Source organism: Porphyromonas sp. C0041D3, from assembly GCF_056590575.1.
Map to the genome: position 1 here is coordinate 1 of NZ_JBWPWJ010000004.1, position 56,053 is coordinate 56,053.

The window sequence follows — 56,053 nt, forward strand, 5'->3', positions numbered from 1 at the left end:
ATATAGAGTCGGTAGACCCCGCACTCCTTTTTCACTTCCTTCAGCTCAAAGTCGCGAAGGATCTCCTCCGGAACAAAGGCTGATATCAGATCCCTTATCTCTACTGTTTCCATAAGCTCTAACTACTTCCTCATCAAGTATCTTTTGTCTCCTCAACAAAGGTAATCTCTTTTTACTCCTCCTCCCAGCACATCAAAATGCGAATTAGCCGGCTAATTCGCATTTTGATGCACTGGGAGGGGGATAACTAAAAAAAAGGGGTGATGTAAGGGATGAAGGAAAAGTGGGGGGAGACGATTGTTAGTAGTTCTTGCTCTCTACTTATGTAGGCCGCCCGGGAGTCGTGAGACCCTCGGGAGGCTGTCGTTACTCTCTCGCCGTGTCATCGACAAAGGCGGTGCGGAAAGTGGTGATGTATCCAAACGTCCCCGGCGGTGAGGAGACGGGAGCCTGCCTCACTCTCGAGAGCGGGTCGAAGTGCTCCGTCCAGAAGCCCTGGAGGGCTCTGTAGAGGTCGGCGACCTCCTCGTAGGGGTGCAGTCCCTCCGACTGCCTACTCTCGTCATAGTGTGATGCCGTACGGCTCACCTTGTCGGTCCTATAGGTGACGGAGATCGTCGCCTCACAGTACTGCCTACGTGGAGAGAGGTCGGACGCGGAGTCGATACGTATGTCGAGGAGTACGGCGGGGTAGGCAACGGGAGGCTGCCGGAGTGCTCCTCCGCCCTCGAGCTGACCGGTATTGAGGTCGAGTGTCTGTATCCAAGGGCACTCCTTACGGAGGTGATGGATGATGTCGGTGTAGATGGTCTTCATTGCTTATCTGATAGTATGTGAGTGAGGTCACGGGTGATCCACTCCCTGAGCTCACGGGTGAGCGCCTTGGAGGGACCCATGAACTGTCGGCGGGGCATGACGAAGGGCGTCTTGCCGTAGACCTTTGCCGGGCCACCGTAGTTGTGGATATAAGCGTAGGGCTTCTCATTGGAGACCCTCACGCCTCCGGGTATCGGGGCGTAGCGGATCGCCTCCTTGAGCTCCCCGGTCTCACCGGTGAGGATGGGTGCCCTGGTCCGCTCCGGGGAGTAGTGCCCGGTCTCTCCGGAGTGACCATACCAGGGGCTCTCCGGCTTTCGTCGCTCCACCTCCTGCCAAGGGTTGAGCAGCTTGTCGGTATATCTCTCGTCATCGAAAGACTTGCGGAAGTGGTCGACCGCCGTCTGCCCTACGATGTGCTTAGCATCTCCCTCGAGGTACTGCTGTATGTCGTCCGCCTTCTGCCGGAGGCGGTCACTGAGGTCTGAGAGGTTCATCTATTTGGTAGGGTGAGATATAATGTGTACCATTGCAGTGCTAGGGCCAGGACATTGCTCCACCCCGGTGGAATGACGGCAGGCATCGGATGTGTTACATCCTTTGCCTGCTGTGCTTTGTTGTTAGATGGGAGCGGATGTCTTCCGCCTTTCGCTTGAGGCGGTTACTGAGGTCTGAGAGGTTCATCTATTAGGTGGGGTGAGATATAATGTGTACCATTGCAGTGCGATCACCCGAGTGGGTGGTCGAAGAGGGGGCCAGGGCTTAGACCCACCCTCACGGTTAGGCGATGGGCATTGGAGTCACTTCCGATGTCCATCGTTCTTTTCGGGTGGCAGGTGGAGATTCCGGATGTCTTCCGCTTGGTAGGACTTGATTTCATGCTCCGGCAGTAGAAAGGTAATCTGCTTGACCTTAATACTACGATCCCTAAGGGCTTGTGTCATCCCCCTCCAGGCGCTCTCGTAACTGAAGCCCTTCCTCGCATCAAGGATAACCTCCCCGGCATGCTGACAGTCTGCTCTTTCCATGCCGTTCTTCATGGAGGCGACCGAGAGCTTACCCTCCGGGACCTTGATATCCACCTTCCATCCAGTATCGAGAGCGAGTGCATCGGGATTCTTCTGTCCGTCATCGATCCTCACCGGTAAGGCTCTGAGGTGTCGGCCGTGATACTTGGCCAGCTCCTTGAGAGCTGCCTCATTCTTCGCCTGCTTGTTGGGATACTGGTACTTCCTCTTCGTGGGGAACTCAAGTACTCCTCCACCCTTGTATGTCATCCGCTTGAAGTCAAAGACGCTGTACCGCTCCATGATCTTGGCGATCTCCCTCGTTGGCAGTGCGAGGGCGTGTCGCTTGCAGAGGTGATCCGTGCCGGAGGATGAGAGGGTGGTGCCGATGAGTCCCTCGAGGGGACAGAGCGGGCAGGAGGGGTCTCCCCTACCGCGGAGGTAAGGGTGCTCGGAGAGCTTGAGGGGGGAGGCGGTACGTCCGGGGTTCTGAGCAAAGGTAGGCTCCACGGGAGTATCCCCCTCCTCGGGGACCGGTGTCACCGGCTTATCGGTGGGACGGAAGGAGCACTTACAATTCCACTCACTCGGGGGGAGGTGAGTGTCCCACCACGGGTGAAGGATGGGGAGGACGGTACCGACCCACTCCCTATGCTCCTCACGCTTATCCACCGCACCGGAGAGGAGGTACTTTCTCCCCCTCCCAGCACATCAAAATGCGAAATAGCCTGGTCCTATGCCGTGGCGGGCGTTTTTTACTCCTCCTTGCGTTGGTAGATGGCTGCCCCACCGGGGATGTAGGCTTCGAGCCCGGTGTGGAGGTCGTAGCAACTGATCTCGAGGGTGACGAAGCGCTCGCCATCCTGACTCCTCGGTAGTGTGATCGTTGCCGACTGCTCCGTCGTCACTGCGACGAGGTCCCGACCTGTCGTGGTGTCGGGTAGGGAGTCGGTCGATAGGTAGATCGCATAGAGGCAGGGGCGGTTACGATTGGCACCGCACCAGGTGAGCTTGGCGCTGTCTCCCTCGGTGGTGATCGTGAGGTCTCGTGGGTAGAGCAGCGTGCTGTCGGCACTTACTATCGGAGCGTGCGGGAGGACCGGCTGTCGAAAGCACTGCGTTGCCAGCTGATCTCTCAGCCCGTGGCTTCGCTCGGTGATCTGTCGGGCTCGGAAGAGTGCCACTCCTGCGAGAAGACTGTCGCTCTGCACCTCGGCAACCTGATCGATCACCTGCTGTGCGGGCCAGCCTCCCTCCTCTCGTAGTGTGCGGAAGGCTCCGAGACCGATGACGACCGGGATACTGAGCTTGTCCCTCCAGTCCTTGAGTATGGGTCCGAAGGTGGATCCCCGGCTGTAAGTCATGGTGGCGATGAAGTCAATGGCTCCCGCCCGCTCCCACGCCACGGGATCCTGATAGACGTCTCCCCTCGCCGTCCAGCCGATGTGGGAGACTCCGGAGATCTGGTCGTACGCACCTATGGTCGCTGCACTGAGGAGTATGGTGCTGTCAGTCTCTTGGATTGCCTCGTGGATCCGCCTGACGATGGCAGAGATGTTATTTCGCCGCCACTCCGCCTTAGGGAGCAGTGTGTGAGCCTGGCGGTAATCCCGGTCATCGGGGAATCGTGCGGGGAAGTCAGGGTAGCGGATGTAGTCGAGCTGGATCCCCTCCACAGGGTATCTCTCCGCTATCTCTCGAGCGAGAGAGGCGAGGTGGATGCCGGTGAGACTGTCTGCCGGGTCCATGAAGTCCTTTCCCCTATGCCGCTTGGTGTGCCCCTTGTGCTTGTCATAGAAGGGGGTGACCCCTCTGAGCCTTCGTCTGTAGCTCCGGTCCTCCAGCGGCAGTGTGGTGATCCAGGCGTGGACCGTCATCCCCCTCTTGTGGCACGACTCCACCGCATAGGCAAGCGGGTCGTACCGCTTGCCGTAGAAGCGCGGGTGCATCGGCTCTATCGCCGATGGGTAGATCACGTCGCCCCGACCTCGGACTTGGAGGAAAATGGTATTGATTCCATTCGCCCGCAGCAGATCCAGCTGCTCATCCAGCTCCCTCTTCTGTGCCTCCTCCGACGAGGAACGGGGCCAGTCCAGCCCCCAGATGGTGGAGAGCCAGACGGCGCGCATCTCGTACTTGGAGCGAGGAGCAATGGTATCCGTCTCCCCTGCCAGTGTGCCTTGCAGGGTGAGGAGACTAAGGAGGATCAGTAGGAGGTGTCGTCTCACGGGCGGCTGGTCAGAAGAAGTCTATATGGTCGATCAGCCTCACCTCTCCGTCGTAGACAGTGATGGCGCCGACGGCATGCTCCGTCTCGCTCCAGTCGCTGATCTCTCCCAGAGTGTCTCGGTCGACGATGCTGAAGTACTCTATCCGCAGCAGAGGCGATGCCTCGATCTGACGGACCACGAGGTCATGCACCTCGCTGACGGAGCTTCCCTCCCTCTGCGCCCTCACTCCCTCGGTCAGTGCCCGGTAGATCATCGGTGCTGCCTGTCGCTCCTCGGGAGAGAGCCTATTGTTTCGGCTGCTCATGGCAAGCCCGTCCGGCTCGCGGACGGTGTCGCAAGAGATGATCTCCGGGTCCATATCGTCTGAGAGCTCGATCATCCGCTTGATCACCGCTATCTGCTGGAAGTCCTTGAGACCAAAGTATGCCTTGTCCGGCTGCACGAGCCTGAAGAGCTTCCCGACGATCCAGACTACTCCCCGGAAGTGTCCCGGGCGGTAAGCACCCTCCATCACTTCTGCTACCTGTCCGAGGGGTAGGTTGGGCGCCTGCTCTCCCTCAGCGTACATCTCCTCGGGGGTGGGGGTAAAGGCGAAGTCTACCCCGAGCGTCTCCAGTGCCCTCAGATCCTCCTCCATATCGTGAGGGTAGGTGGCGAGGTCAGTGGGGTTATTGAATTGGGTAGGATTGAGGAAAACACTCACTACCGTGCAGCCGCACTCCTTGACGCAGCGACGTATGAGGCTAAAGTGTCCCTCGTGCAGTCCGCCCATCGTGGGGACGAGACCGATCGTCTCTCCCTTGTGCTCCTGTCGTACTCGGCTGAGGGCTTCCCTCAGCTGCTCCTGACTATTGATTACTTCCATGGCATTACCTATTTCTCTCCCTGCAAAGGTAGCGAGAGATTGGCGAAGAATATCATCCTACGAAAGGTCAGGAGCGAAGTCCGGCGGGACATGCTCCTGACCTTTTTATACTAAAATCTATGATTGTCTCTCTCTCTGTCAGAAAGAGAAGGAGGCACCGACGTTGAGGACACTCATCCCGTATCCTGCCTCTACGAAGAGACCCCAGCTGGGAGCCACCATATAGCGCAGTCCGATACCGGTATTGTAGCCGAAGCCAAAGGACGATGCCTTGCTCTCATTGCTGTGGTCGCCTCTGAAGCCGAGGGCGATGAAGCAGTAGGTGTCCAGTGCGGGGATGAAGTGATAGTGCAGTCCGGCGCGTGGTCCGAGGAAGTAGTCCGTGCCACCGCTGTACATATTGATCACCACCTGACCACCGAGGGTAAAGGCGCTGTTGTCGTCCCAGATGTGCCCATTGAGGCAGTGATCGGCGGCGAGGTTGATCGTCATAGATCCTGTCTGCTTACCAGCAGCGTTGGTATGGAGGCTGGCCCCTAGTCCCACGCTGGCGATGTTGGTCCCGGTCTCGAAGACATTCTGAGCCTTGGCCTCCGTCTGACCGGCGACGCATAGTCCCAGAGCTACGAGAGCGGTAGCGAGAGTTTTTTTCAGTGAAATCATAATGCTACAATTGATATTGTGTGAGTCGTTTCCTTGATTGGGGTCAAAGGTACACAAATGGTGTCAGATCTCCTTTCCCTTGATCGTGATGTGGAAGCAGGCTTGCTTGCGCTCGTGCTTGATGTAGCAGCGCCCATCCTCGTGGAAAGCCTTCAGAACCCTTGCCAGGAGGTGCTTCAGCTCCTCAGGCTCTATCGTCCTCGGGTCCTCCGGGTCGATCTTGTCAAAGCGCTGCCAGGAGATGTCGAGTGTGGTCCCGTAGCAGTGGGTGCTATTGGGCGAGGCATTCCCATTTCGCTGTCTCAGCTCGCTCATATCCTCCTCTGTCCTCGTGACGCTGGTGACGATCAGTCGGTAGAGTGGCTGCCCATCCGCCTCCAACTGGTACCGAAAGGCGGCCCCGATCTCCTGAGCCAGACGCACTGCCTCAGGCACCATCAGTGGCACGGAGTGAGTCAGGTTGTCCAGCTTAAGCCCCGCTGTCTCCTTGAGTGGGACGAGGCGGTCGATCCGGAGGAGGTCCTCACGGCACTTCGCAGGAGTGATCCCGAGACTCTGAGCGGCCTCGAGCTGTACGGGATTGAGGTCGTCGAAGTCCCTCCTAAAGCTCCCGATGTAGTGGTAGGGACGCGCGCCCGGGACGATGCTGTAGGACCCGGTCTCCGGAGCTGTGGCGTGGGACTCCCTCGGCGGCGTAAGGCTGATGAGCAGTGTCGCCAAGAGGGTCATCGCAAGGAGGGGAAGGTAGTAGTGGGTAACGACCGGCCTGGATAAGGGACGGAGAAAGGCTCTCAGTCGGCTCCAGAGGCGGGCAAGAAACGCTCTGCCTCTCTTGCCTGTCGAGCGGACGGCAGTCCCTGCGGATCGCTCCGTCCGCTCCTTAGTCCGCGGACTCGAGGAGCGACTCCGGATGATCTCCTCCAAGCAGAGGTCTGCACGAGTCTTACCCCGCTCCGAGAGCGGGGTATCGGGTGATGAGTTGTGATCCTTTTCCATTCGTGATGCAAACTTAGTCAATTCCTCTGCCGAGACCATGGTCAATAGGGCTCAATCTCACGATCGGCATCGCTCCCTCAGTGGCTTACTTCGTTGGGATCGTGAGTGTGGCGGTGTGGAGTCCCGGTGCTGATGCGGTGAGGGTGATAGTCCCCGGCGTGCCTGATGGTGCGACGATAGTGGTCAGCTGACCGCTGAAGGCGGGCATCGTCTTGCTCTGGAAGGGGACAATGCAGGTGGCATCGCCATTGGCGCTGGCGACGTAACGCCCTGCACCACTGACCTCAAAGGTTACCTCAGGTGTGGCGGTAGCGCAGAGGTTGCCCTGCTTGTCGACTACGGACACACGGACGTAGACGAGGTGCTCCCTATCCTCCGCAGGTACGATCTCCGTGGGCTCCTCAAGGGTGAGCTGCAGTGTGTAGGGCGTGCCGGAGGTGCAGAGACGCTTCTCCTCCCGGGGCATGCCATCCTTGTCGTACGCCACGACTCTCACCTCGCCCGGCTCATACTTCGTGTCCATCCACATGAGGCGGTAGCGAGGCAGGCGCGAGAGATCCTTGTCGGAGCTGTTATCGACCGTGATGGTGGTGTCCTTCGTCCGTCGCCCCTGGCTCTTGCCATTTATGAATAGCTCGGCCGTGGGGTAGCTGGTGTAGACGAAGATCGGGGTCACCTCGCCCACACGATCAGGCCAGTCCCAGTGGGGCAGAATGTGAAGGGTGGGGCTGTCCGCATTCCAGTGCGATCGGTAGAGGTAGAAGCGATCCTTCGGGATGCCGGCGAGGTCCACCGCTCCGAAGAGCGATGTGTGGGAGGGCCAATTGGTGTAGTACGGGGTCGGCTCTCCGATGTAGTCGATACCGGTCCAGATGAATTCCCCGATATTGTAGTGGAAGTCATCGTGCCGGATGAAGTTGTCCTCCGGAAGCTCGCTCCAGGCGCAGTGCTCCACGTCGTAGCTGCTCGCCTGATGATCGGGGTAGATCGCCATCGACTTACGCTCGACAGGGAACTTGTAGATCCCTCTTGACGAGAGCGTGGAGGCGGTCTCGGTACCGAGGATCAGTCGCTGAGGGAGCTTGGCATACGCCTCGGGGTAGTGCCAGGGGCGGTAGTTAAATCCTGCGACATCCATGATGGCGGCAAAGTTATTCGCCGTGGCGGGCTTGGGATTGTCCATCCCCTGGGTGACGGGGCGGGTGGGGTCCTCTCGGTGAGCAATCTCCTGGAGGAAGTGAGCGACCTTATTGCCACCCTCTGCGCCCTGCTCGTAGACCTCGTTGCCGATGCACCACATCACGATGGAGGGGGCGTTTCTGTAGTGACGGATGAGGCTGACGAGATCGCGCTCCGCCCAGTCGTCAAAGAGGGTGCTGTACCCATTCTTCACCTTAGGGATCCGCCACTCGTCGAAGCTCTCCGCCATGATCAGCATCCCCATCTCGTCTGCCAGCTGGATCAGCTCCGGTGCGGGCATATTGTGCGAGGTGCGGATCGCATTGACGCCCATATCCTGCATCTGCTTGATCTGTCTGCGGATGGCTACTTTATTCACCGCCGCTCCGAGTGGACCAAGGTCGTGGTGGAGACAGACGCCCTTAAAGGTCACCGGCTTGCCATTGAGGAAAAAGCCCTCATCGGGACGAAGCTCTATCGTCCGCACTCCGAAGGTGGTGCGGTAGGCATCGATCAGGTGGCCGTTGTGGAGCAGTTCACTCTTGGCGGTGTAGAGGTTGGGCTGCTTGATGTCCCAGAGATGGGGATGCGGGATGCGGAGGTTTTGCTCAAGGGCGTTGTCGAAGATCTCGGCTCCGCTGATCTCCCGGCTGTCGATCATCTCGCCCTTGTAGAGAATGGTGGTGCGAAGCGTCAGAGCGTCGCTATCGGAGGGGATGCCCTTCAACTCGGTGCGGACCCTGACCTGGGCGTACTCATCGGAGACAAAGGGAGTGGTGATGAAGGTCCCCCAGTCATCGATCCGGGTCTTGGAGGGCGACACCATCAGGTACACATTGCGATAGAGCCCCGCTCCCGGGTACCAGCGAGAGAAGTCGGTCGGGTTGTCGAGCCGGATGGCGATCACCTGCCTTGTCTTGGAGGCATCCAGATAGGGCGTGATGTCGAGGTGGTACGAGCTGTACCCATAGGGCCAGCCTCCGGTGCGGTGACCATTGACATACACCTCGGAGTGGCTCATCGCCCCATCGATGTAGAGGGTGATGTCGCCGAGTGTGGTGGGATCCTGATAGAGGTCAAAGTCATAGCGGTACCAGCCCACGCCGACGAAGGGCAGTCCTCCCGTGCGACCGGCATGCTCGAGAGCCTCCGTCTGTCCGTCCTGCGTGATGGCGACATTTTGGCGGTCGTTCTCGGGCGAAAATGGTCCGTAGATAGCCCAGTCGTGTGGCACCGTGACGCTCTGCCAGCTCCGGTCGTCGTAGTCGGGGCGGACGAAGTCTGGACTATCCTCGCTCGTGAAGCGCCAGCCGTCTGTCAGGCGGAGCGCTTCGCGTGGGGCAGCTATGCTCTGGAGGAAAGACTGCGCCGTCGCACTGAGAGACATAAGGGTCGTGAGTAGGGCGGGTAGAGTTCGTCTGATATTCATCTATAGGTGTACTGATTATACGATGTACGGGGTATCCATTTCTATTGCGGGAGCAACGTTTCCTCAAATCTACACTAAATATATGCAATGCGCACTATTTCCGGTGTGGACTTTCTGAGGCGTGAGAGGGGTAGGGGAAAAGCCTCTTCCTGATGAGTCATCTCTAATACCGGTAATAGTTGAGTCTAATATCGGTATTAGCCTTCACTAATACCGATATTAGATAGAGGCTTTACTCGTGACCTGTCAGACTTGTCCTCTGTCGGCTCGTTTTCTGTTGAATTCCACCTCTTTGTGACCATCTGTCGTCAGAGGAGGGGTACTAAGGCTCTCGCAGGTGGTTTTAGCATGGGATTCTTTTAGGATTAGTCTTGTCGGGGTGGGGGGAGGACGGACCTTTTTTGTATCTTTGTTGAGAATCAAAAAAAGAATAGTTCATTTATGTCATCGCTTGATATCATCCCCTTTCACCCTGTCACCCTTGAGGATCGACCGATCTTAGAGTCCTTCTACGAGGTCAATCCCTACTTTTCCTGTGACTATACTTTCTCCAATCTCATCGGCTGGACTCATATCTACCGGACCGAGATCGCGGTACATAAGGGATTTCTCTTGATCCGCTTCTGGAATGAGGAGAATAAGCGGCACGCTTACCTTATGCCTGTCGGTGCCGATGCCTCCCGCCTGCGCGAGGTGTTGCTCGATATGGAGCAGGACCAGGCACGGCTGGATGAGAAAAACCTGACGATCATGGGGGCAACACCCGAGGGGGTACAGGCGCTGGAGGCGATCCACCCGGATCAGATGGTCACCCTTGACAATCGAGACTTCTCCGAGTACATCTACCTTCGGGAGAGTCTGGCGTCCCTCTCGGGCAAGAAGCTGCAGTCGAAGCGCAACCACTGTAACCGCTTTGAGCGGACCTATCCCGACTGGAGCTACGAGGAGATCACGGAGGAGTCGCTGAGTGAGTGTATGGAGGTGGAGAACGAGTGGTACCGCGAGACAGATACCACGGAGGGGATGTCCGACGAGCGGAGGATGATCCGCTTTGCCCTCGAGCACATGAGCGAGATCGGTCTCACGGGCGGGCTCCTGAGGGTCGAGGGGAAGGTGATCGCCTTTACCCTCGGCATGCCTCAGAGCAGCCGCTGCTTCGATGTCAATATCGAGAAAGCTGATGTCGCCTACGATGGCGCTTTCACGATGATCAATCGGGAGTTTGTCCGCCGGATCCCGGAGCAATACACCTACATCAATCGCGAGGAGGATATGGGGCTCGAGGGTCTGCGGAAGGCTAAGCTCTCCTACAAGCCAGAGATCCTCCTCGATGAGTACACCGTGGTCCTCAATCTATGATCTGCCTGCGCCCCTACGACGCCTCCGATGATGCGCTCCGAGCCTCCATTCTCGACCTTCTCTCCGACGCCTTTGGGGACGAGGGGATGCCCTACTATGAGCTGGCGATGGACCATCTCTACGACCCGGACCACACCTTCCTCCTAAGCGAGGAGGATGCCTCTCTCGTTGCGGTGGCGCTGGTGGTGGACTATGTCGATCCCACCGATGGACGCTGGGCGTACCTCTACAGCTTCACCACACGGGAGGATCATCGGGGTGAGGGGCTGATGACCCGGCTCTACAGAGAGACACTTGAGCCAAGGCTGATCGAGCGAGGCTACCGAGGTGCCTGTCTCGTACCGGCGACCTCCTCGCTTGTCGGCTTTTACAAGAGTTGGGGATTTAGTCTGCTGCGAGCGGCAGACGAGTCTACACCGATCACACCCGGTAAGCGGGCGACAGACTATCTCCTCGCTGCCTATGGAGAGCCCTGCATTGATAACCCGTTGCCCTTCCAGATGATCAAGCCCTTTGGCCATGCTGACGACTCTTACCGCTTGATTTCACCACTGGACTGAGAGCCCTTTCTTTTTGGTGCGAAAAGCCTACCTTTGCAGAAATTGAACGAACATAACGACTTATGAACTTTATCAAAGAGCTTGAGTGGCGCGGGATGATCCACGATATGATCCCCGGCACAGAGGAGGCGCTCCAGAAGGGGATGGTCTCCGGCTACGTAGGCATTGATCCTACTGCAGACTCACTTCATATCGGTCACCTGGTGGGCATCATGATGCTGCGACACCTGCAGCGCTCCGGTCACCGACCCATCGCACTCATCGGTGGCGCTACCGGTATGATCGGTGACCCCTCGGGTAAGTCCAAGGAGCGTAACCTCCTCGATGAGGAGACGCTGAGGCACAATCAGGCCTGCATCAAGAAGCAGCTGGAGAAGTTCCTCGACTTCGACAGCGATGCTGAGAATGCAGCGGTGCTGGTCAATAACTACGACTGGATGAAGGACTACAGCTTCCTCGACTTCATCCGCGACGTCGGTAAGCACATCACGGTCAATTATATGATGGCGAAGGAGTCTGTGAAGAAGCGTCTCGAGGCAAATGCCATCGAGGGGCTCTCCTTTACCGAATTCTCCTACCAGCTCCTCCAGGGATACGACTACCTGCACCTCTATCAGACGGAGAATGTCCGTCTCCAGCTCGGTGGCTCCGACCAGTGGGGTAATATCACCACCGGTGTGGAGCTGATCCGTCGCGTCCTCGGTGTCAGTGATGCCCTCGCAGTCACCTGTCCGCTGATCACGAAGGCGGACGGAGGTAAGTTTGGCAAGTCGGAGAGCGGCAACGTCTGGCTCGACCGTCGCTACACCACGCCGTATAAGTTCTACCAGTTCTGGTTCAACGTCTCCGACGAGGATGCCAAGAAGTACATCCGGATCTTCACCGACCTGACCAAGGAGGAGATTGAGGCGCTGGAGATGGAGCACGATAAGGCTCCCCATGAGCGTCTCCTGCAGCGACGTCTGGCGGAGGAGATCACCGTGATGGTCCACTCTCGCGAGGACTACGACACAGCGGTGCGGGCGAGCGAGATCCTCTTTGGCAACGCCACCAAGGAGACGCTCAGCAGCATCGATGAGGAGACGTTCCTCTCGGTCTTCGATGGCGTGCCGATGGCGGAGGTCTCCAAGAGCGACCTTGATGGCACGACCGGACTGCTTGACCTGCTGGTGAGCAAATGTGGGTTCTTCAAGAGCAATGGAGAGCTCCGCAAGCTGATCCAGAGCGGTGGCATCAGCATCAATAAGGAGAAGGTCAGCGACTCGCAGTATATGCCTACCGCCGACGACCTCGTCGAGGGCTCCTATATGCTGATCCAGAAGGGCAAGAAGAATTACTTCCTCGTCCACGCCGTCTAAATAGCTACTAAGACCTGAGCTTACGCTCGTCACGATTACCAAACAGTTTTTTTACAAGATGAATATGTATAGGAGAGTTGCTTTTTCGCTGCTTCTTATCGCCTTATCGGCATTAAGTTGCTTTGCCGACGAGCCCACTGCCCCGCGCTCAGCCGCTAATATTGCTTTCCGAGACTCTGTTGTCAGCCTCCTGAAGGATGAGGGGTTTGTCCCGTCTGTAGATGAAGATGGGGACATTTGGTTCAAGAAAGAGGGTGATAACTTATTAGTTTCCGTCCAGGACGAAGCGGCTCCGTTTTATGTCCAGATTTCCTACTACCTGTCATCAGAAGGTATGGATGATCAAGTAGCTTTGCTTAAGGCTGTGAACAATATCAATCTCAATTGCCGCTGCGTTAAGTGTGCTATGGACGACGATAACGGTGCAGTGCTGATCTCTGTGGAGACCTACAATAATACCGTTCAGGTGTTTAAGGACAACTTTGCGACTTACACTGATCATTTGCTTCTGGCAGGCAGGTTGCTGGCAGGTGCCTATGATCCGGATGGCTCAAAGAAATAGGGCTTGTCTGAGTGCGAGCGTTTCGCCATTCAGTTGTGATCTGACGTAGGCTTCACTAAGGCTTATAAAATCGGGGGCTGTGTCTCACGTAAGACACAGCCCCCGATTTTATTTATGATCCCACTCAGTCGGGGATGCGGGTGATAGCATCATCGAGCAGGGCAAAGAGGTCGGCCTTCGTCTGAGCGCGGAGGATCGCCACGCGCTGTTGCTTGAAGTCCGGGATGCCCTTCAGCAGAGGCGTGATCGCCAGGTGGCGTCGCATATGGATGATCCCCCGTAGCTCGTCCCCGATGCGCTCGATATTCTCCTCGGTGAGCTGCTTGAGGCAGTCGAGGTACCACTCCTTGGGGTGCTGCGGCTTGGGCTCGCCGTGGCGCATCGCCCGGATCTCCTCAAAGACCCACGGCTGACCGATCGCACCGCGACCCACCATGACGGCATCGACACCGGTCTCCTCAAATCGCCAGTGAGCCGTCTCGCCATCCGTCACATCGCCATTGCCGATGATCGGGATGGTGATGCGCGGATCCGCCTTCACCGCACGGATCAGGGACCAGTCCGCGTCACCCTTGTACATCTGTGAGCGGGTGCGTCCGTGGATCGTCAGGGCGGCGATGCCACAGTCCTGCAGCTTAGGCGCCAGATCGGTGATGATGAGGTCGTTCTTGTCCCAGCCGAGGCGTGTCTTCACCGTCACCGGTAGGGAGACCGCCTGCACGACCGCACGGGTGATCTCGAGGAGCCGGGGCACATCGCGCAGGAGGCCTGAGCCGGCCCCCTTGCCAGCCACCTTCTTCACAGGGCAGCCAAAGTTGATGTCGATCAAGTCCGGTCCCGCATCGGCGGCGATCCTTGCCGCCTCTGCCATCGTCTCCGCATCACGCCCGTAGATCTGTATCGCCACCGGGCGCTCATCCTCGTAGAGCTCCATCTTGCGCATCGTACTTGGTATGTCCCGCACGATCGCATCAGCGTTGACAAACTCTGAGTAGACCAGTGCCGCCCCCATACGGTGACACATCCGGCGGAATGGGTGATCGGTCACATCCTCCATCGGCGCCAGCACCACCGGGCGCTCTCCTACGTCTATCGTCCCGATCCTCACGCCTCTGTCGCTATGCTCTCCAGATCGGTGGCGCGGAAGTGCTCCCGGGCGTAGTCCAGGGTGAGGTGAAAGGTCCGCTTGCGCGTAGAGGGCAGCTCAAACATTGCATCGGTCATGATCCCCTCAAAGATGCTCCTCAGACCACGGGCACCGACGGCAAAGTCGATCGCCTTTTGGACAATGAAGTCATACACCTCCTCATCGATCGTCAGCTTGATGCCGTCCATCGCAAAGAGCTTGGTGTACTGCTTGGCGATCGCATTCTTTGGCTCCGTCAGGATCTGCCTCAGCGCCTCGGGGCTCAGGGGGGTGAGGTAGGTGAGTATCGGGAGACGCCCGATCAGCTCAGGGATCAGCCCGTAGCTCCGGAGGTCAGCCGGGGTGACGTACTTAAGTAAGTCGTCTCCCTGCTCCCGCTTCTTCCCTCGTGTGGCGCTGGCATAGCCAACGGTGTGGGTATTCATCCGCTGTGCGATCTTTCGCTCGATGCCCTCAAAGGCTCCACCGCATATGTAGAGGATATTTTCCGTATTCACCACCACCATCTCGGCATCGGGGTGCTTGCGCCCTCCCTTGGGTGGGACATTGACATCCTCACCCTCGAGGAGCTTCAGGAGACCCTGCTGCACCCCCTCGCCACCCACATCCCGGGTAATGGAGGGGTTGTCGCTCTTGCGGGCGAGCTTGTCGATCTCGTCGATGAAGACGATCCCGCGCTCCGCCAGCTTGACGTCGTAGTCGGCCGCCTGCAGGAGTCGCGTGAGGATGCTCTCAATGTCCTCGCCCACGTAGCCCGCCTGAGTGAATACGGTAGCGTCCACGATGGTGAAGGGGACCTTGAGCATCCGTGCGATGGTGCGCGCGAGAAGGGTCTTGCCGGTACCTGTGGGCCCGACGACGATCATATTGCTCTTGTCGAGCTCCACCTCGTCCAGCTCCTTGTCATCCACACGAGCCTCCTCGCCATTGCCGAGGATGCCTCGGCTGTAGAGCCGCTTGTAGTGGTTGTACACCGCTACGGCAAGGCTGCGCTTGGCCGCCTCCTGACCGATCACATACTTATCCAGATAGTCGACGATCTCGGTAGGCTTGGGGAGCTTGTCAAAGGTGGGCGCTGTGTACTTCTCGTGCACGGCATCGGTCTTCTGAGATGCCTGGAGGGCCGTGTAGACCGCCTCAGCACACTCGTTGCAAAGGTAGCCGACGGGCCCGCGCGCCACGAAGTCGACCATGCTCTCCGGCCGACCGCAGACGCTGCAGAAGTGCTCGTCGCCAAACATCCACTCGTCGTCACCTCCCAGGTCTGTATCGTGAGAGGTCGGTTTCTTACGCTTTGCCATTACTTCTGCTCCTTGCTCTTGGTGAGCACCTTATCCACGAGGCCGTACTCCCTTGCCTCCTCCGCCCGGAGCCAGTGGTCGCGGTCGGAGTCCTTCTCGATCTGCTCTACCGTCTGGCCGGTGTGCTTGGCGAGGATTTCGTAGAGCTCCTGCTTCACCTTCAGGATCTCGCGCACCGTGATCTCCATATCGGAGGCCTGACCCTGGGTCCCGCCGAGTGGCTGATGGATCATCACGCGGGAGTGGGGGAGGGCAAAGCGCTTCCCCTTAGTCCCCGCAACGAGGATGATCGATGCCATGCTGGCAGCCATACCTGTGGCGATGGTGCTGACATTGCAGTCGATGTACTGCATCGTGTCGTAGATCCCATAGCCTGCATAGACCGAGCCACCGGGGCTATTGATATAGATGGAGATGTCCTTGCCGGGGTCGCTCGACTCAAGGAAGAGGAGCTGCGCCTGGATCACATTGGCGACGTAGTCGTCGATGGCGGAGCCGAGGAAGATGATCCGGTCCATCATCAGTCGGCTGAAGACGTCCATCTGGGCGATATTGAGCTGTCGCTCCTCGATGATGGTGGGATTGACGTAGCCGCGAGAGGCTTCGGAATTAAACTTCGTATACTGATCCAGCGCCAGCGAGTTCATCCCGAGGTGCTTCGTGGCGTATCTCTGAAATTCGTCTGAGTAATTGCTCATATATATAGTCGTATAAATTGATTACCAAGAAGAGAGGTGCAAAAACTGAGCCAAGACCCTCTTCAGCATAGCAAAGGTACCAAAAAGTGCCCCCCTCTTTTTTCCATCCCCTCAGCCGTTTCTCTAATACCGATATTAGGAAATTCTTTTACCGGTATTAGAGCGCACTAATATCGGTATTAGAGTACAATAGCCCGAGGTGACCAATTTTTGTACCTTTGTGAGAGTAATAAATGACTCATCATCAATCGTCATGAGTGAAGTAAATGGTAATGGAGCCCGGCTGGTGGAGCGTATCAATCAGCTGATACAGGAGCTGACGGAGATACGCGATGAGGTGACCGATCTCTACGCGACGCCCGCAACCCCTGATCTGGAGGAGGTGCCTATCGCTGAGGAGTGCATCTCCCCGGAGAGCGGTGGCGCACCCGTCATGGTGGATCAGGATCTGGAGGAGAAGGTCCCAGAGCTGACTCTGGAGACCGCCTTTGAGCCGCTGGTCGACTTCCACACCGCTGGGCAACTGTCGGTAGCTGACTCTTTCTTCTTCGCCAATGGACTCTTCGGTGGCAATCGCCCCGAGCTCAATAGGGTCCTCGAGGAGATCGACCGACTCAGCTCCCTCTCTCAGGTGTGGCACTACCTTACGGAGACACTCGGCGTCGATATGGATTCGGAGGAGGGGAAGCGCTTCTGCGACTTTGTCCTCTCCTGCTCTACTCGGAGATAGTCTACCATGAGTACACCACTGACCATCATCCCCACTCCGGTGGGCAATCTCGAGGACATGACCTATAGGGCTGTCAGCCTCCTCCGCGAGGCGGACCTGATCCTGGCGGAGGACACCCGCACGTCAGCGACCCTGCTGCGAGAGTATGGCATCGAGACACCGATGATCAGCTATCATATATTCAATGAGCATAAGATCGTCGAGCGGGTGACAGAGGAGATCTCTCAGGGGCGCCGGGTGTGCCTGATCTCCGATGCCGGCACACCGGGGATCTCTGACCCGGGGTTTCTCCTCGTCCGCTCCTGCGTCGAGGCGGGCATCGAGGTGAGCTGTCTGCCGGGAGCTACGGCAGTGATCCCTGCCGTCGTTGCCTCAGGGCTGCCATGTGATCGCTTTGTCTTCGAGGGCTTTCTGCCGCACAAGAAGGGGCGCCTCACCAGACTGAGGGCACTCGAGGAGCGGGAGGAGACTACGATCTTCTACGAGGCTCCCACCCGCATCGTCAGGCTGCTCGAGGAGATAGGCGAGCTGTATGGCGATACGCGACGCGTCGTCCTTGCTCGAGAGATCTCTAAGAGGTACGAGGAGTACCTGAGAGGCGTCCCATCGGAGCTACTGCAACACTTTGCTACTGAGGAGCCTAAGGGGGAGATGGTCCTCGTGGTAGAGGGGCTACCTAAGGGGGAGAAGGTGCACAAGAATAAATTTCGATAATTTTGTGGCGGAGTTCAATGGTGACCTCCGTGATAGAAACTAAGCAAGACAATAATAGAAGAGTATGATCAGATCATTCGTCAAGACCTTAGCCGGAGTCTCAGTGGCTCTCTCGCTAATGGTAGCCGGCTGTACCGGTAACAAGGGATCCAGCTACGACAAGCTGAAGACCAGCTATGACTCTCTGCTGATGCAGAGTGATAAGAATCAGGCTGATCTCAATGAGGCCATCGGCATCATCAACGAGGTGGAGGGCAACCTCAGCCAGATCGCTGATGCCGAGCATCGTGTGCAGGCTGACGCTCTCAAGGGAGAGCTCAATCAGTCTCAGAAGCAGCGCATCATGGATGAGATCTCGCTGCTGCGCCAGACACTGCAGGAGAATAAGCAGAACCTTGCCCAGCAACAGGAGAAGCTGAAGCGCAGTGGCATCAATATCGCTGCCCTCGATAAGAAGATCAGTCTCCTTACCAGCCAGATCGCCGAGAAGGATCAGATGATCCAGTCTCTCCAGGCTGACCTCGAGAGCGCTCGGGGGATGATTGCCCGCCAGGATAGTCTCATCTCTGAGCAGTCAGAGAAGGGTGCTGTAAGTGAGGCGACCATCGCGATCCAGAATAAGCGACTGCAGGACCAAGACGCTGCACTGCACCGCGCCTACTACTGCTTCGGGACGCTCAGTGAGCTGAAGGAGGAGAATATCATCAAGGGTGGTGGTCTCTTCTCTAAGGCAAAAGTGCTTCCTGAGGGATTCAATCAGGAGTACTTCAAGCAGGTGGACACCCGCGACCTGACGACGATCGCGCTCTTTGCCGCCAAGGCGCATCTGCGCACTCAGCATCCTGCCTCCTCATACCACTTCGAGAAGGATGCAGACGGCAATCAGACGCTTGTCATCGACAATCAGAAGGACTTCTGGAGCCGAAGCAAGTATCTCGTCGTAGAGGTGGAGTGATCTCCGACCTTTAGAGTAAGTAACTACCTGAGCCTTTTTTCCCAAAAAGGTCTCACCCGATATCTATCTTGAGACGAGGCGAGGAGTGTCCTGTTCCTTACCTCGTCTCTTTTTGTGCAAGAATAACTACCCCACCTATTTTCCCCTATGATAGTAAAGACGGTGCTGATAGACCTTGACGATACGCTTTGGGCGACTACCCGTAATAACCAGTCTGCCTTGCGTGAGGTGTATGAGGCACGAGGCTGGAGCCGATGGATCGACTCCTTCGAGACCCTGAGAGATGTCTACCAGCCGATCAATGATCACCTCTGGCATCTCTACCGTGTCGGTGAGATCACGAAGCCGGAGCTTACCGTGAGGCGCTTCAAGGAGCCTCTTGAGCACTTTATGGGACCACTCGATGAGCAGCTCCTTGACGAGATCAATCGGCAATTCCTCTCGCTCACGGCAACGAAGAAGGAGACGATCCCCGGGGCCATCGAGCTGCTGCAGGAGCTGCGTCGTCGCTATCGGATCGTGATCCTGTCCAATGGATTCATGGAGGTGCAGCATCGGAAAATGACCGCAGCGGGGATCCTGCCCTACGTGGACTGCATCGTGCTGAGCGAGATGGCGGGAATCAATAAGCCGAGTAAGGCGATCTTTGACTACGCGCTCTCTCGCTCTCGCTCACGGCGCTCGGAGACGGTGATGATCGGTGACGACTGGGAGTCGGATATCCAGGGGGCAGACAATGCCGGACTGCCAGCGATATGGTTTAACCTCCGAGGTCAGGCTCGCCCGGACGAACCGCTCAGAGTACCCCTATACGAGGTGAGCCGACTCTCCGAGATCCCGCCCCTGCTGAGGAGCTTCACTTCCTTTACCTGACACGAATGATGGATAGGTGCTTGCTTACTCTCTTCTCGTCGATCCTCGTTGCCGGTCTCTGCGTGGGACAGGAGGCAGATCGGCTACAGTATGAGGGCTATCGGCTCGTGTGGGAGGAGGACTTCGCATCGGAGACCCCGGACAGCACCCTCTGGAGTGTCATCCCGGCTCAGTCCTACGACTGGGCTCGCCATATGACGTCGGAGCGCCCTGACCTGATGGAGATCTCGGGAGGGACACTGAAGCTCCGGGCTGACTGTGACCGCACCACCTGCACCTACGTTACCGCCGGACTCTGGGGCAAGGGGAAGCAGCAGATCCGGCTGGGACGCATCGATGTGCGTGCTCGATTCGATAGCGGTCAGGGATTTTGGCCTGCTATCTGGATGCTCGGCTATGCCCCCGAGGTGTCGTGGCCACATAATGGCGAGATAGACGTTATGGAGCACCTCAATCAAGACTCCATCGTCTACCAGACGGTCCACAACGGACTGACTGAGCGGGAGGACTACACCGGACCCGATCGCGGGAGCGTCATTGGGATCGACTCGAGCTGCTTCAATGTCTACAGCGTAGTGATCGAGGAGCATCAGATATTGCTCTTGGTGAATGATCGGCTGTGCCACACCTACCCTCGTGTCGTGGAGGGCGAGGAGCAGTTTCCTTACCCCTTTTACCTCATCCTGTCAGCCCAGATGGGAGGCTCTTGGGTAGGTCAGCCGGTGCCACCGGAGCACCCGCTCACTCTGGAGATTGACTACATCCGCCACTACCTCCCACTCCCTACTACGGATTCACATCTTAGTGTGCCGTCTGTAGAAGCTATTCTCACCCTTGAAGGGGACAGATAAGGGATTAGAACCCCTAATCAATGGGGTCGTCCTTCGGTGCGGGGTCGAGACCCTCATCGGACAGCAGGTAGGGCGGGAAAGGCTCACCACCGCGTGTGAGGGGGTTGGGGGTATTGCCGAGGACCGGCTTGATGTATCTGTCGAAGGTACTGCCTGGCCTGTCGACGAAGTAATCTCGGTAGGAGGGATCATCAGCGAGATAGGCCATCAGCCAGAGGTAGACGATGGCGCGCACGGTCGGGTAATTGGGCTCGCTCGGGATGAAGTACCAGTCGGCATGGTCCATCTTCTCGATGGAGAGGAAGGCGTGCTTGGCCGACCCTTGGAGGCTGTTGTAGAAGGCAAGGGACTTCCATGGGAAGGCAATGATGTCGTAGCTGCCGGTGACGATCATCGTCGGGATCCGCAGGTGGGAGAGGTCGTCCCCGAGTCCGTCATTGGCGCCACCGCCCACTTCTGCCATCATTGGACCGCCGTTGTAGGGATTGAGTCCGATGACGGTCTTTATCTTACCACTCAGACCATTAGGGTAGGGCATCATGGCGGTGTGGAGTACTCCGGCACCACCCATCGAGTGTCCTACGAGTGCCACCGCACTGAGGTCCACATGGTCGTAGATGGGGCTGTTCGGTCGCATGCTCTCACCTCGTAGGATCTCGTAGGCAGCCATCAGCCCGGGTGGCCACTGGAAGGGGCGCTTCTGGTCCAGGGCTGTGTATATGATGCAGATAAATCCGTGCGAGCTTAGTTGCTTCGGGAGCTTTTGGAGAAACTTCTGCTTGCAATTGAACCCATGCACGATGATCACGGCAGGCACTTTGCCTCTCTCCTTCAGATCCTTCGGGTAGTAGATGGTGGCAGGCTCCTTCTCGGCAAAGTACTCCTCGTCGTAGGTGTAGTCATCGGCATACGAGGCGAAGCTTTCTTCGTCAATCTCTGCCAGCTTATCTATCTGTGTTTTTGCCATCTCTAAGGTCTGTCCGGCTGCTTGCATAAGGGTTGGCAGGGTGAGTAGGAGCAGGTAAAGGGTTTTTCTCAGGGTGTCGCTCATGGCTGATCGGTATGGCTTGTCTGCTCGTCTGCTCTCAGGGAGCGCACGACCCGGAAGCCGATCAGGCGGCTGGGGCAGTCGGGGAGTTGCTTTCTTCTATAGTCCAGGTGGAGGGCGAGCGCCGGAGAGTGGAAGGATCCGCCCTTTGCGACCCGGTAGACCCCCTCCGAGGGTCCTCCGTAGGCGGGCGTCCGCTCACCATACCAGTCCTCGCACCACTCCCAGACGTTTCCGGACATGTCGTATAGGCCCAGCTTATTGGGGCTCTTCGTACCGACGCTGCGGGTGCCATACTCTGGTCGCTTGATCATATCGGCTGGGTTGTAGAGAGGGTTCCACTCCGCATAGGCATTGGTCCGGTACCACGCATAGCGAGGGAGTGCCAGCCCGAGACCGCCTGACCACTTTGCTGTCACTTGCGTCTTGTCTGCCTCCATGGCGGCCCACATCCACTCTGCCTCCGTGGGCAGGCGATAGCCATCTGCCTCATCGTCCCTCGTGACCGTGTTGCCGGTGATGGTGTAGACCGGTGTCAGATTGTCGTGGAGGCTCAGCTTATTGCAGTAGTTCACCGCATCGTACCAAGAGATGCTCTCCACCGGTCTCTTGTAGGTATCGCTACGGTAGATCCCCTCTCCGTTGAAACCTGCTAAGCGCGACTTGTCCGGACTGGAGTAGAAGGATGGATCCTCGCCCGTGATGAAGTGATACTCCCTCTGCGTCACCTCGTGCGTCCCCATCAGGAAGGCCTTCACCTCCGTGGGCTTGTCAGTCCCGGGTAAGACAAATGAGCCTCCCGGGACCGGCACCATCTGACCGATGATTGCCTCGGTGGGATTGGAGATGACCCGGTAGGACTGTCCGTGGATGTCGGTGATGGAGAGGAGCATAAGGAGAAAGAGCAGTGTCTTGTATCTCTGTCTCATGGCAGGGCTATGGGAAGATTATCTCTGAAGAATAAGAGGTAGAGTGCATCGACTACCAGACCGATGGCTGCAGCTATGAAGAGCCATTTCTTAGCAGTCGCAGACTCTCTCGCAGCCCCCTCGTAGTCGCCCATACGGTAGAGGCTGCGCACCTGCATCCCGTGGAAAAAGGGGATCAGTCCTATGACCGAGCAGAGGAGCGTCAGCACTATCGACTCCGTCAGCCAGGTCTTTGGCATCGGCTTTGCTGAGACACTAACCTCTGTCGCGGGGGCAGTCCTTTCGGTCAAGGGCTCCGGCTCATCTGTATCCTTGGGGATGTCAGGCGTGGACTCGCTCTTCCGGATGAAGCCATCCAGCTCTTTCATCTCACCGGCGGTGATCCACTCCTCCATACCTGTTGACCAGACATAGCTCCGGCTCCTTAGCGGTAGTAGCCTGAAGATCTCCAGCGTGTAGGGACCAAATCGCTCCCCTTGATCATCTATGTAGTAGTACTCCTTATCCATGATAGGACCTTTGGTGAATTGTGACCAGCTCGGTCGAAAGGGCGAAGGTACGATATTAACCCCTTCCTCTGTGCCTCTCTCAGCTATTCTCCAGCATGTCGGTAAGTGAGTACAGCGCACTGCCAAAGGATGTCAGCATCATCGCCAGGACGCCTATCAAGATCAGTGCGAGGACCACGCTGACGATGAGGCAGTTCTTGGCCATCGAGGAGGCCAGCTCAGCTCCCTTGTAGTCTCCCTCAGCGTACCTCTGGTTGCAAGTGATCCCGAGGGCGATGCCAATCATGCCGGGGACGCTGCCACAGAGGACCGTCAGCAGGATCGACCAAACGAGGTAGTTATTTGGCTTTGTCGGCTGATAGAGGGGGCTTGGCACTGCCGGTATTGCCGGGGGCGCAGGATAGGTGGGCTGCTGTGGTGCGTCTGCGGTCACGCTCCCTGCCGTGCTGAGCAGAGCGTGGACCTCCGGGATCCGGTCCGCGATCATCCACTCCGCCATTCCCTCCCGCCAGACGAGAGTCTGCGGTGTGATCAGCCCCGGTAGCTGATCGATCGCCACCGGTCCTCGCTGCAGCCCTTCCTCGATGTAAAAGTAGTATCTATGGTCTGTCATGTCGGTATCTCTTTATGTCCTACAAATGTAGGCAAAAACGGCCGCTTTCCATCCCTCTTTCCGGGAGATAGCGTGCCCGTCCCTTGTCTTTGCTTGTACCCCCGCAAAAAGAAGTTTATATCTGACTAATTTTTTATATTTGCTCTATGCAAGTATAAAATAATAATCAATGCCTACGAACTTATGAAAATGATGAAGTATCTCGCGGCTGCATTCCTGTCCGCACTTATGATCTCTCCCGCAATGGCTCAGGACTGCTGCGCCAAGAAGGGAGGGCAGGAGAAGGCCTGCTCGCGCGTGATCCAGACAAAGGTCCCGGAGCGACCTGCCGGACAGCAGGATATGCTGGCCTTCCGTGCCCCGAAGCTCCAGACGGTCCGGATCGGCATCATCGGTCTCGGTATGCGTGGCGTGAGTGCCGTCGACCGCCTCTCGGTCATCGAGGGCACGGATGTAGTGGCTCTCTGCGACCTTCACCAGGACCGGGCGGAGAAGAGCAACGCAATCCTCGAGAAGAATGGCCGCCACACTGCAAAGCTCTACTACGGATCAGAGGATGCGTGGAAGAAGCTCGTGGAGCGTCCCGACCTCGACTTGATCTACATCGTGACCGACTGGCAGACCCACGTCGAGATGGCAAAGTACGCCATGGAGCAGGGCAAGCACGTCGCTGTCGAGGTGCCCGCCGCTTTCTCGCTGGACGACATTTGGACGCTCATCGACACCTCCGAGCGGACCCGCAAGCACTGCATGATGCTGGAGAATTGCGTTTACGACTTCTTCGAGATGACCACCCTTAATATGAAGAATAAGGGTCTCCTCGGTGACATCGTCTATGCCGAGGGAGGCTATATCCACAATCTGGAGGAGTTCTGGCCCTACTACGAGGGAGACTGGCGCATGGACTACAATATCAAGCACCGTGGCGATGTCTACCCGACCCACGGCATGGGTCCCGCTGCTCAGATCCTCGATCTTCACCGCGGAGATAAGATGAATGTCCTCGTCTCCATGGACACCACTCCCCGCAACCTCCCCGCCTACCTGGAGGAGACACGTGGAGTCAAGGATGCCAAGGTGGCCAATGGTCAGCACACCATGACGATGATCCGCACGGAGAAGGGACGCACGATCTTCATCCACCACGATGTGACCACGCATCGCCCCTACAGCCGCCAGTACAACGTCGCCGGCACCAAGGGCTACGCCTCCAAGTACCCCGCCGAGCACTACGCCTTTGCCGGCACGGACCTGAAGGAGGCAGGGATGCCCGCTGTGGACGACTTGTCCACCCACAGCTGGGTCAGCCCCGAGATGCAGAAGGAGCTCTACGAGAAGTACAAGCACCCCATCACACGTGAGCTGGAGCAACGTGCCAAGGAGGTAGGCGGACACGGTGGTATGGACTTCATCATGGACTACCGCCTCATCTACTGCCTCCGCAACGGCCTGCCGCTCGATATGGACGTCTACGATATGGCTGAGTGGTGCGCACTGATCCCGCTCTCCCAGATCTCCCTCGAGCACGGCTTTGCCCCCGTGGAGGTACCCGACTTCACCCGTGGAGCTTGGCAGCGCCTGCAGGGCTACCACCACTACATGATTGGCGACTGATCTCCGACCTATAGCCATCTGATGAAGCACCACCCCCTGCCCGGGGTGGTGCTTCATCTGCTTTCATAGTTACTGTATCTATCAGACCACTAACTATGTGATCTTAGGTATGTTTGTAGTTGCAAAGATACGCCATATGCGCCTACCCTCTGTCTCCTCCTGTCCTCTCTTATGAAAAAACGGTTACAAGAGTGTGCGGGAAGTCTCTTCGTGAGGTCTTGTCTGTGATCCTTTGATTTTGCCCAAATCGGGGGCTACCTCAGCATTTTCCTTACCTCCTTGTCAAAGTCGGAGTCGATGTGCTGAGTCTTATTGAAAATGTCATACTCCGCTTCCGACTTCACCTTGGCTTCGGTAGCAGAGATGCGCCCTCTGTCGGGTAGGATCTTGTAGTCATTAAAAGAGAGAAACTTGTCTACGCTGATGGTAAATTGCTCCATCGTAAAGGTGTTGTGTCTCTCGATCTGGCCCTCTATGTAGTCAAAGTAGGAAGTGACAGCTCGCTCGAGCCTGCGGATCTCATCCTCTCCGAGATAGTTTTTTGCCACTGAGACATCCGATTTGAGTATTCTCCCGGAGGGGGCATTCTTCCACGTTGTCAGGCCCATGTGTTCCTTAGTGTGATCCGCCTTCGTAAAGATAATTTCCGCGGCGGTCTGCCCAGTTATGGCGTAGTGAAAACGATTTTGGATCATAGAGTAGAAGTCCTTCGTTGTCTGAGACCTTTTGTCGTAGTCAATACTGCACTCAGCGTAGATGTCGGTGATTTGCTGCCAGATGCGACGCTCACTTGCGCGGATGGAACGGACACGCTCCAGCAACTCCCGGAAGTAATCCTTGCCGAAAACCGCCGTTCCCTGCTTTAGCCGCTCGTCATCCATTGCAAAACCCTTCCGGATGTATTCCCTCAGGATTTGTGTTGCCCACTGACGGAACTTCGTTGCTCTCACGGAGCTGACTCGGTAGCCCACTGAGATGATCGCATCGAGGTTGTAGAAGTCCACGCTTCGGATCTGTACCTGGTCGGGAATGGCACCATGAGGAGCGGTTGTTTCCATTTTGGAAATAACCACTTCACGGGTCAGCTCCCCTTCATCGAAGATGTTCTTTAGGTGTTTGCTTATTGCTGGTACACCCACTCCGAAGAGCTGTGCCATCGCCTTCTGGGAGCACCAAATCGTCTCGTCCTTGACCACAACCTGTACGCTCCCCTCCGTGTCGGGCATACTGTACAGGAGGAAGTCTATCTCTTGATTCATAGCTACTATTGTCTTACTTGTGCAGTACAAATATACCCACATCAACGGAGACCCCGTCTGACAGAGGAGAGCGGATGAGAGGGGAAAAGAGGTATATTTGCTTTTGGATGAGATGTAACCACACTTTAGTCTAAGACGCTCAAGCTATGGAGGAAAAGAAGAGTCAGGTCATCACCTCGATCACACTGATGGATGGGACGGTGCTGCCGTGCGAGCCGCTCGGGGAGGGCGAGAAGCCGGTGCCGACACGCTGGGCTCTCAATCACGAGACCGGCGAGTATTACTACAAGCCTCAGCCGAAGTTTCGGTCGGATGAGACCGAGGAGGAGATCGATGAGATCCGGAAGCTAGGGTGGACGCTCTGGCTAGAGCATGCGTTTCTCATCTATAGGCACCGAGAGGAGATCCTGAGGGATAGCCGGATGTTCCTGACCCCGCTGATGACTCAGTGTGGTCTTGCCTACACGGGGAGCTCAGGCTTTGAGCGACCTACCGTGGGGATCTACTTGGAGTGGTGGGCGACCTGCCCCTTGGCGACGCACGTCGATGAGGAGGGCGTCCTGTGGTTAGTGACAGACTTCGGTGGCATCCCGCTCTCGGGGACCAACCGCACCACCTTCGTCAGCGAGGATGGTCGGAGAGACATGAGACCTATCCACGACTTTACGGCACTCTGGTCGTCGTACCAGGAGGTCAATGTCCGCTATAATAAGGCGAAGCGGTACTGCCGCTCCTACAACTTCTTCGAGCTGGTGAAGCTCCTCGGGGAGAGGTGAAAAAGAAAAGGACGCACCGTCATATGGCGGTGCGTCCTTTCTCTTTATGCTCTCGGGGTGATTACTCCCACTCGATCGTGGATGGCGGCTTGGAGGAGATGTCGTAGACGCAGCGATTGACGCCGTCCACCGTATTGATGATCTCACTCGACACACGTGCGAGGAAGTCGTAGGGTAGGTGCGCCCAGTCAGCACTCATCGCATCGACAGAGGTGACGGCACGGAGTGCGATCACCTGGTCGTAGGTCCGCTCATCGCCCATCACGCCGACGGAGTGAACCGGTAGGAGGATCGCTCCCGCCTGCCATACCTCGTCGTAGAGACCGGCCTCGCGGAGCCGGCTGATGAAGATGTGGTCCGCCTCCTGCAGGATCCGAACCTTCTCCGGCGTGATGTCGCCGAGGATGCGGATGGCAAGACCGGGACCGGGGAAGGGCTGACGATAGACCATGTCGTGCGGCATGCCGAGCTCCTCGCCCACCTTGCGCACCTCGTCCTTGAAGAGCTTGCGGAGTGGCTCCACGAGGCTAAACTTCAGATCCTCAGGCAGACCGCCCACATTGTGGTGGCTCTTGATCGTCGTGCCGGTGATGGAGAGCGACTCGATCACGTCGGGGTAGATCGTCCCCTGGGCGAGCCACTTCACATCCCTGAGCTTATGCGCCTCAGCGGCAAAGACGTCGATGAAGCCCTTGCCAATGATTTTCCGCTTCTGCTCCGGGTCGGAGACGCCCTTGAGCTGAGAGTAGAAGTAGTCGACGGCGTCGATCCCCTTTACATTAAGTCCCAGCCCCTTGTAGAGAGACATCACTTCGTCAAACTCGCCCTTGCGGAGGAGTCCGTGGTTGACGAAAATGCAGTAGAGCCGGTCACCGATAGCGCGGTGGAGTAGGGTGGCGCAGACGCTTGAGTCGACGCCGCCACTGAGGGCGAGGATCACCTTGTCCTCTCCCAGCTGCTCCCTCAGCTCAGCCACCGTGGTGTCGATGAAGGAGGCAGGCGTCCAGTCGTGCTCCAGCCCGCATATGTCAATGAAGTTGCCCAGCAGACGGCTCCCCTGCTCGGAGTGGTGCGCCTCGGGGTGAAACTGCACGCCCCAGACCGGAGCTGTCTTGCTTCGAAAGACGGCGATCGGGATATTCTCCGTCGTCGCCAGCACCTCGAAGCCCTCCGGCAGGACGGTGATCGAGTCACTGTGGGACATCCAGACGGTCGTCCCTTCGGAGAGTCCCCGGAGGAGTGGGTCCTTTGCCCCCTCGCCACCTATGGAGAGATGGGTGCGACCATACTCGTGCAGCCCTGTCTGCTCAACGGTACCACCCAGTTCACCGGTGATCAGCTGGGCCCCATAGCAGATCGCCAAGATCGGGAGACCCCGGTCGATCAGCGCCTGCACATCGATCCGGAAGGATCGCGGATCGTGGATGGAGTAGGGGCTACCGCTGAGGATGACGCCCTTGATATCGGAGAAGTCCTCCGGTATCGATCGGTACGGCACCACCTCGCAGTAGACACCGAGGTCTCTCACACGGCGAGCGATGAGCTGGGTCGTCTGGGAGCCAAAGTCTAAGATTAGGATTTTGTCAAGCATTTAGGGATCTGTATAGTGTGTGTGATTGCACTAATTCTTGTGAGAGGACCCTTCCCCTTCGAGGAGCTGTGGGCGAAGCCGCTTCGTCCGCTCTACCGCCCGGTCGTACTCCCACTCGCGTATGAGACGCTCATTGCCGGAGAGAAGTACATCGGGTACCCTCCACCCATGCCAGTCGGCGGGACGGGTATAGATGGGCGGGGCGAGGAGGTTGTCCTGGAAGGAGTCGGAGAGTGCGCTCTCCTCGTCGCCCAGCACCCCCGGGATCAGGCGGATGATCGAGTCAGCGATCACGGCAGCGGGGAGCTCTCCTCCGGTGAGGACGTAGTCACCGATGCTGATCTCGCGGGTGATCAGGTGGTCGCGGATGCGCTGGTCGATGCCCTTGTAGTGCCCGCAGAGGATGATGATATTCTCCTTGAGGGAGAGGCTATTGGCAGTCGGCTGGTCGAGCAGATCCCCATCTGGTGAGGTGAAGATCACCTCATCGTAGGTCCGCTCAGCCCGAAGCGTCTCAATGGCGCGCTCCACCGGCTCTATCTGCATCACCATACCGGCGGCACCGCCGAAGGGATAGTCATCCACGCGGCGCCACTTATTGGAGGTATAGTCACGGAGGTTATGGACAAAGATCTCAGCGAGACCCTTTTCCTGAGCCCTCTTAAGCATCGACATGCCGATGAAGGGCTCGATCATCTCCGGCAGTACGGTCAGTATATCGACTCTCATAGCGCAAAGATACCAAGTCCCCGGCACATAGCTCCGCTGCTACCGGTCCTCACATCCACGGGCCACGGCCGTACTGATTGAGCTTCAATTCCGAGGTGGCGGTCTGTCCGTCGCGGAAGGTCATCTTCACGGTCAGCGTCTGGGGCTTGCGGTACTCGGCATTGTCCGTCCCCAGGATCATAAAGACCGTAGAGATGCCGACGTAGTCCAGACCTGTCAGGTTAAGGTCGCTCAGCTTGCCGTAGAGCATCTCGGTGACGCTACTCTGATTGGCAAAGTTTCGCTGGAGGATCTCGTTGTAAGCGGCGTTCTGGATCGGAAAGTCTGAGGGTGGCTCCTTGGGGGAGTACTTCTTGTGCTCCTTCGCAAAGAGGTCGGAGCAGCCGGTGAAGTAGGCAAATTCGCTCGCCAAGTCGCTCCCTGCCGGCAGGCTCTTGCTCCAGGCGATGTCGCTGGTGATGACGATCGAGGAGACCGGCGTGGCATAGTAGAAGTGAAGCGGTACGGGTGCTCCTCCGTTACGGACCAGTCCCTTGTAGGTAAAGGGCTTGTCCAGCTTGTCTCCGAAAGACTCAGCATACTTAGCAACGCGAGGACGCTGCGACTCGTCAAGGATCGTGACACAGTCCTTGAAGGTCCTCACTTTTTGTCCCGTCACCTCCTTGGCGCTTAGGATATAGAGGAGTCCCGTGCCGTAGTCCTGCCCCGCTGTAAAGGTCGGTTTCTCGATGAAGCCGGTCGCAAAGTGATCCCACGTGATGACCTCCTCCGTCTCGTCGAGCTTGGGGAGACACCCGGAAAGCCCGACAAGCAGCGGAAGCATAAGGAGTAGGAGTGATGATGTTACTTTTTTCATGATAATCTTTTGTAAACCCTTCTGTGATTGCGACCTAAAGTTACTCATTTCCTCGGAAATTGAGAGCAAAGCGACTTTTGGGCTCAGGACTGACGCATTTGATTTTTACCGCTATGCAGAAGAGATCTGCAGTTGAAGATTCCTCTCCTAATGCACACGCCTGCCGATCCCGCAGGGGCGAAGCCCCGGAGGGATCACCGGTCTTTAGCCCGAATGTCGAGGGGCGCAGCCCCGAAGACTTCGGGAAAGAAGAGCTCGGGAAAGATATACGACCCCGCCAGGGTGTCGCACTTACCAGGGAGTCAGGCAACCGGTGCGACACCCTGGCGGGGTCGCGATCACTTGCGATGCCCGGTCCACGGGTCTTCGGGGCCACGCCCCTCGACCTCGTGGCTAGGAAACGGGCACCCGCAAGGGGTGCTTCGTTCCCCACCCTTCATAATGAGTTGGTGGACTTCTGTGCTACTCAAATGCGTCTCTGCCTGTCAACCCATGTGATATTGTCGCACTCTACTTGCCTTTTTTCGTACCTTTGCCAAAGATATGAAGAGGGAACAGCTTATAAGGGTGCTGGCCAGCGTGATGCTGGCTGTCTTTGGCTCGGTAGCGGTGACGCTTCCGGTCCACCTCTCGTCGGTTGATCACGTCAGTGGTCTCTGCGACACCTCGGCGACGAGTGCCACCGGCTGTCTCTTCCTCCACTTCCTCTCCGAGACTTTTGACGAGGGCGAGGGGACTCCTGAGGTCACTGGACCTCGGATGCCCGGTGTAGAGCTCTCCGTGGCTCCGACTCCGGTGCTACACTCTGTCTCGCTTGACCTTCCGTCCCTTCGTGCCCCTCCCTTCTCTCTATAGTAACGCCTGTCGTCGGTCGCTCTCCTGAGCGGTCGGCTCTGTTGTACTATAGAGAGAAATCAAATGACACACATACCATATGACGGCGTGAGGTGTACCCTCTTGGGGACACTGCTCACGCTACTGACCCTGTCGGCGGCGGCTCAGTCGTGGCGGGTCACGGTCCTCGATGCTGAGGACAAACAGCCCCTGCCGGGCGTGATCCTCCGGCTGGGTCGTCACACCTGTCTCACTGATGGCGCCGGTCTTGCGCTTGTCCCAACGGTTGCCGGGCAAGGAGGGGATCGGCTCGTCGGCAGCTTCGTCGGCTATGAGCCCTTCTCAATCCCGGTGGAGAGTCTGAGGGATACCACTATTTATATGCGTCCCGCTCGCGAAGTGCTGGACGCTGTTGAGGTGGTGGCACAGCGGACACCCAAGGCGCGGACGATGGTGGGGGATGTGATCACCTCCGACGACCTCCACCGGACGATCCGACAAGACCTGACCGATGCGCTGACGATGGTCAAGGGGGTGAGCAGCATCAGTACCGGCAGTGGCGAGGGGGTGCCGGTGATCCACGGTCTCTCGGGGAATAGGATCCTGATCATCCGAAACGGCGTGCGTCAGGAGGCGCAGCAGTGGAATGTCGACTTCGGCACCCGGCTCCACGCAGGGCATGCTGGCATGATCACCGTCCTCAAGGGGGCGGAGTCGGTTCGCTACGGCAGCGATGCCCTCGGTGGGGTGATCATCATCGACAGCCCGCTGCTGCCCTATGGTGAGCAGACTTCCGGGCGCATAGGCACAGAGTATGGATCCAATGGTCGTAGCCTCGGTGCCGACTTCGCCCTTGCCGGCAGCCCCTTGTCCTCTGTCGCCTACCGCATCCAGGCCGCCTATGCCACCGCCGGGGACCGCTCAACCGCCAAGTACCTCCTTAATAATACCGGCGCTCGGTCGGGAGACCTCGACCTCAGTCTCGGGTGGAGAGGGGAGAGGGGGCTCGTGGAGCTCTTCTACAACCTGAGCGACCACGATGAGGGGATCTGCTTCGGTGCGCAGCTTGGCAGCGAGGATCTCCTGCGGGAGCGGATCAAGCTTGGGCGACCGGTGGAGACGTCCCCTTTCTCACGCTCCATAGCCTTTCCCCGCCACCGATCTATCCATCACAACCTCCGCCTCCGGGGCGAGTATCGCAGTGACCGCTTGGGGACCCTTGCCCTATGTCTCGCCTACCAGCGTGACCGTCAGCGGGAGTACCACTTCCGCCGTATGGACCGCTCCTCCATCCCGAGCGTCAGCCTGACGCTTGACAATGCCCAGGGCGACCTCACCTGGTCAAAAAGCTATGGTCCTTGGTCGAGCGAGGTGGGGAGCGGGGTCACCTACAGCAATAACTATAGTCAGCCCGGTACGGGAGTGGTCCCCCTGATACCCAATTACGTCCACCTCTCCGGCGGGCTCTACGGGGTGCAGAAGTACCAGACCGAGCGGCTGGCTCTCGAGGCGGGCGGACGGATCGACGCCCTGTACCTCAATGCCCAGGGCATCGACCTCTACTCGCGACCCTATGGGGGCGAGCGGCGGTATCTCAATCTCACTGCCATGGCGGCGGCACACTATCACCTCCTCCCCTCCCTCGCTCTGACGACGCAGCTCGGTAGCGCCTGGCGGGCGCCCCACGTGGCGGAGCTCTGGAGCGAGGGACTGGATGCCGCCGGAGGACTGTATCTCAAGGGGGACGATACCATGGGCAGCGAGAGGGCACTAAAGTGGATTGCCGCCATCGACTACTCCTCAAGCGCCCTTAGAGCATCGGTTGAGGGGTACCTGCAGTGGATTGGTGGGTATATCTACAAGGCTCCGACGGGAGACTTTTTCTCGGTCCTCAGTGGCTCCTATCCCCTCTTCCGCTACCGCAGTACCTCCGCCTTTCTCCGCGGGGTGGATGCGGAGGTCCGCTGGTCGGTCACCGACAGGATCTCGTACCGTGTACTGGGGGGCGTCGTACTCGGCAACGAGCGCTCCACCGGTCGGTATCTCCCCTTCATACCCCCATTTCGCCTCACTCAGACGCTTGATGTGAAGCTCCCCCTCTGGAGGGAGACCACGATCGGGCTGTCGCATAAGTATGTGGCTAAGCAACGGCGCTTCGATCCCGAGCAGGATCTGATCCCGTACGCTCCGCCGGCCTACCATCTCCTCGGACTCGAGGCGGGTACGATGATCCCACTCACCGGAGAGCAGTCGCTCAGCATCGCGCTCTCCGTCTCCAATCTGCTGAATACGGAATATAAAGAATACACCAATCTCTCACGGTACTATGCGCACGATCTCGGTAGGGACGTGCGACTGGCCGTGACCTATCACTTTTAATATCATGAAGAAAACTATCTACACTACGCTCATAGCCCTGCTACTCCTGACCCTTGGTCTCGCAGCCTGCAAGCCCAGTACTCCGGTCGACGAGGTACAGAATAAGAACCACGATGACCCGAAGAAGATCGAGCTGATCCTCTTTGACTGCCACTTCCACGGCAATAAGGTGCACGCCACAGCTCAGGAGAAGGGCGTGAAGTACCTGACACGGGAGCAAGTGATGATCCTCGAGGAGGTCCCCGGCAATGGATGGCAAGTCTCGCCCAAGGGCGTCGACCGCTTCATCGTTTATGGTGGCAAGGAAGGGGCGAAGAGTCCCGACCTCTCCTCCATCATCGATCCCGCCAAGAGAGACTGGACGGACGGGACCTTCATCGCCGGGAGAGATGCCGGTCTCTCCGATCGCCAGTATGGCCTCCTTATCAAGATGTACAACAAGGAGGGGAAGGAGATCACGGGGCAATTTGCCACCAACGGCGAGGACAAGCGACACCAGTTCTTCTTCACCGCCCGCAATATTCGCCCCACAAAGTTTGGCGACCCGGCTATGAAGTTTGCCGATGGTGACTATCGCTATATGTACTACTACTACTTCGACACCGACCCATGGGACAAGACACTATACGACGGGGCAAAGTATACCGGGATCTCCAATCCGATTGGGCTGAAGGGCTTTATGGAGTTCTCCGTGACAGAGAGCCACTTTGAGCTACAACTGACACTCCTCCATGCGAGGTCCAGCAAGTTTAGCGGTGTCGGTGGTCGCCCGTCGCCCTTCTACGGGATGACGTCCAAGCAGCGAGCTACAGATGTGGTGGATATTAATCTGAAGGGGATCCCCTTCATCGTCTTTGCCAATACCGGCGAGTATATCGAGACGAATACCCACGACCTCTCCAAGCTGAAACCTGATGAGAAGCTCCTCGTCGAGAAGCTGAGCGACGCCGCCGGCATCTCGGAGCAGGAGGCACTGGATGACCTCTGGTGTGCGCCCTTTGGCGAAACACCGGATCACGATCCGAGTAAGGGACGCTACCTCTGACCTTAGGGGATAAAAAGAGAGCCCCCCACAAGCACGAAACTTGCGGGGGGCTCTCTTTTTTTTTTAACAACCTACCGGAGGCGCTTGTGCTGCTTGCGGTAGCGGTAGTAGGTGCTGCCGGCAAAGGCGGCGAGGACGATGAGCGAGCCCAGCTCTTCCCGGAGGTAGTCGAGTGACTGGGTGCAGTGGAGGATGAGACTCACCACTAATAGCACCCCGATGACGATGTAGCCGGCTGCTGCTTCGCGCCACGCCCGGTCAAGCAGGTAGATGGAGTGAACCTCGTTGAAGGAACCATAGCAGGCGTTGGGATAGCTGAATACGGAGATCAGTGCAAAGAGTGCCACCATATACACGTGGTCGTGCCATGGTGCAGGCCCCGTCACCATCTCGTAGATGTAATAGAGCGCTCCGAGGAGACCCAGTATCACGGCGATCGTCGCTAATACTTGCCTATTCATACGCAGTAGTTATTTATCAAGATAGATCCAGGACTGGCTATACTCCCTCTCCTTCCGTACCTCCCTCATCTGCTCCAGTGCACGGTCAGAGTCCTTGAGTACGTGGGAGAAGATCCTCCGTTGCCCGTTGCGCATCATCAGGATGCCTGCATCGGGGAAGGTCTCGAGGATCTTGTGTGACTTGAGGTAAGTCTCCATCTCCTTGTCAGTCATCAGGCTGGCGATGATGATGTAGTGCCGAGGGGTGATCACCCCCTGCCGATAGATCGGGAGTCCCTTATAGGTCTCTTGCTGCGGCGTAACGGTCTTGGCAACAGGCTCTTGTGGCTTGACTACAGGGGCTTCCTGTGTCGTGGGTGCAGGCGTAGGCAGAGGCTGTTGGGCGGGCTTGCCTCCTCGGGTGATGAGGAAAATGATCCCGCCAAGGACCACCAGCCCTATGAGGCAACCTATGATGATCTGCAGCGCCTTGCTCTTGCTCTCTCTCGGTCGCTCGTGCTGCGGGGTAGTCTCGCTGGTCGGATGGGATGGGGTGGGTATCAAAGGGGGCTCAGCGACCGGCTCCGGAGTAGGCTCAGCCGGTGGCATCGGAGTCTGTGCCTCCGGTATGGAGGTCTCCTTGACTGGCTCAGCCGAATAGCTTGCCTCTGTGTCAGGATCGGGCGAAGTGACCGTGAATGGAGCCGCTGCGATAGAGGCTCCCTCGGCAGGCTCAGCCGGATAGCTCTCCTGGGTCCCCGGCTCTCGCGAGGTGGATCGGATCTCCTGCTCCATCCCCTCAGTGCCTGCTCCATCTCTCAGCATAAGCGTGACGGCCGGCAAGTCAAATCCTCGGGCGCCCCCATCGCTGCGGAAGGTGATCTTACCACTCTGCCACGGATCGCGGATCAGCATCCCCAGATGACCGATGGTCACCGGAGCACCTGTCTCGAGCACCTTGGCTACCTCCTCGATGTCGGCGCGCAGACGTTCGCCGGCGACCTGTGCCTGCTCCTCAGGGGTGCCTTCCCCGGACAGATAACGACGGCGGAGGATGCCGTCATCGGTTGCGTTGCCGGGATTGAAGCGAACCTGCTTCGTCGGTGGATAAATCAGTCCCTTGGCCCTATCGAGGCGCGCCGGCAGACGATCGATCCGGAACGTCCCCAGCCCCGGGAGGGCAAACTTGCTCTGCTCTCCCAGTGTCAGCTCGATGTATTGCGTCAGCTTGCTCATAGTCTTATTCTTGGAGGGTAAAATTACCCCTTTTCTAAGAATATCTAAAAGTCTACCCCCGCACCCTCTTGATCCTCTCGCACCATAAGTTTTGTGCCATACCTTGTAAGGCGATGGTTGTCAGATACTATAGCCGTAAACAAACAGTGTGAAAAACCGGCTTCATCGGCTGAGGAGTATAGCTTGCACTAATACCGATAAAAGAAAACACTAATACCGATATTAGATCACACTAATATCGGTAAAGGATTTCTCCCACACCCGGTGGAGGTGTGAATCGGATAAAAAGAGAGGAGGAAGAGCCCGCTTGGGTGGCTCTCCCTCCTTCTCGCAGAGACTATTCGTCTCGCTGTATGTGCCACCCTGAGCGGGTGGCGTGGTGACTTAAGCCTCCTCTTCCTCCTCCGTGTCCGTGAGGTGCTCGACCGACTTCTTGCGCGCCAGCATACAGGCACCCACGACACCGGCGTAGCGCATCAGTAGTGAGCGTCGCAGCTTGGTGTCCTGGCTCACCATATTGAGCGAGTACTTGCGGATCGCTGTCTTGAGCGGCTGCATGAAGTAGTCTCCCGTATTGGCGAGCTGTCCACCGATGATGACGAAGTCGGGATTGTAGAGGTTGATCAGCCCGGCGATGTGCATACCGAGGTTATTACCGATCTCCTCGAGGATGTCGATGCAGAGGATGTCCTCCCTCTGGGTCGCATCGATCAGCTGGTCGAGCGTGACGTCCTCGGGATTGGTGATGCCGAAGGGGCCATCTGGTGCGGTGAGCGTGGAGGTGTCTCCCTGAGCGATACGCTCCTGAAACTTGCGGTACATTGCGCTACCACTCGCCTCGGTCTCGAGACAGCCCTTCTTCCCGCAGTGGCACAGCACTTCGTTCTCAAAAGCGTGGATGTGCCCCAACTCACCACTGAAGCCGGACTTGCCGGCGTAGGGCTTGCCGTCGATGATGATACCGAGACCGAGACCCCAGGTGACATTGATGAAGAGTATGTTTCGTCCCTCCTCGCGGATATGGGTCATATACTCTCCGTAAGCGCAGGCACGTGAGTCGTTGTCGACCCAGACGGGGATGCAGAAGTGCTCCGTCAGGAGTTCACCGAGAGGTCTCTCGCTGAAATTGAAGTAGGTATAGCTGCATCCGGTCTCAGGATTGATGCGCCCAAAGAGATTGAGCCCGATGGAGACGACATTCTGTCGCTTTACCGTACACTCGTGATCGATGTAGTGATCGATCCTGTGGCAGATCTCATCGAGACACTCGGGCGTGTTTTCAAACTTAAAGGGAATGTCCATCACCTCCTGCACCTGATCGCCGCAGAAGTCCATCATCATCATATGCATCTTCCCCTGGGTGAAGTCCACCCCGAGGAAGTAGACATTGGAGGGGTCAAGCCCAAAGAGGTAAGGATGCCGCCCGCCGGAGGTCTCCAGCTTGCCGTAGCTACGCATGAGACCTCCATCGATCATCTCATTGACATACTTGCTCGTCGTCGGTACGCTCAGCTCCAGCTTCTTGGAGAGTGAGGGGAGGGTGTCCGGTCCTTCGTCGATGATGTGCTCTATGATCCTCCGCTTGTAGCGAAGGCTCTTCGTTGAGGAGTTAAACCTATTCTTGAATTCTTCTGCCGTCATGATAATTTTAAGATTTCCCTTGACGGGTCAAAGATAGTAATAAAAAACTTTCTGACCATAGGCATTCGGCGCTGGATTTCTTTATCTTGGGGTAAACAGCCCCACTTGCTTATTGTTTTGCCTATCTTTGAGCCCCCAAAAAGAGCTATTGAAGGTCTCTTGCCAGCCCCTTGACAAAAGCACTTGCTCCACTTGTGAGCGAATCGTTACCTACTCGTCTTAGGCGCGGGATTTGCCTCGAGTGTCGAGCGGAGTAGGGCGGTGCAGCGCTCCAAGTAGGCTCCGGTGAGCCTCTCGCGCTCCTCCGGGCTCTCGGTGGTGCGGATGGCGGGGAGTGCCTCTTGCTCGAGAGACTGTATGCGCTGCATCAGCCCGGTGCCCTGCTTATTGATGATCACCGGGAGGTAGAGATAGCGGGTCTGCTCCACGGTATGGAGTGGGAAGAGCTCCTTCTTGATCTCTAGCACCAGCTCAGCTACCGTGCCCATTGGGTCCTCCTCCTGAGGGAGGGCAAGCTCAGCGGGCACTTCCGCCCAAGCCCATACCGGCACCAGCGGGCAGATGTAGGGCTGCCCCACCTGTATCCAGGAGGTGGCATCGGTCGGGTCCTCACCCGGAGAGACACCCTCAGTGATCGTGACGGAGGCGGAGTCGTAGCGTGCCATCAGGTCATCGGTGAGGATGAAGCCCTTGGCGAAGCCATCGTGCCTCAGATACTCGGTCCCATAATCGATCCCCAGCTGAGAGTTGTAGAGGGAGCGGGAGAGAGTATTGGTGATGTAGTCGATCGTCACCGGACCATCCAGCTCGGAGAGCAGCTCTCTCGCTGAGCAGGCACGCACGTAGCCAAGGCCGCGGTCCTGCTCACCGGTCTCAGAGTAATTGGAGCGGACGATGTATCCCCCGGGTGCAGTATTGGCATCCTCCTTCGTCCATGTATAGTTATTGACCTCGTAGATCGCAGCCCCGCCGTGGGCATCGATGACGCCAAAGTGTGCGGCCAGGCCCATCGGCTTGACCATAGCATCGAGGAGCTGCTCAAAGTCCTTGAGTGTCTCGCACTCCTCCAGCGCTCGGCGCATCACATAGCCCTCTCGGTCGGCAATGTAGGCGGGGTCGTCCTTATTGACATTGAAGGAGGCGCTATTCATGATCCCGAAGCCCCGCTCGTTGTGTCCGCTCCAGATCTGCTCGCCCTTCTTGTCCTCGACGTTGGAGATGCCGATGTACCACCAGCCCTTAGGGGACTGATGGCGAGAGACATAATTGTGGTAAAAGTCGGTGTCCCGCACCTTCCAAAGCATCGGGCGACCGGTCAGGGTCGACTTGCCGGAGAAGACGGCTGTGGTACAGGCGTAAGAGAGGGCTGACAGGGAGGTGAGGAGCGCCACTGTGAGCGCAATGATAAGCGATTTCTTCATGGTCTTAAGTGAGTGGTAAGTGGTGCTTCTGCGAGTATACAAAAGCTTTCTGCCTGCTAATGTACCACTTTTCTCCCATTGTCGTCTCAGCGGTATGGCGGGGTGGGTGGGGGGTTGCGAGATCCATAAAATTTCGTACCTTTGCGGAGCATTCGGCTGGAGAGGAGCCGGTCGGGTGCACTCGGATCCTTAGCTCAGTTGGTTTAGAGCGTCTGTCTTACAAACAGAGGGTCGTAGGTTCGAATCCTACAGGGTCCACCATCGTGCCGCTATCGAGTCGAGAGACTTGGTAGTGGTTCTTTTTGTATCTTGTGCCGAGGGAAGAATTATGATAAAAGGAATACCGTATGGAGAACTTAGTGATCCGGCACATTATCCATCGCAAGGCACTGCTTTGGCTGCTTTTGTGTGCGATGCCGCTGATGGCGGTGGCTCAGACTGACTTATCCGAGTCGGAGGTGCAGCGACTGATCGATGAGGGGCTGTACTACCGCGCTCTGGAGCTGCTGGAGAGTCGCCCCGACAGCCTCAAGAGCCCCGTGATGCTCCGTCAGGAGACCCGCGTCCTCACCTCCTTTGCCCGATACGAGGAGGCGAAGGCGCTGATCCTGCCTCTGGCGACGGAGGAGGGCTCTGTGATCGACAAGCAACTGCTGGCGGGGATCTACGAGAGTATGCAGCAGCCGGACTCCGCCATCACTGTCCGTGAGGAGATCAAGGAGCTCTCCCCGTATAATATCGTCAATATTCTCAGGCTCTCCGATCTCTATGAGCAGCAGGGAGTCGGTTTCCTCGGTCTGACGATGATGAATAATTTCCTCTACGAGTATCCTGACAACCGCCCCGTGAGGCAGCGTCGTGCAGCAGTCAGTTATGGTGCCGGCTACTACGATGAGGCCTATGCCGACTTTGACACCCTCTACCATGCCGGGGATAGGAGCATGAATACGGTCTACTACCACGGTCAGTCGCTCATGCAGCAGGACTCCCTCGAGCAGGCGATCCCGGTGCTGAAGGAGGCAATAAAGATCTCCGAGGAGGCCAATCCCTTCCCGATGATCGACCTCGCTACCATTTATGTACAGCAGAAGGATCCGACCGAGTCAGCACTCTACCTCGCCAAGGTGGACTCCCTCATGGAGCGGACCCCACTGCGGATCCAGGTACTCAAGAGCTACCACGACCTGATGGCAGAGACGGATTTCCTCCGAGGGGCATATCGCTCCTCACTCCGCCATCTCAGAGACCTCGGTCGCTTTGCCCCCGACCTGCCGGACATCCCATACAGGCAGTCTCTGACGTATAGGGAGCTAGGAGATGACGCTGCCGAGATGAAGGCTCTGGAGACGTACCTTGAGCTGCGGAGTGATCCCGGACGAAAGCCCTCCCCGAGGGTCCTCTATGCCCGCAAGCGGCTGGAGCAACTGCGGGAAGATCGTTTTATGGGGCAGAAGTGACTTACGAGGGGCGCAGTAGTTTTTTTTCTTGGCGTGGGTGGTGCCTTTTTGCTCGGCCGATGAGACTTGGCTCGGCGGGGGAAAAAAGCGAACTTTGTGGGGTATGGAGATGGTCTCCGTACGCAAGAGACAGAGTGACTATTATGGAAAGGGATAATAAGGGGGAAGCCTTTGTTGAGGTCTTTAACTCTCTCAACCTCGAGGAGGTACGGCTGGCTGAGACGCTCCTCCAGTCAGAGAATATCATGGTGTCCGTCTCCGGAGAGACGGGGACACAGGTCTTCGGGCGGGTGCAGGGCTTGACCGGTGGCGTCTCGCTCATGGTCCCAGCGATGGAGGAGGAGAGAGCACTTCGCATCCTCCGGGAGGCCGGCTATCTACCGGCGTCTGATCAGACCGACAGCGTCTATACCGTGGGGAAGAGTAGGAAGAGTCGGAGCGCCTCCAAGCAGTTTTGGCTGATCACTGGGCTGATGGCGCTTCTCCTTATCCTCATCGCCTTAATGAACTTCCTCTGATCAATGGAGCATAAGATTATCTATGTTACCGGAGGAGCTCGCTCCGGTAAGAGTCATTATGCGCAGTCGCTGGCAGAGTCTCTATCCGATCGTCCGATCTACCTCGCCACGGCACGGATCATGGATGAGGACTTTGCGCGGCGGGTGGAGCGCCACCGGCGGGACCGCGGGGAGCAGTGGACGACGGTGGAGGAGCCACTTCGCCTGAGCGACCACGACCTCACGGGGCGGGTGGTGCTGATGGACTGCGTCACCCTTTGGCTCACTAATCTCTACGACGAGCATGGCTATGATATGGACGAGACCCTCAGGGCTGCCACAGCGGAGTGGGATCGCTTCATCGCTCGGGAGATGACCCTCATCGTCGTCTCCAATGAGCTCGGTATGGGGCTCCACGCTTCCTCGGAGAGTGCGCGTCACTTTGTCGACCTCCAGGGGTGGGTCAATCAGCATATAGCCGCATCAGCCGATGAGGCTTTCTTTATGGTTTCAGGTATAGCCATGAGACTAAAGTAGTATATGGTAACAGTAGAAGAAATACAGCACAAGATCGACACGCGATCGAAGATCATCGGTTCGCTTGGACAGCTTGAGACGATAGCTCGTCAGGTCTGCCTGATCCAGGACACCCTTACGCCGGAGCTGAGACGACCGGCACTCCTCCTCTTCTGTGGCGATCACGGGATAGCGGATGAGCGGGTGAGTCTCTCACCCAAGGACTTCACCTACAAGTGTGGTTGCACCTTCCAGAGAGGGAATGCGGCAATCACCGTCTTCTGTCGGCAGTACCACTTCCACCTCCGCGTCATCGATGCCGGTGTGGATCGGGACTTCCCTGAGGAGTATGGTGTAGAGCCGAGGAAGGTAGGGTATGGGACGCGAAACTTCCTCTACGAGCCGGCGATGACGATCGAGGAGTGTCGGAGGGCGCTCGAGACCGGGGCAGCCTGCGTGCGGGAGGAGTACTACAAGGACTGCAATGTGATCGGCTTCGGTGAGATGGGGATCGGCAATACCTCCTCCTCCGCTGTGCTGGCTCACCTCTACTCCGGCATCCCGCTCGACCGGCTTGTGGGGCGGGGTACCGGCCTCGACGATGCACATCTGGAGCATAAGTACCAGACGCTGAAGCGTGCCGTGGAGGCTCATCATCCGGAGACACCACTTGAGATCCTAGCTACCTACGGCGGGTACGAGATAGCGATGATGGTGGGTGGGATGATAGAGGCGGCTCGGCTGCGGATGGTCATCCTCTGCGACGGCTTCATCGCTACGGCGGCTGTCATCGCTGCTGAGGCCCTTGCCCCCGGCACTAAGGAGTGCGTTCTCTACGGTCATGTCTCCGATGAGGGTGGGCATCGGCTGCTGCTCGACTACCTCGGAGGGGAGCCGATCCTCCGACTCGGCATGCGACTCGGTGAGGGTACCGGAGCCGTGGTCGCCTATCCGATCGTCCAGTCGGCTGTCGCTTTCCTCAATGAGATGGCCTCCTTTGACGAGCGACAGCTGGAGAATTGCTACGAGGACAATCCCGATAGTATCTATGGCCATGGGTCTGAGGAGTGAGTGGAATCTCCTGAAGGCGGCGGTGATGTGCTACACCCGCCTTCCGGTGGGACAGGTACACTTCGATGCGGAGACGGCCCATGAGGCGGCCCGCTATATGCCCCTCGTGGGGGCTCTCATCGGAGGGTGTGGGGCGGCGGTCCATGCGCTAGCCTTTTTCCTCCTTCAGCTACCTCCTTCTGTCTCGTCCGTGCTGGCGCTCTCCACGATGATTATAGTGACGGGAGCCTTCCACGAGGACGGGTTCTCCGACTTCTTAGACGGATTTGGTGGCGGGACGAGCAGAGAGCGGGTGCTGGAGATTATGAAGGACAGTCATGCCGGAGCCTTTGGCATGATCGGCACGGTGATGCAGCTGCTGCTCAAGGTCTGCTGCCTCTCTGCACTCACCAGTCCGATCCCGGCTATGGTCGTGATGTGCTGCAGTGCGCGATCGGTGCCGCTGCTGATGATGCACTTCTCTGTCTATGCCCGGCGGGAGAATAGTAAGCTCAGCCGAGAGTCTTACGTCACCTCTGACGGCTCCATTGCGGTAGGGGTCGCCACCGGTCTCGTGGCGCTGCTGGCGCTTGGGTGGGTGCAGGCTCTGGCTGTGGTCGTGGTCTATGCACTGCTCTTCCTCTTTGTCCACCGACTCAGTAAGGCGCGTATCGGAGGCTACACGGGGGATGTGCTGGGAGCGCTGGAGCAGATGTGCGAGATGGGCTGTCTCATCGCCCTCCTCGCCGTGGAGCGGCTGGCGTGATGGAGCTCTATCTCGTCCGCCATACGCATACTGCCACACCGAGTGGCATCTGCTACGGCAGAGCCGATGTCTCGGTGGCGAAGACCTTCCCGGAGGAGGCTGCCAAGGTCGTTGCCACCCTCGCCGGCACCGGCTATGGGCGCGTCTACAGCAGTCCGCTCCTACGCTGCCGACTCTTGGCTAAGACGCTTACTGACACGATCACCATTGATGCCCGACTCACAGAGCTGGCCTTTGGCAAGTGGGAGCTGGTCCCCTGGCAGTCGGTCTATGAGCGAAAGGAGAGCGAGGCGTGGTTTGCCGACTACATGCACACCGCCCCGCCTGCTGGTGAGTCGTACCCCGGGATGACTCGACGGGTGCAGGACTTCATCGACTACCTCCCCGACTACGATCGCCCACCGGTGCTGGTGACACATGCCGGGGTGATACGGATCTTCCTCGTCCGTCTCCTCGGCTACACGATCGATGAGTCCTTTGCCCGCAAGATCGCATATGGTGAGGTGGTCCACCTCGTACGCTCCACCGACGGCGTCTGGCGGGAGGAGCCGCTAGATTAGTCTTTGATTATGATAGGTAGCCAGCGCAAATGGGTGAAATTTTCGTCCGTAATTGTAACGCAAGGTTTGCAAAATAGGATAATTCTTCCTACTTTTGAACCATCGAAGCCACCATCATACTTGGGATGACTTCGGGAGGTGTCCCTACTTAATCGGGGAGGCCGTCACGACGTTTTAGCATGCAGAGCTTTAGGAAGATATACAATCGGATGCTGACTGCACATCAGGAGAGCGACCGCAAGTCCCTGATCAGTAGTATCAGCTCATCGGATCGTCTGGTCGCTGTGCGCGGTGCGCGCGGCATTGGCAAGACGATCTTCCTGCTTACCTATGCTATCCGCAACATCACCGCACGGCCTGATCAGATCCAGTATGTGACGATGAATTACCTCTTCTTTGCGGGACACTCGCTCTACGACTTTGCGAGGAAGTTTTACCAAGAGGAGGGGGGCAAGATCCTCCTTGTGGATCAGATCTACAAGTACGCCAAGTGGCGAGACGATCTCTACCGGATCTATATGGATATGCCCAACCTGCGGGTGATCTTCAGTACCTCGAGCGTCGTGACCGAGGAGGAGCTGGGTCCGGAGCTGCAGGGTAGGGTGCGGATCATCAACCTACAGGGCTTCTCCTTCCGCCAATACCTCAATATAAAGTATGGCCTCCACCTCAAGGCGTACCCGCTCAAAGACCTGATGGAGCGGCACGAGGAGATCGCTGCTGAAGTGATGAATCAAGTGAAGCCGAAGGAGGACTTTGAGCTCTACCTCACCGAGGGCTATTACCCGCCGGTAGAGGACAACCCACTCTCCTCGGCCAAGCTGACGAAGAATATCAATATGATGCTGGAGGTGGATGTGGTCTACGTCCATCAGGTCGATATCTCTTACCTGCCCAAGATGCGGGAGTTGCTCTTCCAGATCTGCACGCAGGATAAGCCGACGGCCAATGTGACCCGATTTGCTCGCAGTATCGGAGCCAGCCGAGCCACCATAGCCAATTACCTCAAGTATCTTGACGATGCGGAGCTGATCCGCACGATCTATAAGGAGGGCAACGAGTACCCGAAGAAGCCCGATCAGATCTTCCCCAACGACACCAATATCGCCGGAGTGATGTATCCACATCGGCAGTCGACCTGTATGCGACTCAAGACCTTCCTCCTCTCACAATTTGAGAACGCCGGCTATCAGGTCAACGTCCCCGAGAAGCCCGGTGCGGACTTTATCGTCGATGGAGAGCATCTCTTTGCCTGCGTCGATGGTAAGACGAGTCGCTTCAAGAGCGAGGTGACCTACACCTTCAGCAACCTGCTGGTGGGGCATGACAACTGTCTGCCTATCTGGCTCTTCGGCTTCCTCTATTGACCTTTTAAGAGAAAAGAAGAACTAAATTACTTCACGCTTTAGTATACTTATATATGAGTAAAGAAAAGAAATTCATGACCTGTGATGGCAACACCGCTACGTCGCATATCGCGTATATGTTCTCGGAGCTGGCCGCCATCTACCCCATCACTCCCTCCTCTACGATGGCAGAGGTTGTGGACAAGTGGGCAGCCAATGGGCGTAAAAACCTCTTCGGCGACACCGTCCGTGTCCAGGAGATGCAGAGTGAGGCCGGTGCCGCCGGTACCGTCCACGGCTCTCTGCAGGCTGGTGCGCTGACGACCACCTTTACTGCATCTCAGGGTCTCCTCCTGATGATCCCTAATATGTACAAGATCTCCGGAGAGCTCCTCCCCGGCGTCTTCCACATTGCTGCACGTGCCATCGCCGGTCATGCCCTCTCGATCTTTGGTGATCACCAGGACGTGATGGCCTGCCGTGCCACCGGCTTTGCCATGCTCTGCAGCAACTCCGTGCAGGAGGCTCAGGATATGGCTGCTGTAGCGCACCTCTCTGCGATCCACGGACGTGTGCCCTTCCTCCACTTCTTCGATGGCTTCCGCACCTCTCACGAGATCCAGAAGATCGAGGAGATCGATATGGAGGACCTCCGTCCCCTCGTTGACCTCGAGGCGATCAAGGAGTTCCGCCACCGTGCGCTCACCCCTGATGCTCCGGTGACCCGTGGTACGGCGCAGAATGGGGATATCTACTTCCAGGAGCGTGAGTCATCTAATCCCTTCTACAACGCTGTCCCAGAGACCGTACAGCACTATATGGACGAGCTGGGCAAGATCACCGGTCGTCACTACCACCTCTTCGACTACTACGGTGCTGAGGATGCTGAGGATATCGTGATCTGCATGGGCTCTGCCTGTGAGACCGCTGAGGAGGTGATCGACAAGCTCAATGCCGAGGGCCGCAAGGTCGGTATGATCAAGGTCCACCTCTTCCGTCCCTTCAGCGTGGAGCACTTCCTCGAGGCAATGCCCAAGACCGTGAAGCATGTCGCTGTCCTCGACCGCACCAAGGAACCCGGTAGCGCCGGTGAGCCTCTTTACCTCGACGTGAAGAACGCTCTCTACGGTATGGAGGAGCACCCGACCGTTGTCGGTGGCCGCTATGGTCTCTCCTCTAAGGACGTGACCCCGGAGCAGTTTGCTGCTGTCTTTGAGAACCTCCGCATGAAGATGCCGAAGGATCACTTCACCCTCGGTATCGTGGATGACGTCACCTTCACCTCACTTCCGCTCACAGACCACTTCGACGTGGCTACAGATGCCTTCGAGGCGAAGTTCTACGGTCGTGGATCTGACGGTACCGTGGGTGCCAATAAGAACTCTGTCAAGATCATCGGTGAGAATACCAACAAGTACTGCCAGGCTTACTTCGAGTACGACTCTCGTAAGTCCGGAGGCTTTACCTGCTCTCACCTCCGCTTCGGTGACAGCCCCATCCGCTCCACTTACTACGTCAATCACCCGCACTTCGTAGCCTGCCACGAGCCGGCATACCTGCACCGCTTCAATATCACGAAGGGTCTCCGTAAGGGTGGCTCACTCCTCCTCAACTCCATCTGGGAGCCGGAGGATCTCGGTGAGAACCTCCCCGGTCGCCTCAAGAGATACCTCGCGAAGAACGGCTGCCACCTCTATATCATCAATGCGACTAAGATCGCCTCTGAGATTGGTCTCGGCAACCGCACCAATACAATCCTCCAGTCCGCTTTCTTCAAGATCGCCAACGTCATCCCCTACGATCTCGCTGTCGAGCAGATGAAGAAATTCATCGTCAAGAGCTACGGACACAAGGGCGAGAAGATCGTCAATATGAACTATCAGGCCGTCGATGCCGGTGCTGATGTCATCGAGGTACCCGTGCCCGCTGAGTGGGCAGACTGCGCCGACGATGCTGAGCAGGAGTACGAGTACGATACGCCTTTCGTCTCCGCCATCGTCAAGAAGATGCACGCTCAGGAGGGTGATGACCTGCCTGTAAGTGTCTTCACCGGCCTTGAGGACGGTACCTGGCAGCCCGGGACCACCCGCGTGATGCGTCCCGGTGTCGCTGTCAGTGTCCCGATGTGGCACGAGGAGAATTGTATCCAGTGTAACCAGTGTGCCTACGTCTGTCCTCACGCTACCATCCGCCCCTTCATCCTCGATGAGAAAGAGATGGAGAATGCTCCCGAGGGCTACGTGACCAAGCCTGCCATCGGTAAGGAGTTCAAGGGCATGGGCTTCCGCATCCAGGTCGACGTCCTCGACTGTCTCGGCTGCGGTAACTGTGCTGATGTCTGCCCCGGCAAGAAGGGCGAGAAGGCACTCACCATGGAGCTGCTTCACACCCAGGAGGAGCAGGATCCGCTGTGGCTCTACTCTGCTCAGAAGGTGACCAATAAGGCTCACCTCGTTGATGTCAGCAAGAGCGTGAAGAATTCTCAGTTTGCTCAGCCTCTCTTCGAGTTCTCCGGTGCCTGCGCCGGCTGCGGTGAGACGCCCTACGTCAAGCTGATCTCTCAGCTCTATGGTGATCGTCAGGTAGTGGCCAATACCACCGGCTGCTCCTCTATTTACTCCGCATCTGCTCCTGAGACGCCCTACACGACCAATGAGAAGGGTCACGGTCCTGCGTGGGCCAATTCCCTCTTTGAGGACAATGCAGAGTATGGCTATGGTATGTACCTCGCCAATAAGAAGCTCCGCGAGCGCCTCCTCACCATCGCGCAGGATGTCGTCGATGGTAAGATCGAGATCGGTCAGGAGAAGACTAAGGAGCTCCTCAAGGAGTGGATCGAGAAGTACGACGATGCCAAGGCTTGCCGTGAGCTCTCTGATGAGATCCGTGCTCTGGTAGAGAATGATGCTACCGAGGGTGGTCGTCTCATCGACGATCTCCGTCACTACATCACCAAGAAGTCTCACTGGATCATCGGTGGTGACGGCTGGGCTTACGATATCGGCTACGGTGGTCTCGACCACGTGCTGGCACAGGCACCGGACGTCAATGTCCTCGTCATCGATACGGAGGTCTACTCCAATACCGGTGGTCAGAGCTCCAAGTCTACCCCGCGTGCCGCTGTGGCACAGTTCTCTGCCAATGGTCGCCGCTTCCGCAAGAAGGACCTAGGCATGATGACTGCCGGCTACGGCTATGTCTACGTCGCTCAGATCGCCATGGGAGCCAACCAGGCTCAGGCGCTCAAGGCGATCCGCGAGGCTGAGGAGTTTGATGGTCCCTCACTGATCATCGCCTACTGCCCCTGTATCAATCATGGTCTCCGTGCCGGTATGGGTAAGACTCAAGATGAGGAGAGACGCGCCGTTGAGTGTGGCTACTGGCAGCTCTGGCGCTACGACCCCCGTCTGGAGGAGCAGGGCAAGAACCCCTTCCAATTTGACTCCAAGGAGCCACAGTGGGATCTCTTCCACGACTTCATCATGGGTGAGGTGCGCTACCGCTCTCTCGAGAAACTCTTCCCCGAGGACGCTGAAGCGCTCTACGCTGCTGCTCTCGAGGATGCCAAGTACCGCTACACCAAGTACCAGAGGTATCTCGCCATGGACTTCTCAAGACCCGAGGAGGATGTCGCTGAGGCTCCCTCTGATGTGGAGAAGAAGGTCGAGGAGGAGCCCGGTAAGTGGATGTAATCCTCGCACACCTGACGGCCTAACCGCTGTCTCTAGCTAATAGACTAATCTCAGGCTGATCGGCTTCACCGCCCCTCAGCCTGAGATTTTTTTGATCCATCCCCGTCATATGAGAGTACTGCCGGTGCTTTAGTCCCCCCTTCGGCGAACTGATTGGGGAGTGGAGGGGGGGAGGGGTACTGAGTGATACAGAAAACCATTCAGCTCATTGAGAGGGTGCATAGACGAATCGACTTTTGCGGTCAGCACCATCAGCCCTATCAAAGTGCGCTCCTAAGATCCCCTTCCTACGGCGCGAAATGCCCTATAGAGGACGTAGAATGCACGTAGAAGGAGAAGCGGAGACTGCCCCCAGCACCTCGGCTGAGCGACGATCACCTCACTTGTCCAAAGGCTTCAGCGGTGCAAATATAGCCCCCCAGCCGGGAGGGGTTGTCTCACAGAGTCTCTCCGTGTCTCCCCGTGTCTCCTCTAAACCAAAATTGCGTCTCCTGCGGTCTTCGCCACCTCGTGTCTCGATGTCTGGCGAAGGAGCGATGATCCCTCTGAAGCTCCGCCCCTCGGTATGTAGGAGCATCAGGAGACTAACCGGTCAGAGGGATCGCACCTTGCAGGGGGAGCCGCTTCTTAGCTGTAACGCCCCAATGCGTCACCCTTTGAGGGGGCGGGTGGCTTGTGGCATACTCTGGAAATTGTGGTATCTTTAGCGCATCAAAAGATGTATAATGACTTAGTAACTAAAGTGTAACAGACGAATTATGGATGAAATGACAGAGCTGATCGGTACCAATGCCGGTCTCGTGTGGGAGGTGCTCCGCAAGAGCAAGAAGGCGATGACCGATAAGGATATCAAGAGTGCTACGAAGATCGGCACCCTGAGGGATGTCCACATTGCGCTCGGCTGGCTGGCGAGGGAGGATAAGCTCACCTTTGAGGAGATCTCACCGATCACTGTACGGCTTAAGTAAACCCTCTACGACCCCGGCAATGCGCCCGGAGGGTCGGGATAGACATACACAAAGGGACACCCTATCGCTGCACGTGATAGGGTGTCCCTCTTGCTTTGTCCCTTGCCCTTAGTAGAGGAGGAGCTCCCTCAACCTGATGCGGTCGCTCTCATCGAAGTCCAGCACCTGATCCATGTAGTTACCGATGGTGCCGTACTTATTCTCGATGTCGGTTATGATCGAGAGGAGGTCGCTTGGTCGGCATCGGAAAAACTCACTCAGAGCCTCCTGTCGCCCCGGCGTGGCGTGGAAGCCCTGTGGCGCCAGCTTCTCCACCGACAGGAGGGCGTTGCTCAGGAGGTAGTCCGAGAGGATGTCCGACCGGGAGACACCTAAGCTATACTGGACCAGCATAGTCAGGAAGGCGGCTCGATCTTTTCCCCACTCATCGCTGATCATCACAGGGTAGTGATCGGGGTCGAGGAGGTAGTGGAGTGCGGCAGAGAGCTGCTCAGGATTCTCGTACGCTAAGCTATTGAAGGTATCGTGGATAAAGAGGATCACCCCCTCCTTACTCATATCTCCCTCATCGATCCGCTTCAGGACGGACTTGTAGTCGATCGGGGTATTGGCGGCGAAGTCCTTTTGGACGACATTCCCTATGCCATTGGTGAGGTAGACGAAGGAGTAGGCATCGCTGAGGACGATATTGTGCTTCAGCCCCAGGGACCCGATCACGAGGCTGTCCCTCGGCGTAAGCCCTCTGTAGCGCCCGCCACGGTAAAGTCGCCCCCATCGCATCTGGTACCCCTCGTCGGTCATATATCCACCAGCGTCACGGAGGTTGGCAAAGCCCTCTGTCGGTATCACCCTCATACCGGCGACCCTCATCTCTCGGTCGTCAAAGACGAGGAGGAAGTAGTGCCTCGAGTAGACTGTCCCATCTGTGGCGAATGTGGCCCACTCCTTGCCTATCGGCTCCACCTTGGTCGGCTCTACCGGGTAGCTGCCGGCATCATCGGAGGCATAGATGGCTACTTCCCCTCTCATCCCGGGCCGGACCTGCCACCGCACGACATAGTTGCCACTATCAGCGACATCGGCACCGGTGCTGATATCGTAGTAAGCCTTCCTAGCGCACGAGGTGAGGCTCAGGCAGGTCGTTAGAGCAATGAGGAGCGGCAGGATATTAAGGTGACGCATCTGAGGTTTTCTTCGTGATTGCTTGCAGACAAATCTACTCAAAGGAGTGATACCAGGATAGGAATTATCTTTATTTCAGTTTCTTTGACAGCGGTTTGACCATTTTCCCCTTTCATGTTAGCGAGTTGTGATAATATTCTGTTAGGTTTGTGCAATTATGTCTATCATGTGCTGACCAATGAGTAGAGACGACATGCGCAACGACGTCCTCTCGATTGAGGATCTGGGGGAGATGGTTCCATTTTTCCGGACCGGTGTGGGCCGTGGTGTCGGGCGCTGGCTCATGCGGATCCTTGGCGTCAACTCCATCAACCGGCTCAATGCCGACCTCTGTCACCTCAGCGGCCCCGAGTACGCCAGTGCAGCGCTACGACACCCCTTGGTGGACGTCACGTATAGGGTGCACGGCGAGGAGAATCTCGAGCTAATGCGGGAGGGGCAGTTCCTCACTGTCTCCAATCACCCCTTTGGTGGCATCGATGGGCTGATCCTTGTGGACATCGTGGGACACATACGCCCTGACTACAAGTTGCTGGTCAATTCCGTCCTCTCACACATCTCATCTCTTGAGCAAATGTGGGTGCCTGTGGTGCCCAATCGGGAGAGCAATCCTCGCTATGTTCACGACCCGAGTGTAAATGTCAAGAGCCTTAGGGCGCTTGCCCGAGAGTTTCAGGCCGGTTACCCCTTCGGTCTCTTCCCCGCCGGTGGAGTGGGGCGCTTCTCACTCAGGCGGGGGCTTCCGGTGGAGAGTCCGTGGAAAAACTCCAGCCTCCGGATCCTTAGGCGGGCATCGAGACCGATATTTCCGATTATGTTTGATGGGCACAATTCCGGGCTTTTCTATTACATGAAAAACCACATCCCCGTCGTCAGCGACCTGATGCTCCCGCGTGAGATCCTCAATAAGAAGGGCGAAGTGATAGATGTCTACATCGGCAAGCCGATCCTCCCCTCGGAGACGGAGCAGCTACCCGATCTCAGGAGCTACGGCACCTATCTCATCGAGCGAAGTATGAGCCTCCTCCCGCGAGCCATGTATCAGCCTCAGGTGGGGGCAAAGGCGGTGCTGATCGACCGAAAGGGCTGACAGCACAAGGCGATAATTGTGTATCTTTGAAGGAGTAAATCAGTAAGTCCATATACAATGAAAATAATCCTTCCCCATAGGCTCCTCCTGGCGACCCTGATGACCGCGCTCTTGGTGAGCGGTTGCACGCTAGTACCGCTCACCGGACGGCGTCAGATCAATCTCGTCTCCGATGCCCAGGTCGTCGCCATCAGTGAGCAGCAGTACCGATCCTTCATCTCCCAGGCACCCAAGAGCCGTGACATGGCTCAGACACAGCGTACCCGCGAGATGGGAAAGCGCATCGCCTCAGCCACTGAGCGGTACCTCCGCTCCATCGGGCATACGGAGGACATCCGCTACTTCCGGTGGGAGTTTAATCTCATCGCCTCCAATCAAGTCAATGCCTTCTGTATGCCGGGCGGCAAGATCGTCGTCTACGAGGGCATCCTCCCTGTCGCACAGACTGACGATGAGCTCGCCACGGTGATCGCTCACGAGGTGGCTCACGCTGTCGCTAAGCACTCCAATGAGCGACTCTCCCAGGCGATCCTCCGCCAGTATGGAGGTCAGGCGCTGGGGCAGATCCTCTCCGGCAGCTCGGCGGGCGCCCAGGTGATTGGCAATATCCTATATAATGTGGGAGGAAAGCTTATCTTCGAGCTTCCCTACTCGCGCAAGCAGGAGTACGAGGCTGACCAGATCGGTCTCTACCTCATGGCACTTGCAGGCTACGACTACCACAATGCGCCCAATCTCTGGGTCAAGATGGCCAGCCGCAGCGGAGGGGGCAATCAGAGCGAGGTGATCAGCTCTCACCCCAATGACCAAAACCGCATCCGGGCGATCCGTGAGGAGATCCCGAGAGTCGAGGCTTTTATGCGCAATGGGGGCAAAGTGGTCCCCGCTGCCGCCCCCTCAACCTCCAAAAAGATCTCCGATAATAATAAGAAGTCCAAGGGTCAGGGCAATGTGCCAATCATCACCCACTACTAATCCGGTGATCTGCATTTTCATCAGTCTATATTTCATCACGATAATCAAGCAATACCATGGTTGATCTAACCACCACCTATGCCGGGCTAAAGCTGAAAAGTCCCATCATCGCTGCAAGCTCCAGTCTAACCGCATCTGTCGATAAGATCAAGGCCTTTGCCGACGCAGGCGCCGGTGCGGTCATCCTCAAGTCTATCTTTGAGGAGCAGATCCAGAGCGAGGCAGACGACACCTATACCCAGTCTCATGACTTCCCCGAGGCGTACAATTACATCAGGGAGTACTCCGAGGAGCACTCTATGCGCCAGCATGAGCAGCTGGTGCGCGACGTCAAGAGAGCGGTCGACATCCCCGTATTTGCCAGCGTCAATTGCTCCAGCTCTGAGGGATGGGTGGACTATGCCAAGAGTCTCTCTGATGCCGGTGCCGATGGCCTTGAGCTCAACGTTATGCGCATAGAGACAGACCGGACGCAGGACTATGGTGAGCCGGAGCGCGCCATCCTCAGGGTGGTCACCACGCTGCGGGAGTCGGGGTACAAGAAGCCCTTGGTCGTCAAGATCTCCAAGTACTACAGCAACCTCATCCGCCTCTGCGCTGACCTCCATATGGTCGGGGCCGATGGTGTGGTCCTCTTCAATAGGTCTTACATGCCCGATGTGGACCTGACGGCTGAGTGTCTCTCTGCCGGACCGGTCTTCAGCAGCCCGAGTGACTTCTACGACGGTCTTCGCTTCACGGCACTGGTCCAGGGAGCCGTTCCCGGTCTCTCCATCTCTATCTCCTCCGGAGCGCGAAATGGCAAAGACGTCGTCAAGGGAGTCCTTGCCGGTGCCAACGCCATCCAGATGGCATCCATCCTCTATGGGAAAAAGGAGCAGGCCATCACCGAGTCTCTTGACGAGGTGAAGAGCTGGATGGAGGAGCATAAGTATGAGAGCATCACTGAGATGACCGGTCGCCTGGCTGCCAAGCAGGTAGATAAGGCCAATTTCCTCGCACGCTCTCAGTTTATGAAGTACTTCGACTCTCCCGAGTCTGCTCATCCCACCAATACCTTCAGTGGGGCAGTAGAGCGTCCGAGAGGCTGATCCCGATATGGCCGACCATCTCCTTCCGGACTATGCGGCTACTCTTGCCGACCCCTCGCTGATAGATCAGCTCTCCTCGATCCGGCTGAGAGATGCGATACCGCACGCCCTCCTCTTCTGCGGAGATGAGGGTGGTGAGGCACTCCCCCTAGCGATAGCCTTTGCTCGTCACATACTGTGTGAGCAGCCCGGGGCGGATGCTTGTGGGCACTGCGAGTCCTGCCGGCAGATGGATCTCTGGGAGCACCCCGACCTCTACCTCTGCTATCCGGTGATCAAAGGCGACTCCCGCGAGGTCACCTCGGAGGATCTCCGGGAGGACTTTGCCACGCTCCTCAGGGAGGAGCGGCGGTTTGGTCCGGAGGACTGGAGGACTCTCCTCAGGGGAGGGAATAAGCAGCCACATATCTTTGTCTCAGAGGCTGATCACCTGATCCACATCACGTCACTTCGCTCCTTCAAGAGCACCCATCAGGTGGTCCTCATATGGCAGCCGGAGACGATGCGGGAGGACACGGCCAATAAGTTGCTCAAGCTCCTCGAGGAGCCCCCGGTGGGGGTCATCTTCCTCGCCGTCTCTCACGATCCCTCGAGGCTACTCGAGACGATCCTGAGTCGCTTCCAGCGGATCGATGTCCCACCGATCGAGGAGACCTGTCTCGTGGACTATCTCGTCAGCGAGTGTGGTGCCTCTCCCGAGCAGGCGTATGAGGCAGGTCACCTCGCACGGGGCAACCTCCTGCGTGCCATGCGACTTCTTGAGGGCAAGGCGCAGGATAAGGCGATCGACCTAGCACTTGGGCTTATGGAGACAGCGATGAAGCGGACCCCAAGGGCCTACCGAGAGTTTGCCGACCAGGCAGCCACCCTGAGTCGTCCTGAGGTGATCTCGCTAATCGATGCGACGGACCGGATCCTCAGGGAGATGCTGGCACTGAGCTACGGGACGGAGGAGATCGTCTACACCAGGCTTGCCATTCGCGACAGGATCCGGAGCGTTGCCACTGCCGTCCCCCTGAGCTCCTACCCCCCGCTGATGGAGGATCTCTCGGCAGCACGGAGGGAGCTGATGCAAAATGCATCCATCAAGATCGTCTTTTTTGACCTACTCGTGGCGATGGCGATGCTGATCCCGAAGAGGTAAGGGGTGGGGTAAAATCCAAGCTAAGGGACCGATGCGGATCACACACCGCATCGGTCCCTTAGTTCGTTTATGGAGACCTCGGGAGAGGTCCTGATAGCTATATCTCTTAGCTTTGGTCTATCGCAAAGGTCTTAGGGAGTGGAGATTACTCCTCGACCAGCTCAAAGTCATCCTTAGTGGCTCCGCAGAGGGGACATACCCAATCCTCCGGGATATCCTCAAAGGCTGTTCCCGGCTCGATACCACCGTCAGGATCACCTACCTCGGGATCATAGACCCAGCCACAGACTGTGCACTCGTACTTCTTCATAATGAAATGTCTCTATTTGTCGTTAAAGTTCAGTTGTAGTCCTAACTAGACCAAGACAAATATACACTTTTCCCGATACATTGCCACAGCCCGTGGATGACGAACTGCTAAGCAGAGAGGTGTAAGATCACGAGCCCTTGATCTAATATCGGTATTAGAGATCACTAATACCGGTAAAAGAAAATACTAATACCG

Annotated in this window: 52 protein-coding genes and 1 tRNA gene; 28 read left to right on the forward strand and 25 right to left on the reverse strand. The window is 57.4% G+C overall.

Annotated features, from left to right (window positions below; genetic code table 11):
* Positions 1 to 366 precede the first annotated feature (366 nt).
* The 8 genes from AC1EKE_RS03765 to AC1EKE_RS03800 form a co-directional block, all read right to left on the reverse strand.
* Positions 367 to 816, reverse strand: coding sequence for a hypothetical protein (locus AC1EKE_RS03765; RefSeq protein ID WP_480308267.1), 450 nt, complete (start codon positions 814 to 816; stop codon positions 367 to 369).
* Positions 813 to 1,313: a phage virion morphogenesis family protein gene (locus tag AC1EKE_RS03770; protein ID WP_480308268.1), complete on the reverse strand. Its 501-nt coding sequence runs from the start codon at positions 1,311 to 1,313 to the stop codon at positions 813 to 815. Before AC1EKE_RS03770 ends, AC1EKE_RS03765 begins: the two co-directional genes overlap by 4 nt.
* Positions 1,314 to 1,616: 303 nt before the next feature.
* A complete protein-coding gene (locus AC1EKE_RS03775; RefSeq protein ID WP_480308270.1) occupies positions 1,617 to 2,495 on the reverse strand; it encodes a hypothetical protein in 879 nt (292 codons plus the stop codon).
* Between the two features lie 83 nt (positions 2,496 to 2,578).
* Entirely contained in the window at positions 2,579 to 4,051 is a 1,473-nt protein-coding gene (locus tag AC1EKE_RS03780; RefSeq protein ID WP_480308271.1) for a glycoside hydrolase family 10-like protein, read from the reverse strand.
* A gap of 10 nt (positions 4,052 to 4,061) precedes the next feature.
* A complete protein-coding gene (gene panC / locus AC1EKE_RS03785) occupies positions 4,062 to 4,919 on the reverse strand; it encodes a pantoate--beta-alanine ligase (RefSeq protein ID WP_480308272.1) in 858 nt (285 codons plus the stop codon).
* 138 nt (positions 4,920 to 5,057) lie between these two features.
* Positions 5,058 to 5,582, reverse strand: coding sequence for a hypothetical protein (locus tag AC1EKE_RS03790; RefSeq protein WP_480308274.1), 525 nt, complete (start codon positions 5,580 to 5,582; stop codon positions 5,058 to 5,060).
* Positions 5,583 to 5,645: 63 nt separating this feature from the next.
* A complete protein-coding gene (locus AC1EKE_RS03795; RefSeq protein WP_480308275.1) occupies positions 5,646 to 6,578 on the reverse strand; it encodes a DUF5715 family protein in 933 nt (310 codons plus the stop codon).
* An 85-nt stretch (positions 6,579 to 6,663) separates the two neighbouring features.
* Entirely contained in the window at positions 6,664 to 9,186 is a 2,523-nt protein-coding gene (locus tag AC1EKE_RS03800; protein WP_480308276.1) for a glycoside hydrolase family 2 TIM barrel-domain containing protein, read from the reverse strand.
* 441 nt (positions 9,187 to 9,627) lie between these two features.
* Here AC1EKE_RS03800 and AC1EKE_RS03805 point away from each other — a divergent pair, with 441 nt between their 5' ends.
* The 4 genes from AC1EKE_RS03805 to AC1EKE_RS03820 all read left to right on the forward strand — a co-directional run bounded on the left by AC1EKE_RS03805 (position 9,628) and on the right by AC1EKE_RS03820 (position 13,025).
* Positions 9,628 to 10,545 (forward strand): DUF2156 domain-containing protein, encoded by a 918-nt coding sequence (locus AC1EKE_RS03805; RefSeq protein ID WP_480308277.1) that lies wholly within the window; start codon positions 9,628 to 9,630, stop codon positions 10,543 to 10,545.
* Positions 10,542 to 11,105: a GNAT family N-acetyltransferase gene (locus tag AC1EKE_RS03810; protein ID WP_480308278.1), complete on the forward strand. Its 564-nt coding sequence runs from the start codon at positions 10,542 to 10,544 to the stop codon at positions 11,103 to 11,105. Before AC1EKE_RS03805 ends, AC1EKE_RS03810 begins: the two co-directional genes overlap by 4 nt.
* Positions 11,106 to 11,167: 62 nt before the next feature.
* Positions 11,168 to 12,463: a tyrosine--tRNA ligase gene (gene tyrS, locus AC1EKE_RS03815; RefSeq protein ID WP_480308279.1), complete on the forward strand. Its 1,296-nt coding sequence runs from the start codon at positions 11,168 to 11,170 to the stop codon at positions 12,461 to 12,463.
* 64 nt (positions 12,464 to 12,527) lie between these two features.
* Complete coding sequence (locus AC1EKE_RS03820; RefSeq protein WP_480308280.1) at positions 12,528 to 13,025, forward strand: T3SS (YopN, CesT) and YbjN peptide-binding chaperone 1; 498 nt, start codon at positions 12,528 to 12,530, stop codon at positions 13,023 to 13,025.
* 124 nt (positions 13,026 to 13,149) lie between these two features.
* On the opposite strand, the gene dusB is transcribed toward AC1EKE_RS03820, so the two are convergent.
* From dusB to clpP, 3 genes are read right to left on the reverse strand one after another with little or no spacing between them, the layout of a single operon-like run.
* A complete protein-coding gene (gene dusB, locus AC1EKE_RS03825) occupies positions 13,150 to 14,133 on the reverse strand; it encodes a tRNA dihydrouridine synthase DusB (protein ID WP_480308281.1) in 984 nt (327 codons plus the stop codon).
* Positions 14,130 to 15,413, reverse strand: coding sequence for an ATP-dependent Clp protease ATP-binding subunit ClpX (clpX, locus tag AC1EKE_RS03830; RefSeq protein ID WP_480308438.1), 1,284 nt, complete (start codon positions 15,411 to 15,413; stop codon positions 14,130 to 14,132). Before clpX ends, dusB begins: the two co-directional genes overlap by 4 nt.
* Positions 15,414 to 15,472: 59 nt before the next feature.
* On the reverse strand, positions 15,473 to 16,171 hold the full coding sequence (clpP, locus tag AC1EKE_RS03835) for an ATP-dependent Clp endopeptidase proteolytic subunit ClpP (RefSeq protein WP_297236336.1): 699 nt from the start codon (positions 16,169 to 16,171) through the stop codon (positions 15,473 to 15,475).
* Positions 16,172 to 16,424: 253 nt separating this feature from the next.
* Between clpP and AC1EKE_RS03840 the strand changes: the two genes are divergently transcribed.
* From AC1EKE_RS03840 to AC1EKE_RS03860, 5 genes are all read left to right on the forward strand, one after another.
* Positions 16,425 to 16,901, forward strand: coding sequence for a hypothetical protein (locus AC1EKE_RS03840; RefSeq protein WP_296162290.1), 477 nt, complete (start codon positions 16,425 to 16,427; stop codon positions 16,899 to 16,901).
* Between the two features lie 6 nt (positions 16,902 to 16,907).
* Positions 16,908 to 17,615 (forward strand): 16S rRNA (cytidine(1402)-2'-O)-methyltransferase, encoded by a 708-nt coding sequence (gene rsmI, locus AC1EKE_RS03845; protein ID WP_296162287.1) that lies wholly within the window; start codon positions 16,908 to 16,910, stop codon positions 17,613 to 17,615.
* A gap of 64 nt (positions 17,616 to 17,679) precedes the next feature.
* Complete coding sequence (locus AC1EKE_RS03850) at positions 17,680 to 18,570, forward strand: Cbp1 family collagen-binding glycoprotein adhesin (RefSeq protein WP_480308283.1); 891 nt, start codon at positions 17,680 to 17,682, stop codon at positions 18,568 to 18,570.
* 147 nt (positions 18,571 to 18,717) lie between these two features.
* Positions 18,718 to 19,443 (forward strand): YjjG family noncanonical pyrimidine nucleotidase, encoded by a 726-nt coding sequence (locus AC1EKE_RS03855; RefSeq protein WP_297127684.1) that lies wholly within the window; start codon positions 18,718 to 18,720, stop codon positions 19,441 to 19,443.
* 5 nt (positions 19,444 to 19,448) lie between these two features.
* Positions 19,449 to 20,294 (forward strand): glycoside hydrolase family 16 protein, encoded by an 846-nt coding sequence (locus tag AC1EKE_RS03860; protein WP_480308285.1) that lies wholly within the window; start codon positions 19,449 to 19,451, stop codon positions 20,292 to 20,294.
* A gap of 13 nt (positions 20,295 to 20,307) precedes the next feature.
* Here the strand turns inward: AC1EKE_RS03860 and AC1EKE_RS03865 are convergent, their stop codons facing one another.
* The 4 genes from AC1EKE_RS03865 to AC1EKE_RS03880 form a co-directional block, all read right to left on the reverse strand.
* Positions 20,308 to 21,345, reverse strand: a complete 1,038-nt coding sequence (locus AC1EKE_RS03865; RefSeq protein ID WP_480308286.1) for a poly(ethylene terephthalate) hydrolase family protein — start codon at positions 21,343 to 21,345, stop codon at positions 20,308 to 20,310.
* Positions 21,342 to 22,271, reverse strand: a complete 930-nt coding sequence (locus AC1EKE_RS03870; RefSeq protein WP_480308287.1) for a formylglycine-generating enzyme family protein — start codon at positions 22,269 to 22,271, stop codon at positions 21,342 to 21,344. The genes AC1EKE_RS03865 and AC1EKE_RS03870 overlap by 4 nt, the downstream gene beginning before the upstream one ends.
* The gene (locus tag AC1EKE_RS03875; protein WP_480308289.1) at positions 22,268 to 22,780 is read right to left on the reverse strand and encodes a CD225/dispanin family protein; all 513 of its coding nucleotides are present in this window, start codon (positions 22,778 to 22,780) and stop codon (positions 22,268 to 22,270) included. The genes AC1EKE_RS03870 and AC1EKE_RS03875 overlap by 4 nt, the downstream gene beginning before the upstream one ends.
* 79 nt (positions 22,781 to 22,859) lie before the next feature.
* Complete coding sequence (locus AC1EKE_RS03880; RefSeq protein ID WP_480308290.1) at positions 22,860 to 23,393, reverse strand: CD225/dispanin family protein; 534 nt, start codon at positions 23,391 to 23,393, stop codon at positions 22,860 to 22,862.
* Positions 23,394 to 23,582: 189 nt separating this feature from the next.
* Here AC1EKE_RS03880 and AC1EKE_RS03885 point away from each other — a divergent pair, with 189 nt between their 5' ends.
* Positions 23,583 to 25,007 carry a Gfo/Idh/MocA family protein gene (locus AC1EKE_RS03885; RefSeq protein ID WP_480308291.1) on the forward strand — a complete coding sequence of 475 codons (1,425 nt, stop codon included), beginning with the start codon at positions 23,583 to 23,585 and terminating at the stop codon, positions 25,005 to 25,007.
* 254 nt (positions 25,008 to 25,261) lie between these two features.
* Here the strand turns inward: AC1EKE_RS03885 and AC1EKE_RS03890 are convergent, their stop codons facing one another.
* On the reverse strand, positions 25,262 to 26,266 hold the full coding sequence (locus AC1EKE_RS03890; protein ID WP_480308292.1) for a virulence RhuM family protein: 1,005 nt from the start codon (positions 26,264 to 26,266) through the stop codon (positions 25,262 to 25,264).
* A 146-nt stretch (positions 26,267 to 26,412) separates the two neighbouring features.
* Between AC1EKE_RS03890 and AC1EKE_RS03895 the strand changes: the two genes are divergently transcribed.
* The gene (locus AC1EKE_RS03895) at positions 26,413 to 27,042 is read left to right on the forward strand and encodes a hypothetical protein (RefSeq protein ID WP_480308293.1); all 630 of its coding nucleotides are present in this window, start codon (positions 26,413 to 26,415) and stop codon (positions 27,040 to 27,042) included.
* A 61-nt stretch (positions 27,043 to 27,103) separates the two neighbouring features.
* Here the strand turns inward: AC1EKE_RS03895 and guaA are convergent, their stop codons facing one another.
* The 3 genes from guaA to AC1EKE_RS03910 are packed head-to-tail and all read right to left on the reverse strand — an operon-like array spanning position 27,104 to position 30,218.
* The gene (gene guaA, locus AC1EKE_RS03900) at positions 27,104 to 28,633 is read right to left on the reverse strand and encodes a glutamine-hydrolyzing GMP synthase (RefSeq protein WP_480308294.1); all 1,530 of its coding nucleotides are present in this window, start codon (positions 28,631 to 28,633) and stop codon (positions 27,104 to 27,106) included.
* A gap of 30 nt (positions 28,634 to 28,663) precedes the next feature.
* Positions 28,664 to 29,362, reverse strand: a complete 699-nt coding sequence (gene trmD, locus AC1EKE_RS03905; protein ID WP_297127655.1) for a tRNA (guanosine(37)-N1)-methyltransferase TrmD — start codon at positions 29,360 to 29,362, stop codon at positions 28,664 to 28,666.
* Positions 29,363 to 29,411: 49 nt separating this feature from the next.
* Entirely contained in the window at positions 29,412 to 30,218 is an 807-nt protein-coding gene (locus tag AC1EKE_RS03910) for a hypothetical protein (RefSeq protein ID WP_297127653.1), read from the reverse strand.
* Between the two features lie 543 nt (positions 30,219 to 30,761).
* Here AC1EKE_RS03910 and AC1EKE_RS03915 point away from each other — a divergent pair.
* From AC1EKE_RS03915 to AC1EKE_RS03925, 3 genes are all read left to right on the forward strand, one after another.
* Complete coding sequence (locus AC1EKE_RS03915; protein WP_480308295.1) at positions 30,762 to 31,073, forward strand: hypothetical protein; 312 nt, start codon at positions 30,762 to 30,764, stop codon at positions 31,071 to 31,073.
* Between the two features lie 63 nt (positions 31,074 to 31,136).
* Positions 31,137 to 33,431 (forward strand): TonB-dependent receptor, encoded by a 2,295-nt coding sequence (locus tag AC1EKE_RS03920; protein ID WP_480308296.1) that lies wholly within the window; start codon positions 31,137 to 31,139, stop codon positions 33,429 to 33,431.
* Positions 33,432 to 33,435: 4 nt separating this feature from the next.
* Positions 33,436 to 34,476, forward strand: a complete 1,041-nt coding sequence (locus AC1EKE_RS03925; RefSeq protein WP_480308297.1) for a hypothetical protein — start codon at positions 33,436 to 33,438, stop codon at positions 34,474 to 34,476.
* A 71-nt stretch (positions 34,477 to 34,547) separates the two neighbouring features.
* On the opposite strand, the gene AC1EKE_RS03930 is transcribed toward AC1EKE_RS03925, so the two are convergent.
* The 4 genes from AC1EKE_RS03930 to AC1EKE_RS03945 all read right to left on the reverse strand — a co-directional run bounded on the left by AC1EKE_RS03930 (position 34,548) and on the right by AC1EKE_RS03945 (position 39,214).
* Positions 34,548 to 34,937 (reverse strand): hypothetical protein, encoded by a 390-nt coding sequence (locus AC1EKE_RS03930; protein WP_480308298.1) that lies wholly within the window; start codon positions 34,935 to 34,937, stop codon positions 34,548 to 34,550.
* Positions 34,938 to 34,946: 9 nt separating this feature from the next.
* Positions 34,947 to 36,152, reverse strand: coding sequence for an HU domain-containing protein (locus tag AC1EKE_RS03935; RefSeq protein WP_480308300.1), 1,206 nt, complete (start codon positions 36,150 to 36,152; stop codon positions 34,947 to 34,949).
* A 384-nt stretch (positions 36,153 to 36,536) separates the two neighbouring features.
* Positions 36,537 to 37,793, reverse strand: a complete 1,257-nt coding sequence (locus AC1EKE_RS03940; RefSeq protein WP_296164775.1) for an ROK family protein — start codon at positions 37,791 to 37,793, stop codon at positions 36,537 to 36,539.
* A 206-nt stretch (positions 37,794 to 37,999) separates the two neighbouring features.
* Positions 38,000 to 39,214, reverse strand: a complete 1,215-nt coding sequence (locus tag AC1EKE_RS03945; protein ID WP_480308301.1) for a C45 family peptidase — start codon at positions 39,212 to 39,214, stop codon at positions 38,000 to 38,002.
* Positions 39,215 to 39,397: 183 nt separating this feature from the next.
* Between AC1EKE_RS03945 and AC1EKE_RS03950 the strand changes: the two genes are divergently transcribed.
* The 10 genes from AC1EKE_RS03950 (at position 39,398) to AC1EKE_RS03995 (ending at position 50,066) form a co-directional block, all read left to right on the forward strand.
* A tRNA-Val gene (locus AC1EKE_RS03950) sits at positions 39,398 to 39,475 on the forward strand.
* Positions 39,476 to 39,561: 86 nt separating this feature from the next.
* On the forward strand, positions 39,562 to 40,671 hold the full coding sequence (locus AC1EKE_RS03955) for a tetratricopeptide repeat protein (RefSeq protein WP_480308302.1): 1,110 nt from the start codon (positions 39,562 to 39,564) through the stop codon (positions 40,669 to 40,671).
* 143 nt (positions 40,672 to 40,814) lie between these two features.
* Positions 40,815 to 41,189: a putative signal transducing protein gene (locus AC1EKE_RS03960; protein ID WP_296162792.1), complete on the forward strand. Its 375-nt coding sequence runs from the start codon at positions 40,815 to 40,817 to the stop codon at positions 41,187 to 41,189.
* Positions 41,190 to 41,192: 3 nt separating this feature from the next.
* Entirely contained in the window at positions 41,193 to 41,705 is a 513-nt protein-coding gene (locus AC1EKE_RS03965) for a bifunctional adenosylcobinamide kinase/adenosylcobinamide-phosphate guanylyltransferase (protein WP_480308303.1), read from the forward strand.
* A gap of 3 nt (positions 41,706 to 41,708) precedes the next feature.
* Positions 41,709 to 42,755 carry a nicotinate-nucleotide--dimethylbenzimidazole phosphoribosyltransferase gene (cobT, locus tag AC1EKE_RS03970; protein ID WP_480308304.1) on the forward strand — a complete coding sequence of 349 codons (1,047 nt, stop codon included), beginning with the start codon at positions 41,709 to 41,711 and terminating at the stop codon, positions 42,753 to 42,755.
* Positions 42,733 to 43,500: an adenosylcobinamide-GDP ribazoletransferase gene (gene cobS / locus AC1EKE_RS03975; RefSeq protein WP_480308305.1), complete on the forward strand. Its 768-nt coding sequence runs from the start codon at positions 42,733 to 42,735 to the stop codon at positions 43,498 to 43,500. Before cobT ends, cobS begins: the two co-directional genes overlap by 23 nt.
* Positions 43,500 to 44,060, forward strand: coding sequence for an alpha-ribazole phosphatase family protein (gene cobC / locus AC1EKE_RS03980; protein WP_480308306.1), 561 nt, complete (start codon positions 43,500 to 43,502; stop codon positions 44,058 to 44,060). The genes cobS and cobC overlap by 1 nt, the downstream gene beginning before the upstream one ends.
* Before the next feature lie 209 nt (positions 44,061 to 44,269).
* Positions 44,270 to 45,427: an AAA family ATPase gene (locus AC1EKE_RS03985; protein WP_480308307.1), complete on the forward strand. Its 1,158-nt coding sequence runs from the start codon at positions 44,270 to 44,272 to the stop codon at positions 45,425 to 45,427.
* 53 nt (positions 45,428 to 45,480) lie between these two features.
* The gene (nifJ, locus tag AC1EKE_RS03990) at positions 45,481 to 49,098 is read left to right on the forward strand and encodes a pyruvate:ferredoxin (flavodoxin) oxidoreductase (protein WP_480308309.1); all 3,618 of its coding nucleotides are present in this window, start codon (positions 45,481 to 45,483) and stop codon (positions 49,096 to 49,098) included.
* Between the two features lie 767 nt (positions 49,099 to 49,865).
* Positions 49,866 to 50,066 (forward strand): winged helix-turn-helix domain-containing protein, encoded by a 201-nt coding sequence (locus AC1EKE_RS03995; RefSeq protein ID WP_296158913.1) that lies wholly within the window; start codon positions 49,866 to 49,868, stop codon positions 50,064 to 50,066.
* Between the two features lie 108 nt (positions 50,067 to 50,174).
* On the opposite strand, the gene AC1EKE_RS04000 is transcribed toward AC1EKE_RS03995, so the two are convergent.
* Positions 50,175 to 51,248 (reverse strand): tyrosine-protein phosphatase, encoded by a 1,074-nt coding sequence (locus AC1EKE_RS04000; protein ID WP_296158911.1) that lies wholly within the window; start codon positions 51,246 to 51,248, stop codon positions 50,175 to 50,177.
* A gap of 178 nt (positions 51,249 to 51,426) precedes the next feature.
* Here AC1EKE_RS04000 and AC1EKE_RS04005 point away from each other — a divergent pair, with 178 nt between their 5' ends.
* Genes AC1EKE_RS04005 through AC1EKE_RS04020 form a run of 4 tightly spaced genes read left to right on the forward strand, consistent with a single transcriptional unit; the run spans position 51,427 to position 55,548 of the window.
* Positions 51,427 to 52,338, forward strand: a complete 912-nt coding sequence (locus AC1EKE_RS04005; RefSeq protein ID WP_296158910.1) for a 1-acyl-sn-glycerol-3-phosphate acyltransferase — start codon at positions 51,427 to 51,429, stop codon at positions 52,336 to 52,338.
* A 57-nt stretch (positions 52,339 to 52,395) separates the two neighbouring features.
* A complete protein-coding gene (locus AC1EKE_RS04010) occupies positions 52,396 to 53,313 on the forward strand; it encodes a M48 family metallopeptidase (protein WP_296158909.1) in 918 nt (305 codons plus the stop codon).
* A gap of 56 nt (positions 53,314 to 53,369) precedes the next feature.
* Positions 53,370 to 54,404, forward strand: coding sequence for a dihydroorotate dehydrogenase-like protein (locus tag AC1EKE_RS04015; protein WP_296158908.1), 1,035 nt, complete (start codon positions 53,370 to 53,372; stop codon positions 54,402 to 54,404).
* Positions 54,405 to 54,411: 7 nt separating this feature from the next.
* Positions 54,412 to 55,548, forward strand: coding sequence for a DNA polymerase III subunit (locus tag AC1EKE_RS04020; RefSeq protein ID WP_296158907.1), 1,137 nt, complete (start codon positions 54,412 to 54,414; stop codon positions 55,546 to 55,548).
* A gap of 145 nt (positions 55,549 to 55,693) precedes the next feature.
* On the opposite strand, the gene rd is transcribed toward AC1EKE_RS04020, so the two are convergent.
* Positions 55,694 to 55,858, reverse strand: a complete 165-nt coding sequence (gene rd, locus AC1EKE_RS04025; protein ID WP_018106636.1) for a rubredoxin — start codon at positions 55,856 to 55,858, stop codon at positions 55,694 to 55,696.
* Between the last annotated feature and the right edge of the window lie 195 nt (positions 55,859 to 56,053).

What these genes read in the sequence shown, in the direction of transcription:
- AC1EKE_RS03805 (WP_480308277.1), top strand. Translation starts at nt 9,628, where the DNA reads ATGTCATCGCTTGATATCATCCCCTTTCACCCTGTCACCCTTGAGGAT.
- AC1EKE_RS03795 (WP_480308275.1), bottom strand. Translation starts at nt 6,578, where the DNA reads ATGGAAAAGGATCACAACTCATCACCCGATACCCCGCTCTCGGAGCGG.
- AC1EKE_RS03920 (WP_480308296.1), top strand. Translation starts at nt 31,137, where the DNA reads ATGACACACATACCATATGACGGCGTGAGGTGTACCCTCTTGGGGACA.
- clpX (WP_480308438.1), bottom strand. Translation starts at nt 15,413, where the DNA reads ATGTTTGGCGACGAGCACTTCTGCAGCGTCTGCGGTCGGCCGGAGAGC.
- AC1EKE_RS03910 (WP_297127653.1), bottom strand. Translation starts at nt 30,218, where the DNA reads ATGAAAAAAGTAACATCATCACTCCTACTCCTTATGCTTCCGCTGCTT.
- trmD (WP_297127655.1), bottom strand. Translation starts at nt 29,362, where the DNA reads ATGAGAGTCGATATACTGACCGTACTGCCGGAGATGATCGAGCCCTTC.
- tyrS (WP_480308279.1), top strand. Translation starts at nt 11,168, where the DNA reads ATGAACTTTATCAAAGAGCTTGAGTGGCGCGGGATGATCCACGATATG.
- AC1EKE_RS03860 (WP_480308285.1), top strand. Translation starts at nt 19,449, where the DNA reads ATGATGGATAGGTGCTTGCTTACTCTCTTCTCGTCGATCCTCGTTGCC.
- rsmI (WP_296162287.1), top strand. Translation starts at nt 16,908, where the DNA reads ATGAGTACACCACTGACCATCATCCCCACTCCGGTGGGCAATCTCGAG.
- AC1EKE_RS03790 (WP_480308274.1), bottom strand. Translation starts at nt 5,582, where the DNA reads ATGATTTCACTGAAAAAAACTCTCGCTACCGCTCTCGTAGCTCTGGGA.
- AC1EKE_RS04010 (WP_296158909.1), top strand. Translation starts at nt 52,396, where the DNA reads ATGAAAATAATCCTTCCCCATAGGCTCCTCCTGGCGACCCTGATGACC.
- clpP (WP_297236336.1), bottom strand. Translation starts at nt 16,171, where the DNA reads ATGAGCAATTACTCAGACGAATTTCAGAGATACGCCACGAAGCACCTC.
- AC1EKE_RS03875 (WP_480308289.1), bottom strand. Translation starts at nt 22,780, where the DNA reads ATGGATAAGGAGTACTACTACATAGATGATCAAGGGGAGCGATTTGGT.
- AC1EKE_RS03915 (WP_480308295.1), top strand. Translation starts at nt 30,762, where the DNA reads ATGAAGAGGGAACAGCTTATAAGGGTGCTGGCCAGCGTGATGCTGGCT.
- guaA (WP_480308294.1), bottom strand. Translation starts at nt 28,633, where the DNA reads ATGCTTGACAAAATCCTAATCTTAGACTTTGGCTCCCAGACGACCCAG.
- AC1EKE_RS04000 (WP_296158911.1), bottom strand. Translation starts at nt 51,248, where the DNA reads ATGCGTCACCTTAATATCCTGCCGCTCCTCATTGCTCTAACGACCTGC.
- AC1EKE_RS04015 (WP_296158908.1), top strand. Translation starts at nt 53,370, where the DNA reads ATGGTTGATCTAACCACCACCTATGCCGGGCTAAAGCTGAAAAGTCCC.
- AC1EKE_RS03770 (WP_480308268.1), bottom strand. Translation starts at nt 1,313, where the DNA reads ATGAACCTCTCAGACCTCAGTGACCGCCTCCGGCAGAAGGCGGACGAC.
- AC1EKE_RS03890 (WP_480308292.1), bottom strand. Translation starts at nt 26,266, where the DNA reads ATGAATCAAGAGATAGACTTCCTCCTGTACAGTATGCCCGACACGGAG.
- nifJ (WP_480308309.1), top strand. Translation starts at nt 45,481, where the DNA reads ATGAGTAAAGAAAAGAAATTCATGACCTGTGATGGCAACACCGCTACG.
- AC1EKE_RS03840 (WP_296162290.1), top strand. Translation starts at nt 16,425, where the DNA reads ATGAGTGAAGTAAATGGTAATGGAGCCCGGCTGGTGGAGCGTATCAAT.
- AC1EKE_RS03965 (WP_480308303.1), top strand. Translation starts at nt 41,193, where the DNA reads ATGGAGCATAAGATTATCTATGTTACCGGAGGAGCTCGCTCCGGTAAG.
- AC1EKE_RS03880 (WP_480308290.1), bottom strand. Translation starts at nt 23,393, where the DNA reads ATGACAGACCATAGATACTACTTTTACATCGAGGAAGGGCTGCAGCGA.
- AC1EKE_RS03955 (WP_480308302.1), top strand. Translation starts at nt 39,562, where the DNA reads ATGGAGAACTTAGTGATCCGGCACATTATCCATCGCAAGGCACTGCTT.
- AC1EKE_RS03985 (WP_480308307.1), top strand. Translation starts at nt 44,270, where the DNA reads ATGCTGACTGCACATCAGGAGAGCGACCGCAAGTCCCTGATCAGTAGT.
- AC1EKE_RS03995 (WP_296158913.1), top strand. Translation starts at nt 49,866, where the DNA reads ATGACAGAGCTGATCGGTACCAATGCCGGTCTCGTGTGGGAGGTGCTC.
- AC1EKE_RS03765 (WP_480308267.1), bottom strand. Translation starts at nt 816, where the DNA reads ATGAAGACCATCTACACCGACATCATCCATCACCTCCGTAAGGAGTGC.
- AC1EKE_RS03895 (WP_480308293.1), top strand. Translation starts at nt 26,413, where the DNA reads ATGGAGGAAAAGAAGAGTCAGGTCATCACCTCGATCACACTGATGGAT.
- rd (WP_018106636.1), bottom strand. Translation starts at nt 55,858, where the DNA reads ATGAAGAAGTACGAGTGCACAGTCTGTGGCTGGGTCTATGATCCCGAG.
- AC1EKE_RS03870 (WP_480308287.1), bottom strand. Translation starts at nt 22,271, where the DNA reads ATGAGACAGAGATACAAGACACTGCTCTTTCTCCTTATGCTCCTCTCC.
- panC (WP_480308272.1), bottom strand. Translation starts at nt 4,919, where the DNA reads ATGGAAGTAATCAATAGTCAGGAGCAGCTGAGGGAAGCCCTCAGCCGA.
- AC1EKE_RS03945 (WP_480308301.1), bottom strand. Translation starts at nt 39,214, where the DNA reads ATGAAGAAATCGCTTATCATTGCGCTCACAGTGGCGCTCCTCACCTCC.
- AC1EKE_RS03850 (WP_480308283.1), top strand. Translation starts at nt 17,680, where the DNA reads ATGATCAGATCATTCGTCAAGACCTTAGCCGGAGTCTCAGTGGCTCTC.
- AC1EKE_RS03960 (WP_296162792.1), top strand. Translation starts at nt 40,815, where the DNA reads ATGGAAAGGGATAATAAGGGGGAAGCCTTTGTTGAGGTCTTTAACTCT.
- cobC (WP_480308306.1), top strand. Translation starts at nt 43,500, where the DNA reads ATGGAGCTCTATCTCGTCCGCCATACGCATACTGCCACACCGAGTGGC.
- AC1EKE_RS03865 (WP_480308286.1), bottom strand. Translation starts at nt 21,345, where the DNA reads ATGAGCGACACCCTGAGAAAAACCCTTTACCTGCTCCTACTCACCCTG.
- cobT (WP_480308304.1), top strand. Translation starts at nt 41,709, where the DNA reads ATGGTAACAGTAGAAGAAATACAGCACAAGATCGACACGCGATCGAAG.
- AC1EKE_RS04005 (WP_296158910.1), top strand. Translation starts at nt 51,427, where the DNA reads ATGAGTAGAGACGACATGCGCAACGACGTCCTCTCGATTGAGGATCTG.
- AC1EKE_RS03810 (WP_480308278.1), top strand. Translation starts at nt 10,542, where the DNA reads ATGATCTGCCTGCGCCCCTACGACGCCTCCGATGATGCGCTCCGAGCC.
- AC1EKE_RS03885 (WP_480308291.1), top strand. Translation starts at nt 23,583, where the DNA reads ATGATGAAGTATCTCGCGGCTGCATTCCTGTCCGCACTTATGATCTCT.
- AC1EKE_RS04020 (WP_296158907.1), top strand. Translation starts at nt 54,412, where the DNA reads ATGGCCGACCATCTCCTTCCGGACTATGCGGCTACTCTTGCCGACCCC.
- AC1EKE_RS03925 (WP_480308297.1), top strand. Translation starts at nt 33,436, where the DNA reads ATGAAGAAAACTATCTACACTACGCTCATAGCCCTGCTACTCCTGACC.
- cobS (WP_480308305.1), top strand. Translation starts at nt 42,733, where the DNA reads ATGGCCATGGGTCTGAGGAGTGAGTGGAATCTCCTGAAGGCGGCGGTG.
- AC1EKE_RS03930 (WP_480308298.1), bottom strand. Translation starts at nt 34,937, where the DNA reads ATGAATAGGCAAGTATTAGCGACGATCGCCGTGATACTGGGTCTCCTC.
- AC1EKE_RS03935 (WP_480308300.1), bottom strand. Translation starts at nt 36,152, where the DNA reads ATGAGCAAGCTGACGCAATACATCGAGCTGACACTGGGAGAGCAGAGC.
- AC1EKE_RS03855 (WP_297127684.1), top strand. Translation starts at nt 18,718, where the DNA reads ATGATAGTAAAGACGGTGCTGATAGACCTTGACGATACGCTTTGGGCG.
- AC1EKE_RS03940 (WP_296164775.1), bottom strand. Translation starts at nt 37,793, where the DNA reads ATGACGGCAGAAGAATTCAAGAATAGGTTTAACTCCTCAACGAAGAGC.
- AC1EKE_RS03820 (WP_480308280.1), top strand. Translation starts at nt 12,528, where the DNA reads ATGTATAGGAGAGTTGCTTTTTCGCTGCTTCTTATCGCCTTATCGGCA.
- AC1EKE_RS03800 (WP_480308276.1), bottom strand. Translation starts at nt 9,186, where the DNA reads ATGAATATCAGACGAACTCTACCCGCCCTACTCACGACCCTTATGTCT.